The organism is Ruegeria sp. CDSB136, assembly GCF_059610965.1.
In genome coordinates this window covers 1-55,145 of the sequence record NZ_JBXWOP010000026.1, presented here as the reverse complement: position 1 = coordinate 55,145, position 55,145 = coordinate 1, and the positions used below count along the sequence as shown (strand labels likewise).

The 55,145-nt window shown below is 55.3% G+C and carries 48 protein-coding genes and 1 pseudogene; 22 read left to right on the top strand and 27 right to left on the bottom strand.

Annotated features, from left to right (window positions below; translation table 11 throughout):
• Positions 1-510 (top strand): cation:proton antiporter (locus AC2FIR_RS21825; RefSeq protein ID WP_496763125.1); only part of this gene is annotated, 510 nt, incomplete at its 5' end.
• A gap of 106 nt (positions 511-616) precedes the next feature.
• On the opposite strand, the gene AC2FIR_RS21820 is transcribed toward AC2FIR_RS21825, so the two are convergent.
• From AC2FIR_RS21820 to AC2FIR_RS21805, 4 genes are all read right to left on the bottom strand, one after another.
• Positions 617-763 carry a hypothetical protein gene (locus AC2FIR_RS21820; protein ID WP_170617449.1) on the bottom strand — a complete coding sequence of 49 codons (147 nt, stop codon included), beginning with the start codon at positions 761-763 and terminating at the stop codon, positions 617-619.
• Between the two features lie 144 nt (positions 764-907).
• On the bottom strand, positions 908-1,156 hold the full coding sequence (locus AC2FIR_RS21815) for a hypothetical protein (protein ID WP_170617451.1): 249 nt from the start codon (positions 1,154-1,156) through the stop codon (positions 908-910).
• Between the two features lie 39 nt (positions 1,157-1,195).
• Complete coding sequence (locus tag AC2FIR_RS21810) at positions 1,196-3,055, bottom strand: Na/Pi cotransporter family protein (RefSeq protein WP_496747680.1); 1,860 nt, start codon at positions 3,053-3,055, stop codon at positions 1,196-1,198.
• Between the two features lie 484 nt (positions 3,056-3,539).
• The gene (locus AC2FIR_RS21805) at positions 3,540-4,307 is read right to left on the bottom strand and encodes a TSUP family transporter (protein WP_170617455.1); all 768 of its coding nucleotides are present in this window, start codon (positions 4,305-4,307) and stop codon (positions 3,540-3,542) included.
• 343 nt (positions 4,308-4,650) lie between these two features.
• On the opposite strand from AC2FIR_RS21805, the gene acsA reads away from it, so the two are divergent.
• The 3 genes from acsA (at position 4,651) to AC2FIR_RS21790 (ending at position 11,658) form a co-directional block, all read left to right on the top strand.
• Positions 4,651-6,390, top strand: coding sequence for an acetate--CoA ligase (gene acsA / locus AC2FIR_RS21800; protein ID WP_170617457.1), 1,740 nt, complete (start codon positions 4,651-4,653; stop codon positions 6,388-6,390).
• The gene (locus AC2FIR_RS21795; protein WP_496763120.1) at positions 6,387-6,683 is read left to right on the top strand and encodes a thiamine pyrophosphate-dependent enzyme; all 297 of its coding nucleotides are present in this window, start codon (positions 6,387-6,389) and stop codon (positions 6,681-6,683) included. The genes acsA and AC2FIR_RS21795 overlap by 4 nt, the downstream gene beginning before the upstream one ends.
• Before the next feature lie 262 nt (positions 6,684-6,945).
• Complete coding sequence (locus AC2FIR_RS21790) at positions 6,946-11,658, top strand: RecQ family ATP-dependent DNA helicase (RefSeq protein ID WP_496763129.1); 4,713 nt, start codon at positions 6,946-6,948, stop codon at positions 11,656-11,658.
• Between the two features lie 202 nt (positions 11,659-11,860).
• On the opposite strand, the gene AC2FIR_RS21785 is transcribed toward AC2FIR_RS21790, so the two are convergent.
• Positions 11,861-13,090: an L-rhamnose isomerase gene (locus AC2FIR_RS21785; protein ID WP_170758946.1), complete on the bottom strand. Its 1,230-nt coding sequence runs from the start codon at positions 13,088-13,090 to the stop codon at positions 11,861-11,863.
• Between the two features lie 11 nt (positions 13,091-13,101).
• On the bottom strand, positions 13,102-15,240 hold the full coding sequence (locus AC2FIR_RS21780; RefSeq protein WP_496763127.1) for a bifunctional rhamnulose-1-phosphate aldolase/short-chain dehydrogenase: 2,139 nt from the start codon (positions 15,238-15,240) through the stop codon (positions 13,102-13,104).
• Between the two features lie 149 nt (positions 15,241-15,389).
• On the opposite strand from AC2FIR_RS21780, the gene AC2FIR_RS21775 reads away from it, so the two are divergent.
• The 13 genes from AC2FIR_RS21775 (at position 15,390) to AC2FIR_RS21715 (ending at position 28,051) form a co-directional block, all read left to right on the top strand.
• The gene (locus tag AC2FIR_RS21775) at positions 15,390-16,193 is read left to right on the top strand and encodes a DeoR/GlpR family DNA-binding transcription regulator (protein WP_170758944.1); all 804 of its coding nucleotides are present in this window, start codon (positions 15,390-15,392) and stop codon (positions 16,191-16,193) included.
• 49 nt (positions 16,194-16,242) lie between these two features.
• The gene (rhaS, locus tag AC2FIR_RS21770) at positions 16,243-17,241 is read left to right on the top strand and encodes a rhamnose ABC transporter substrate-binding protein (RefSeq protein ID WP_058272419.1); all 999 of its coding nucleotides are present in this window, start codon (positions 16,243-16,245) and stop codon (positions 17,239-17,241) included.
• 77 nt (positions 17,242-17,318) lie between these two features.
• On the top strand, positions 17,319-18,860 hold the full coding sequence (locus AC2FIR_RS21765; RefSeq protein WP_170758942.1) for a sugar ABC transporter ATP-binding protein: 1,542 nt from the start codon (positions 17,319-17,321) through the stop codon (positions 18,858-18,860).
• Positions 18,857-19,837, top strand: coding sequence for an ABC transporter permease (locus tag AC2FIR_RS21760; RefSeq protein ID WP_170460309.1), 981 nt, complete (start codon positions 18,857-18,859; stop codon positions 19,835-19,837). The genes AC2FIR_RS21765 and AC2FIR_RS21760 overlap by 4 nt, the downstream gene beginning before the upstream one ends.
• Positions 19,834-20,817 carry an ABC transporter permease gene (locus AC2FIR_RS21755; protein WP_170527394.1) on the top strand — a complete coding sequence of 328 codons (984 nt, stop codon included), beginning with the start codon at positions 19,834-19,836 and terminating at the stop codon, positions 20,815-20,817. The genes AC2FIR_RS21760 and AC2FIR_RS21755 overlap by 4 nt, the downstream gene beginning before the upstream one ends.
• A gap of 1 nt (position 20,818) precedes the next feature.
• Entirely contained in the window at positions 20,819-21,133 is a 315-nt protein-coding gene (gene rhaM, locus AC2FIR_RS21750; RefSeq protein ID WP_058272415.1) for an L-rhamnose mutarotase, read from the top strand.
• Positions 21,130-22,524, top strand: coding sequence for an FGGY-family carbohydrate kinase (locus tag AC2FIR_RS21745; RefSeq protein WP_170758940.1), 1,395 nt, complete (start codon positions 21,130-21,132; stop codon positions 22,522-22,524). The genes rhaM and AC2FIR_RS21745 overlap by 4 nt, the downstream gene beginning before the upstream one ends.
• 330 nt (positions 22,525-22,854) lie before the next feature.
• Positions 22,855-23,262: a helix-turn-helix domain-containing protein gene (locus tag AC2FIR_RS21740; protein WP_170460316.1), complete on the top strand. Its 408-nt coding sequence runs from the start codon at positions 22,855-22,857 to the stop codon at positions 23,260-23,262.
• Between the two features lie 224 nt (positions 23,263-23,486).
• Positions 23,487-25,256, top strand: a complete 1,770-nt coding sequence (locus AC2FIR_RS21735) for a hypothetical protein (protein ID WP_170527389.1) — start codon at positions 23,487-23,489, stop codon at positions 25,254-25,256.
• Positions 25,253-26,965 carry a hypothetical protein gene (locus AC2FIR_RS21730; RefSeq protein WP_496763116.1) on the top strand — a complete coding sequence of 571 codons (1,713 nt, stop codon included), beginning with the start codon at positions 25,253-25,255 and terminating at the stop codon, positions 26,963-26,965. Before AC2FIR_RS21735 ends, AC2FIR_RS21730 begins: the two co-directional genes overlap by 4 nt.
• A gap of 287 nt (positions 26,966-27,252) precedes the next feature.
• Positions 27,253-27,627, top strand: coding sequence for a hypothetical protein (locus AC2FIR_RS21725; protein ID WP_170527383.1), 375 nt, complete (start codon positions 27,253-27,255; stop codon positions 27,625-27,627).
• 10 nt (positions 27,628-27,637) lie between these two features.
• Positions 27,638-27,817 (top strand): hypothetical protein, encoded by a 180-nt coding sequence (locus AC2FIR_RS21720; RefSeq protein ID WP_496747586.1) that lies wholly within the window; start codon positions 27,638-27,640, stop codon positions 27,815-27,817.
• A 90-nt stretch (positions 27,818-27,907) separates the two neighbouring features.
• Positions 27,908-28,051, top strand: coding sequence for a hypothetical protein (locus AC2FIR_RS21715; protein ID WP_496747584.1), 144 nt, complete (start codon positions 27,908-27,910; stop codon positions 28,049-28,051).
• 147 nt (positions 28,052-28,198) lie between these two features.
• Here AC2FIR_RS21715 and AC2FIR_RS21710 read toward each other — a convergent pair whose 3' ends face one another.
• From AC2FIR_RS21710 to AC2FIR_RS21640, 15 genes are all read right to left on the bottom strand, one after another.
• Positions 28,199-28,594: a hypothetical protein gene (locus AC2FIR_RS21710; protein WP_496747582.1), complete on the bottom strand. Its 396-nt coding sequence runs from the start codon at positions 28,592-28,594 to the stop codon at positions 28,199-28,201.
• A 30-nt stretch (positions 28,595-28,624) separates the two neighbouring features.
• Entirely contained in the window at positions 28,625-28,885 is a 261-nt protein-coding gene (locus AC2FIR_RS21705; protein WP_170460328.1) for a hypothetical protein, read from the bottom strand.
• Between the two features lie 731 nt (positions 28,886-29,616).
• Entirely contained in the window at positions 29,617-31,398 is a 1,782-nt protein-coding gene (locus tag AC2FIR_RS21700; RefSeq protein WP_496763113.1) for a thiamine pyrophosphate-binding protein, read from the bottom strand.
• Complete coding sequence (locus tag AC2FIR_RS21695; RefSeq protein WP_496669082.1) at positions 31,398-32,807, bottom strand: aldehyde dehydrogenase family protein; 1,410 nt, start codon at positions 32,805-32,807, stop codon at positions 31,398-31,400. Before AC2FIR_RS21695 ends, AC2FIR_RS21700 begins: the two co-directional genes overlap by 1 nt.
• The gene (locus AC2FIR_RS21690) at positions 32,788-33,702 is read right to left on the bottom strand and encodes a sugar phosphate isomerase/epimerase family protein (protein WP_496747578.1); all 915 of its coding nucleotides are present in this window, start codon (positions 33,700-33,702) and stop codon (positions 32,788-32,790) included. Before AC2FIR_RS21690 ends, AC2FIR_RS21695 begins: the two co-directional genes overlap by 20 nt.
• A 154-nt stretch (positions 33,703-33,856) precedes the next feature.
• Positions 33,857-35,047 carry a Gfo/Idh/MocA family protein gene (locus tag AC2FIR_RS21685; protein ID WP_496747576.1) on the bottom strand — a complete coding sequence of 397 codons (1,191 nt, stop codon included), beginning with the start codon at positions 35,045-35,047 and terminating at the stop codon, positions 33,857-33,859.
• Positions 35,040-35,714 carry a hypothetical protein gene (locus AC2FIR_RS21680; protein WP_496747574.1) on the bottom strand — a complete coding sequence of 225 codons (675 nt, stop codon included), beginning with the start codon at positions 35,712-35,714 and terminating at the stop codon, positions 35,040-35,042. Before AC2FIR_RS21680 ends, AC2FIR_RS21685 begins: the two co-directional genes overlap by 8 nt.
• Complete coding sequence (locus tag AC2FIR_RS21675; protein ID WP_496747572.1) at positions 35,704-36,891, bottom strand: Gfo/Idh/MocA family protein; 1,188 nt, start codon at positions 36,889-36,891, stop codon at positions 35,704-35,706. The genes AC2FIR_RS21680 and AC2FIR_RS21675 overlap by 11 nt, the downstream gene beginning before the upstream one ends.
• Positions 36,881-37,696 carry a citryl-CoA lyase gene (locus AC2FIR_RS21670; protein ID WP_496747570.1) on the bottom strand — a complete coding sequence of 272 codons (816 nt, stop codon included), beginning with the start codon at positions 37,694-37,696 and terminating at the stop codon, positions 36,881-36,883. The genes AC2FIR_RS21675 and AC2FIR_RS21670 overlap by 11 nt, the downstream gene beginning before the upstream one ends.
• Positions 37,693-38,565 (bottom strand): shikimate dehydrogenase, encoded by an 873-nt coding sequence (locus tag AC2FIR_RS21665; protein WP_496747568.1) that lies wholly within the window; start codon positions 38,563-38,565, stop codon positions 37,693-37,695. The genes AC2FIR_RS21670 and AC2FIR_RS21665 overlap by 4 nt, the downstream gene beginning before the upstream one ends.
• Position 38,566: 1 nt before the next feature.
• Complete coding sequence (locus tag AC2FIR_RS21660) at positions 38,567-40,453, bottom strand: bifunctional sugar phosphate isomerase/epimerase/4-hydroxyphenylpyruvate dioxygenase family protein (protein WP_496747566.1); 1,887 nt, start codon at positions 40,451-40,453, stop codon at positions 38,567-38,569.
• Positions 40,453-41,748, bottom strand: coding sequence for a TRAP transporter large permease (locus tag AC2FIR_RS21655; protein ID WP_496763110.1), 1,296 nt, complete (start codon positions 41,746-41,748; stop codon positions 40,453-40,455). The genes AC2FIR_RS21660 and AC2FIR_RS21655 overlap by 1 nt, the downstream gene beginning before the upstream one ends.
• Positions 41,745-42,320, bottom strand: a complete 576-nt coding sequence (locus tag AC2FIR_RS21650) for a TRAP transporter small permease (RefSeq protein WP_170429693.1) — start codon at positions 42,318-42,320, stop codon at positions 41,745-41,747. The genes AC2FIR_RS21655 and AC2FIR_RS21650 overlap by 4 nt, the downstream gene beginning before the upstream one ends.
• A gap of 30 nt (positions 42,321-42,350) precedes the next feature.
• Positions 42,351-43,361, bottom strand: a complete 1,011-nt coding sequence (locus AC2FIR_RS21645) for a sialic acid TRAP transporter substrate-binding protein SiaP (protein ID WP_171621269.1) — start codon at positions 43,359-43,361, stop codon at positions 42,351-42,353.
• Positions 43,362-43,442: 81 nt separating this feature from the next.
• Positions 43,443-44,543 (bottom strand): Gfo/Idh/MocA family protein, encoded by a 1,101-nt coding sequence (locus tag AC2FIR_RS21640; protein WP_496747564.1) that lies wholly within the window; start codon positions 44,541-44,543, stop codon positions 43,443-43,445.
• 208 nt (positions 44,544-44,751) lie between these two features.
• On the opposite strand from AC2FIR_RS21640, the gene AC2FIR_RS21635 reads away from it, so the two are divergent.
• On the top strand, positions 44,752-45,405 hold the full coding sequence (locus tag AC2FIR_RS21635) for a GntR family transcriptional regulator (RefSeq protein ID WP_496747562.1): 654 nt from the start codon (positions 44,752-44,754) through the stop codon (positions 45,403-45,405).
• Between the two features lie 263 nt (positions 45,406-45,668).
• Positions 45,669-46,616 carry a DMT family transporter gene (locus AC2FIR_RS21630; RefSeq protein WP_496747595.1) on the top strand — a complete coding sequence of 316 codons (948 nt, stop codon included), beginning with the start codon at positions 45,669-45,671 and terminating at the stop codon, positions 46,614-46,616.
• An 848-nt stretch (positions 46,617-47,464) separates the two neighbouring features.
• Here AC2FIR_RS21630 and AC2FIR_RS21625 read toward each other — a convergent pair.
• The 6 genes and pseudogenes from AC2FIR_RS21625 to AC2FIR_RS21600 form a co-directional block, all read right to left on the bottom strand.
• Positions 47,465-48,550 carry a DUF2652 domain-containing protein gene (locus tag AC2FIR_RS21625; RefSeq protein ID WP_170617628.1) on the bottom strand — a complete coding sequence of 362 codons (1,086 nt, stop codon included), beginning with the start codon at positions 48,548-48,550 and terminating at the stop codon, positions 47,465-47,467.
• Between the two features lie 84 nt (positions 48,551-48,634).
• Entirely contained in the window at positions 48,635-48,796 is a 162-nt protein-coding gene (locus tag AC2FIR_RS21620; RefSeq protein ID WP_170617626.1) for a hypothetical protein, read from the bottom strand.
• Between the two features lie 442 nt (positions 48,797-49,238).
• Positions 49,239-49,685, bottom strand: a pseudogene (locus AC2FIR_RS21615) (integrase core domain-containing protein); the annotation flags it as partial.
• A gap of 259 nt (positions 49,686-49,944) precedes the next feature.
• Positions 49,945-51,000 carry an adenylate/guanylate cyclase domain-containing protein gene (locus AC2FIR_RS21610; RefSeq protein ID WP_496763107.1) on the bottom strand — a complete coding sequence of 352 codons (1,056 nt, stop codon included), beginning with the start codon at positions 50,998-51,000 and terminating at the stop codon, positions 49,945-49,947.
• Positions 50,997-51,386, bottom strand: a complete 390-nt coding sequence (locus tag AC2FIR_RS21605) for a DUF1987 domain-containing protein (RefSeq protein WP_496748192.1) — start codon at positions 51,384-51,386, stop codon at positions 50,997-50,999. The genes AC2FIR_RS21610 and AC2FIR_RS21605 overlap by 4 nt, the downstream gene beginning before the upstream one ends.
• Before the next feature lie 9 nt (positions 51,387-51,395).
• On the bottom strand, positions 51,396-51,950 hold the full coding sequence (locus AC2FIR_RS21600) for a SiaB family protein kinase (RefSeq protein WP_496748190.1): 555 nt from the start codon (positions 51,948-51,950) through the stop codon (positions 51,396-51,398).
• Positions 51,951-52,070: 120 nt separating this feature from the next.
• Between AC2FIR_RS21600 and AC2FIR_RS21595 the strand changes: the two genes are divergently transcribed.
• The 3 genes from AC2FIR_RS21595 to AC2FIR_RS21585 all read left to right on the top strand — a co-directional run bounded on the left by AC2FIR_RS21595 (position 52,071) and on the right by AC2FIR_RS21585 (position 55,092).
• Positions 52,071-52,448: a hypothetical protein gene (locus AC2FIR_RS21595; RefSeq protein WP_170614900.1), complete on the top strand. Its 378-nt coding sequence runs from the start codon at positions 52,071-52,073 to the stop codon at positions 52,446-52,448.
• Positions 52,449-52,473: 25 nt separating this feature from the next.
• Positions 52,474-53,940, top strand: a complete 1,467-nt coding sequence (locus AC2FIR_RS21590) for a SpoIIE family protein phosphatase (RefSeq protein WP_496748188.1) — start codon at positions 52,474-52,476, stop codon at positions 53,938-53,940.
• Between the two features lie 615 nt (positions 53,941-54,555).
• Entirely contained in the window at positions 54,556-55,092 is a 537-nt protein-coding gene (locus AC2FIR_RS21585) for a hypothetical protein (RefSeq protein ID WP_496748186.1), read from the top strand.
• The last annotated feature ends 53 nt before the right edge of the window (positions 55,093-55,145 follow it).

Here is a 55,145-nt window from a genome sequence, read left to right as displayed (position 1 = left end):
GGCATAGTCTTTCTGACAGCGGGCCTCGCGCTTTGGCTGGAGGTTTCATTCTTGGTAGCAGGCATGGTTGCGGGCGCAGTTATCGGGAATCTCGCCCGCCATCACGAGCGTGCTTTCCATGAGATCGAGCACATTCAGTGGCCATTCATGATCCTGTTCTTCCTGTTGGCTGGCGCCACGTTGGATATTGAAGCCTTCGGCTTGATGGGCTGGGCTGGTGCTCTTTTCCTATTCTTGCGCGCCGTCGCCCGCCTCGTCGGGGGTTATTACGGAGCGAGACTTGGCGGCCTGCCTAGCCGTCAGACCCGCTGGTACGGTCCAGCTTTGTTACCACAGGCCGGTGTCGCGGTAGGAATGGCCCTTGTCGCCGGAGAGCAATTTCCACATTGGGCCGCGTCGATCATGGCCTTTACTCTAGTCAGTACTGTGGCCTTCGAGGTGTTGGGGCCGCCGTTGACTCTCATGTCAATCAGACGAACGGCTGACACGGATGACCAGATTGGTCAGTGACTATTCAGACTGGATCGATTCAAGAAAGGCGAGCAAATTCGCCAACGGCAGACCTACCATCATAGGTTGCCCATTGGGCAAAGCCACCGCGATTTGTTGGTCTGTCTCAAACACCGCGCCAAAGATTGGCATTTCGCCACCATATGCAAACCTCGCGGATCGCATCTACACGCATCATTCCCTGGCCGACAAGCACATCAACTTGCCGCAGCTTCTTAACTATTTCTTCCGGCTTATGTCTCTTGTTCGCCATTCTCGGCCCTCCGTTTCTCAGACGTAACGGTGGTCCAAATAAAATGTGGCACTCCAGTTGCTTAGGTGTGTTGGCATCAGGTTCAAAATGGCCACCAAGGCACTCGTCGCGAGTCCTCAAATTTTTAAAGCCTGAACCAGAGTATTAGTCAATTTCGCTCAACAGCCACTCAGCCCGTTTGACACTCTCGTGCGCTGTTCCGAGTTTTCGAACCAGTCTGGCTTTCCTGTCAGAATTCTTCTCCAAATTAATTTCGGCTTCAAGATCTGCCACCTTCTTGCGCAGCTTTTTGAGTACCTTTTGAACATGGCTGGATTTAATTTTCTCCGCTTTGCCTGCCTCAAGACGCGAGTTGTACTCGACCATTTTTTCGGCAAGTTTTTTCAATCCCATCTTAATACCCCCCGCAGATCGTCGCACAATTTCAGCATGCTATTTGCTTTCTACGACTTTACTGTGATGTTTTTCGGATTCTTCTTCCTTAGAGAGCGCATCGGTTTCAATCTTATACTCACCGAGTTCTTCTTCTTCTAAAGCCAACAAACGTTCGACTTCGGCCATGGCGCTGTCTCGTTCGATGTAAAAGGTTCTCGCTGCTTCGATCAGCTTACGCATCGCGCTATAGGCATAATCCGAGTCGTTGAGAAATGAAGTTGCGGCATCGGGAGTGAGTTGGTTTTTTCGAATGAGCTGTTCTACACGGCGCGCAGCGGTCCGAGCATCTTCTTCTATTTGCGCACGTTCCTGATCAAGCCAGAGCGCACTACGCTCACCCGGTTCTGCTTCTTCAAGTTTTTGAATCTCAATGAGTATTCTGGCAATTTCAGTACGGAGGTCATCATACAGTTCGGTTGCACTCCCGGAAAACCGTACAGTGTGACGCAAGATATTCTTTCGCAGGTGTTTGACCGACTTAACCGCTTGAACGATGTCGCCAGCGACATCTCTCAGGGCATAAACTCGTTCCGCTACATCTGGTTCGACACGTTTGTCCCCGACGCGCGTCGAGAATTCGACAATGGCGGAATAGAGTGTCTTGATCTTGCGCCGGTAGCTTTCCTCAATATCCATGTCGGTAGGTGTTCGACTGCTTCGAACCACCTCTGCAACGCTGTTCGCGCTAAGCACATCCTTCCTATGCAGATTCAGGCCATGCAAGATCAACGTCATCGCGTTTTCGTATAGGTGCATGACCTCCTTTCGAAGTGCAATCTCAAGAGTTTGTGGGAAATCATCGGCCGCATCGTTCAGGTAACGCGGTTGACTAACATCCGGGATTGGTTCGATAATACTGCGTTCTAGAAAGGAGATCAGCCCCCGCATCAATGGTAACATGAGCAAGACGCCGAGCACGTTAAAGATAGTATGGAACACTGCCAACTTCAGAGCAAAATCTTCCGCACCGATACCCACGGCACCACTGATCATGTCAACCATCTCACGTAGCGGGACTATGAAAACCAAAGCTACCGCCGCAGTTATTGTATTGAAGATCAGGTGCGCCAATGCCAGTCGCTTGCCCTGAAAATTGGCGCTGATCGAGCCAATAATCGCCGTAATCGTGGTTCCAATATTAGCCCCGATCGCGAGAGCCAGCGCGTTTTCATAGCTAATTTGTGAAGCGGCAAGCGCAGTGAGAGTAAGCACCATCGTCGCGTGGCTCGACTGCATAATCACGGTTGCGGCAGTCCCCAACAAACAATAGACCACCAGCCCCCAAAATCCCGACAAAGCAAATCGCATTAGATCGACCTGGTCCTTGAACGCGTCGAAACCCTCTTTCATGTAATGAATGCCTAGGAACAGAAAACCCAGTCCGCCAAGAGCGTAACCAATCCCACGGAGCACCTTCGGCTTCTGAAACACAAGGATTATGCTAAGGCCGATAATTGGCATGGCATAGGTTGCGATATTCACCTTCAATCCTAGCCCGGCAACCAACCACGCACCCGTCGTCGTTCCGATATTGGCCCCAAAGATTATGCCCACCCCACCGACCAGAGAAATCAGGTCAGCACTTAAAAATGAAATCGTTATGACCGAAACCAGTGAACTGGACTGCAACAACGCAGTAGAGACGAAACCGAATAAGAGAGATCGCGAAACGGATTTTGTCGCCCGCTGAAGCATTCGTTCTAGTGTTCCGCCTCCAAGTAGCTTGAAACCGTCTTCAAGCATAAGCATGCCAAACAAAAAGATAGCGATCCCAGCTGCAACCACCTGCGCGTCAGGACTTACCCAAAAGGCAATTAGTAGCGCGCCAATTGCGACCGGTAGGTAGTACTTGATCATTCAATCAATCCAAATTTTTGGATCGCAAAAACACCGCATGGCGCGAATTTCGACCTCCAGGAAGACCGCACACTAACCTCAACCAACGTTCGTGCAGCGCCAAGATTCTCAGCAGATACCACATCCCAAACCCGGGCGCTTTCTGATCTCGATATTTCTACTACCGCAACGTACATGTCTCATTGATTCAAATCATGGCGTAGGAACTCTACTTGCTCAAATGTTTGGACTGACTTGCTACATGACACCGATTGACCAAACATGTTGAGAACTGAAAGAGTAGAAAAAGCAGTTCGCCTATGGCGTTTACTGAATTGGCGCTTGTTTCAAGCACCAATCAGTTGTTTTTTTCGACGCGCGTATACCGGCACATTCGGCCGTGAGCTTAAAGCGATGACAGTTCTTTATACTGCTACGCCAATCATTTGGCCAAATCTCCCTTTCGCCGTTCCCCGAATTTGTCGATACCCGACGAAATGGAAATTTATCGAAAGCCGTAAACTAGCATCTGGCCTACACCCGCGATACAAAAGGCGAGCAGAAGCCAGAGGACCCTTGTCTTGAACGAGTCCGATGGCGTGGCGAAGAAATGGCGCGAGCCCAGCCAAATGCCCGCCAGCATCACGGGTATTGCCGCCAGAATTAGCCAGAACGTAATTGTTTCAAAGTGGCCGGCGGCGAAAAGCAACCCTCCTGTAATCAGATCTACGAAGAAGAGATAGGCGATAAGCGTTGCCCGCATCGCTGTTGACTCAATAGTCGAGGAGGTGAAGAACAAAGCCAATACAAGACCGCTCAGCGCGGTCGCCCCATTTGCCGCCCCGGCGATAAGGCCAGCCAGAACCAACCTCGGCATCGTAATGGATACAGGCCGGGAAGCAGACAAGAGCAGCAACCCCGTTGAGGCAAACACCACACCGTAGACAATCATCCGCAGTGTACTTTCCGCGACATAGGACAGTAGAAAAATACCGGCTGGCGCACCAATCAGGCTGGCGCCAAGAAGAATGCCGAGATAACGGCGGTTGATATCAGGCAGGATACGCGGCGCCTGACTACTGGACGCGAGAATTTCAAGCGCAATGGACAATGGCACGAGTTGTGAAGCGGGAATGACCGGGAGCAAGCCCACCATCAGAATAGTCGAGAACCCAAACCCCGAATAACCCCGAGCAAAAGAGGCTGCGAAGATAACAACTCCGGCCAGCACAATGGTCAAGAAAGACGCATCCGGGGCAAAATCACTAATCATGCTGCCCACTGGAAAGACCGGCCTTGCCGCGGTTCTTTATGCGATCTTGCACGCGGTTAGATATGCAGGTCCGTGCATTAGGTGACAATCGGATATTCGGGGAGGCCTTCAAAATGTGCTTCCAGTCGGTCGAAACGATGCACAAGTCTATCATTGAAGATGTAAAAGGCCATAAGGACCTGATGTAGTCCTAACAAACCATGGTACGTACATAATCGCGCGCGCACTGACCTTGCCCGAAACGTTAAAGATCGGTTTAGATGAGTCCATATTGCGCGCTTTGATTTGAGTCATTGTCTTCCCCCAGATCTCCCCGCCAGACTTTCTGTGGGAGGATGTAGCAATGAGCACCATCCGGAAATCACCCGAAGAGCGCGCCGCTGCGTGTTGGCAACCAACCTCGGATGCCCTAGAGCAGCCGACACACGACCTTGGCCGCGAACTTCTCACAGGTTTGCCAGATGGCTCGATCAACATCGGGTTTGAAGCTGTCGATCGCCACGTAGCTCAGGGGCATGGAGACTATACTGCCCTGATATGGCTATCCAAGGACGGAGCGCAGCAAACGCTCAGCTATAGCGATCTCGCAGCCATGTCGTCGCGATTTGCAAATCTGCTCTATGACCACGGACAACAAAAAGGAGACCGCGTCTTTGTCGCGATGGGGCGCCGGCCTGAGCTTTATGCTGCAGCCCTTGGCACTTTAAAGGCCGGGATGGTCTTTACGCCACTCTTTGCCGCCTTTGGGCCGGAACCCCTGAGAACCAGGATGGAAATCGGCGATGCCAATGTTCTGGTCACGACTAAGTCACTCTACAAACGCAAAATCGCATCGTGGCGTCAGGAAATGACGTCGCTGCGTCTGGTCCTCATCGTTGGCGACGAAGCTCCTGATGATTGCGTCGCTCTGGCCCCGGCATTGCAAGAGGCCTCGACAGAATTTCTGGCGGTCCATACACAGACGGAAGACCCGGCATTGATTCATTTTACCTCGGGTACCACCGGGAGGCCAAAAGGTGCGGTTCACGTGCATGGCGCAGTTCAGCACCACGCGCTCTCCGGTCGTTACGCACTCGAACTGCAGCCCGGCGTGACCTACTGGTGCACCGCTGACCCGGGCTGGGTCACCGGAACGACCTACGGAATTATCTCACCACTGGTGAACCGCGTGACGATGATTGTGGACGAGGCAGAGTTCAATCTCGAACGCTGGTATGGGATCGTTGAAAGGGAACGCGTTGAGGTCTGGTATTCAGCCCCAACAGCCATCCGCATGATGATGCGCGCTGGCAGTGAGGTCGCACGCGGGTACGACTTCAGCGCTCTGCAGTTTCTTGCAAGCGTCGGTGAGCCTCTGAACGCCGAAGCCGTGGTCTGGTCCAACGAGGTATTCGGTCGACCGTTCCACGACAATTGGTGGCAGACAGAAACCGGCGGCATCATGATTGCCAATACTAGAGCGCATGACATCAAGCCTGGATCGATGGGCAGACCCCTGCCTGGCGTTGTTGTCGGCATTGTGGAACCAGACAACGGGGGCTTGCGAGAATTACCGGATGGCGAGATCGGAGAGCTTGCTCTGCGACCGGGTTGGCCCTCGATGATGCGGGACTATCTTCACGAACAGGCGCGGTACGAAAAATGCTTTAATGATGGCTGGTACTTGTCAGGCGATCTCGCGATGCGGGACAGTGATGGGTATTTCTGGTTCGTCGGTCGAGCCGATGACCTAATCAAAACGTCGGGCCATCTGGTCGGCCCCTTCGAGGTTGAAAGTGCGCTGATTGAGCATGAAGCCATCGCCGAGGCCGCTGTGATTGGTATTCCAGACGAGACTGCGGGCGAAATCGTCAAAGCCTTCGTGACCCTGAATCCCGGCCAAACCGAGGATGAGGAGCTAGAGCGCGACATTCGCGGCCTTGCCCGCAAACGGCTTGGAGCGGCTGTGGCCCCCCGCGAGATCGTTTTCCGAAATGCCCTGCCCAAGACCCGCTCTGGCAAGATCATGCGCCGCCTTTTGAAGGCGCGCGAACTTGGTCTGCCAGAAGGTGACATCTCTACATTGGAGACGGACGAGAAATGACCACAAGCAAACCAAGACTGGACCGCGACCATGTGAAACGCTTGCTGAGTGACATGATCCGTATCCGACGTTTCGAAGACAAATGTGCGGAGCTATACACTCAGGAAAAAATTCGCGGCTTCCTGCACCTCTATGATGGAGAGGAAGCGATTGCCGCTGGGATTATCCCGCTCTTGTCGGACAAAGATCGCGTCGTCGCCACGTACCGAGAGCACGGACAAGGAAGCCAAGGTGTTCGCCTTTGCAGCCGTGCCGGAAGACGATGGAGATGGGATTGTTCATCGGAAAGGTGATCCGAAGGCCGCGCTTGAAAAGCTCGACTTGTTTTGCGCCGGTTTCGCACATGTCATTGGCCACAATATTCTGCGCCATGACCTGCCGCATCTCATGGCGGTCTCGCCGCGCTTCGCAAAGCTCGCTGACGGACCGATTGACACGCTGTGGCTCAACCCATTGGCGTTCCCGCGCAATCCGTATCATCATCTGGTCAAACACTACCGCGATGGGCGGCTTCAAAGTGGTCACGTCAACGATCCCGAGCTCGACGCGCGTCTTGTGTTCGAGGTTCTTCGCAACCAGATCGACGCCTTTGTATCGCTAAACACGTTGTCGCCAGAAACGATGATGGCCTATCACTGGCTGTGCTGCCGAGGTCCCGGTAGCGACGGATTTGATCGGTTGTTCAGCGACGTGCGCGGGGCGCCTATCCCGACAGAAGCAGAAGCGCACAAGGCCATTCAGAAGTTGCTTAAAGACTTGGCCTGCGACGCACAGGTGGACGGCTTGCTCGAGCGGCTCTCGGACACTGGGCTGGGCTGGCCGATGGCATATGCCCTTGCCTGGATTTCGGTCGCTGGTGGGGATTCTGTTATGCCGCCTTGGGTGCGGGCGCAATTCCGTGACGCAGCACGGCTCGTCAAAGACCTGAGAGATACGAATTGTCGTGATCCGCACTGTGCCTATTGCGCAGAGCACAACGATCCCACCCGAGCACTCGAACGTTGGTTCGGCTTCCCAAGTTTTCGCCCGGAACCAGTCGACGAGGACGGACGCCCGCTTCAAGAAAAGATCGTGGCGACCGCCATGGAAGGCGACAACCTCTTGGGTATCCTTCCAACGGGCACGGGTAAGTCTATCTGCTATCAGATTCCCGCGCTGTCTCGGTTCGACAAGACCGGGGCATTGACCGTCGTTATATCACCGCTTGTGGCGCTGATGGCAGACCAGGTTCAGGGCTTGGTTCGGGCCGGAATTTCCTCGGCGGTTACGATAAACGGGCTATTGTCTTTGCCCGAGCGTCAGGATGCGCTTGACAAGGTGCGGCTTGGGGATGCTGCGATCCTTTTGATTTCGCCCGAACAACTGCGCAGCACAACAGTTCGGTCTGTTCTCGCACAGCGCGAGATAGGGCTGTGGGTGTTGGACGAGGCGCATTGCGTGTCTAAATGGGGACACGATTTCCGACCCGACTATCGCTACGTTTCGCGGTTTATCAAGGAAAGCTCAGCCGATGAGCCGGCTCCGGTACTTTGCTTGACCGCAACGGCAAAGCCGGACGTCGTGCAGGACATCCGCAGTCATTTCAAAGAGCGGTTGGGGTCCGAACTGGCGTTGATCGATGGTGGCGCGTCGCGTTCAAACCTGAGCTTCCAGGTGCTGCCAACGCAGCGGGCGACCAAGATGACCGATATCCTCGACACGATCGAGGCCCAACTTCCTCGCGAGGGCGTGTCTGGGGCGGTCGTCTATTGTGCGACCCGAAACGCTACAGAGCGCGTGGCGGAGTTCTTAAAACAACAGGGCATCGCCGCTGAACGGTATCACGCGGGCCTTAGCGCCGATGACAAGCGTGAGATTCAAGAGGACTTCCGCGTCGGCAATCTGCGCGTGATCGCGGCCACCAACGCCTTTGGGATGGGCGTCGACAAGCCGGACATCCGTCTGGTGGTACACGGAGACGTGCCGGGGTCACTGGAAAACTACTTGCAGGAGGCGGGTCGCGCCGGACGGGACCGCGAGCCTGCAAACTGCGTCCTGTTGTTCAATACTGAAGACGTCGATCGTCAGTTCAGCCTCAGTGCGCGTTCTCGACTCGCGCGGCACGAAATCGGCGCGATCCTGAAGGCGCTTCGGCGTCTTGATGCTCGGACAGGAAAAGGCGGTGAAATTGTCGCAACACCCGGTGAGATCGTTCATGAGGAGAAAGAACGAGATTTCCAGCGGGACAGCAATACCGACGATACGCGAGTCAAGACGGCCGTCGCCTGGCTGGAAGAAGCACATCTTCTGAACCGCGAAGAAAACCGGGTGCAGGTGTTCCCCGCCTCGCTCCGAGTAAGAAGCATGAAGGAGGTCCGCGAAATCCTTGCATCCGCTGAGATCACCAAGCGGCGGCGCGAGGATCTGGCCGCCATCGTGCTGCATATCATCAACGCGCCGCAGGAAGAGGGCATCACCACGGACGAGCTCTGCGGGGTCACTGGACTGACGATGTCGGGCGTTCGCAAAGCTTTGGCGGATCTCGAGGCCCTGGGGATTGCAAAGGATGATACAAACATCACCATCTTCGTGCATGTGCGCGTCGAGAATGCCTCGCCGAAACGATTCCAAGCGGCATCCCGGTTGGAAGCTGACCTGATTGCGATCCTTAGAGAGCAAGCGCCAGACGCGGACATCAATGAGGCTGTGCCCTGCCATCTGGCCTCAGTGGCGCAGGCCTTGCGGGAGCGGGGACACGCCTCCGTGCGGCCCGATATTGTCGAGGGGTTGCTCCGCGGGATGGCGCAGGATGGCCGCGACATGGATGGCGGAAAAGGCAATATTGGCCTGCGCAAGGTCTCCAAAGGCAGTGTCATGGTGCGAATGCAAAGATCATGGGGGGTTATCGAACAGACCGCTCAACTTCGCAGGCAGGCCGCAGAGCGTTTGGTTTCACACTTGATAAACAAGGTTCAGGCAGGTCTGCGTCGGAAAGACGTTCCTGTCGAGACCACGCTTGGCGACCTTCTTGCAGCGATCAACAGCGATGCGCTGTTGCGAGCGTCTGTCAATGATCCAGCAAAACTGATGGACCGGGCGCTTCTATGGCTGCACGAACAGCAGGTGGTGACTCTGGGCAAGGGATTGTCCGTGTTCCGATCCGCCATGACGTTGCACATCAATCCGAAAGGCGGCGCTTTTACCACCCAACATTTCGCGCCGCTCGAAGACCATTACACCGAACAGACCGTCCAGACCCACGTGATGGCGGCTTACGCGAGCAAGGGAATCGACGATATCGATCAGGCCCAGCAGCTCGCGCATGACTATTTCGAAATGGAGCAGTCCGACTTCATGAAAGCTTGGATGCCGGGGAAGATTTCAGAGTTCCGACGGCAGGCAACGCCTCAGTCTTACGCCGAGATCGTCGACAATCTGGGGAATGCGACACAAGAGCAGATCGTGCGTGACGACCGCGAACAGACCAATGTCCTTGTTCTCGCAGGGCCGGGATCGGGCAAGACACGCGTACTGGTCCATCGCGTTGCCTATCTGGTCAGAATAAAACGCGAAGATCCAAATGGAATACTGGTGCTCGCGTACAATCGCCACGCAGCCGCCGAGATCCGGGAACGCTTGCGTCTACTGATCGGCGAAGATGCTCGCTTCGTGACGGTCTTGACCATCCATGCCTTAGCCATGAGGTTGGTTGGCGCGAGTTTCGCCGGACGGGTGGCGGCCGATGAACCTGATTTCAAGACGCTTCTGATTGATGCGGCACGTCTCTTGCGCGGCGACGGGCTGGACAAAATCGAGGCCGAAGCCTTGCGAGAGACCTTGATCCAAGGGTTCCGATGGATTCTCGTGGATGAATATCAGGACGTGGGACCCGAGGAATACGCCTTGATCGCAGCGGTGGCCGGTCGCAGTATCGACGACCCCGATCAACGGATCAGCCTGTTCGCGGTCGGCGATGACGACCAGAATATCTATGCGTTTGCCGGCGCATCGGTGCGCCACATCCGGCAATTCGAACAGGATTATTCAGCCAAGCCGGTCTTTCTGACCGACAATTACCGCTCGTCGAAAAACGTCATCAGCGCAGCGAACGCCGTGATCGAAGGATCTCGGGAACGTATGAAAACAGGGCATGGGATTACTGTCGACAAATCGCGGCAAAAGGACCCCGCCGGGGGTATCATGGAAAGCCTCGATCCGGTTGCGCAGGGGCGGGTCCAAATCCTTGGCTGCCCGGCCGGAAATGACGCTCAGGCCCTTGCGGCGGTCGACGAGATGCTCCGCCTGTCAAAACTGATCCCGGATTGGAGCTGGAGGGGCGCAGCAATCATTTCTCGAGATTGGCGCAAGCTTCTGCCAGTCCGCGACTTTGCCGAGGCGCATGGAATTCCAGTCGAAATGGCGAACGAAAACCTGCCGAGTGTGTGGCGCACCCGTGAGATGCGGAGGTTCATCGGTGGTCTACGCGAGAGGCACACAGCTTTAGTCAGCTTGGGCGACCTTACTGAAACCCTGAATGCGATACCCACAAGCCGTTGGACTGACCGGATAGGTGAGGGACTTGGGCAACTTGCGCGTGAAGTTGATGGCAAAGCGCTTCCGAGCTCTGATGTGATCGAATGGTTTGCTGAATGGTCGAAGGATTCATGGGGCGAGCAGCGTGGTCTCAAATTGTTGACGGCGCACAGCGCGAAAGGTCTCGAATTTGACGATGTCGTGATCCTGGATGGCGGTTGGGAACGGCCCTCGCGAAACGAAGATCAGGACGCGCCGAGGCGTTTGTTCTATGTCGCCATGACACGAGCGCGGCGCAATTTGATCGTCATGAGTAACGACAATCACGAATACCTTCCCACCGAGTCGCCTTCCGTCGTTAAGCGGCACGTGGTGCCCGACTTGGCGACAGTCCCCGGCCCGCGCCGGTTCTTTCAATCGCCAGAAATGAAGATGGTCGACTTGTCGTTCTCAGGGCGCCAAGTTGATCGACACATTGTTCATGACGCGATCGCTGAAGCGCAGGTCGGTGCGCCAATCAAGCTCGCCACTGTCGGAGATCGCTGGCAGATCGAGGATTTTCAAGGACGGGTCCTCGGGCGGATGGCAAAGGCATTCTCGCCCCCGATGGGCATGAACTTTGTCACCGGCGAGATCGCGGCCATCATAAATTGGCGTTTGGAAGATGCCGATGAGCGTTTTCATCACCTGATGAAACGCGCCAATTGGGAAGTCGTGGTGCCTGAACTGGTATTCGAAGAGGTCAAAAGGGGCTGAAAAGGTTTTCGGAAAGTACCAGAACGGCAAGTAGGGCGGAAAGCAGGCATTCGCTGCGCTTTGCGCCAATGACCGCATTGCGGACTAATGCGGCCGCTCAATGGTCACCGGCGCGACGACCGCTTTCTTTCGAATGCAATCTTGGCGTTCTTTCCAACATAGATTGTCCAGACGGAGACTTTCCAAAAAATTGGGTCGTGCCTCAGCGACCCGCTACAGTGGCCTGATAAGCGTCAAGCTCAGTGATCAGCTCAGTACCTATAGGCGCGTCGTTTCTGGCGCAAAATTCAGACCACACCGCTCCGTAGGGTAGGTCCTTCAGTTCCTCTGTCACAACAAACCGGCTTGTGAAATCCAGCGCGTCCTCCGCTGCTCGCAAGCGATCCCAGGGCTTCAGAAGCGCCTGCAGAAGCGCCTTTTGCATGTTGCGCGTGCCGATCACCCAAGCGGCCGTGCGACTGATCGTAGCGTCGAAGAAATCAAGCCCGATATGGGTCTTGCCCAACAGGTCGCCGCTGACCAGTTCATGCGCCATCGCCAGGATGTCATCGTTCAGCATGATCACATGGTCGCTGTCCCAACGCATAGGGCGCGACACGTGCAGCAGAAGCTCATCCAGAGACAGGGCCACGGCGCTCAGTTTGTCGGCGATATTCTCGGTCGGGTGGAAGTGCCCCATGTCGAGGCACAGCAGTGTCTTGTTGCGGATCGCATAGCCCATGTAAAACTCATGGCTGCCCACCGTGCAGGCCTCGACCCCGATGCCGAAAAGCTTGGATTCGACCGCATCCAGCATATCCAATTTCGCCTCGGCCAGCATGGTGTCGAGCGAGGCCTCAAGCCGGGCCCTTGCCGCCATACGGTCGATTGGAAGGTCCTTGTACCCATCCGGAACCCAAATGTTGTTGATGCAGGGTGAACCAAGCGCGGCTCCCATCTGCGCCGCGATGTCCCGCGTGCGTTTTCCATGTTCGATCCAAAAGTCCCTGATGCCCTTGTCGGGGTGTGCCAACGTCAGGTTGTCGTCGGCCTTTTGATGGGCAAAGAAAGTCGGGTTGAAATCCAGCCCGATGCCGATGCCCTTGGCCCAGTCGACCCATGGCGCGAAATGGCGGTACTCGATCTCATCCCGATCCGGGGTATCGTCTGTGTCCATGTACATCGCGTGCAGGTTCAACCGATGTGACCCGGGGATATTTGCATAGGCAAACTCAAGATCCGCCCGCAGTTCGTCGGGGTTGCGGGCCCGGCCCGGATGGTTTCCGGTTGCCTGAATGCCCCCGCCCGAGTTGGCGGTCTGGTTTTCGAACCCCACCACGTCATCGCCTTGCCAACAGTGAACGGAAATCGGGATGTCCTTCAACGCCTTGATCGCAGCATCAGTGTCGACACCCCAGTCAGCGAATTGCGCTTTGGCGCTCTCATAGCTCATGGACCGTCTCCCTATCGCGTGAAGGCCTGAACGTTGCCCGCATCTACGTTCAGAATGTTACCCGTGGATTTGGCCGACGTCTCGGCGGCGAAGAAATAACAGGCCTCGGCGATATCTTCCGGCAGGACTGAGCGTTTAAGCATGGATCGGTTGCGGTACATCTCTTCCAGCCCCTCCTTATCCGTGCCGTAGGTCGAAGCCCGCTGATCCAGCCAATCGCCCTCCCAGATCTTGGAACCCCGCAACACCGCATCCGGGTTCACAACGTTCACCCTGATCCCGACCTCAGCACCTTCCAGCGCAAGGCAACGAGCCAAGTGGATTTCCGAGGCCTTCGCCGTGCAATAGGCCGAGGCATTGGGCGAGGCGGCAAGCCCGTTTTTCGAGGCCACGAAAACGATAGATCCGCCCATGTCCTGCACCCGCATGATCTTGAAAGTTTCCCGGCTGACGAGGAAATAACCCGTGGACAAGATGTCCATGTTCTTGTTCCAAAGGTCGAGGGACGTTTCCTCAACCGGGGCAGAGGATGCGATCCCGGCGTTCGAGACAAGGATGTCGATGCCGCCAAATTCGACGGATGTTTCGGCCAACGCCTGGGCCACGGCATTTTCATCCGTGACGTCCATCAGGACGGTGCAAACGACGTCCTTGCCGAACTGCTGGGTCAGGACCCCTTCCGTCGCGGTGAGGCTTTCAGGATTGATGTCGGCCAGCATGACACAGGCACCCTCGGACAGATAACGTTCTGCCGTTGCCGACCCTATGCCGCCGGCGCCGCCGGTGACCAGCGCGACGCGACCAGCCAGCGATTTTGGTTTCGGCATGCGCTGCAACTTGGCTTCTTCCAACAGCCAGTATTCAATGTCAAAAGCTTCCTGCTCTGGCAGGCCGCAGTATTCGCTGACGGCACTTGCCCCGCGCATAACATTGATCGCGTTGACGTAGAATTCGCCGGAAATGCAGGCCGTGCCCTTGTCCTTGGCAAATGTGATCATGCCAACCCCGGGGATCAGGTAGACAACCGCGTTGGGGTCCCTAAGCGCAGGCGAGTTATCGTGTTTGCAACGGTTGTAGTAGGCCGTGTAGTCCTCACGATAGGCCGCGACTTGCGCGGGCAGGCCTTCAAGTACTGCGTCGATGTTGTTCTGGGCCGGGTCGAAGCCGACGACCAAAGGACGGATCTTAGTGCGCAGGAAATGGTCGGGGCAGGACGTACCAAGGGCCGCCAGCGCCTCCATGTCCTTAGAATTCACGAACTCAAGCACCGAGTCGCTGTCGTTGAAATGCCCGACCATGTGCTGGTTGCCACTAACAAAGCCACGGATCGCGGGCATTAGCCGGGCGGCAACGGTCCGCCTACCTTCCCGGGCGAGGCTCTCGTGGACCGCTCCGCCAAAGGCCGGAACATCGTCGGTCTTTTCGGCCAACCACTTAGTCGCGACGTTGATCACGTCGATGGTGCAGTCATAGCAGTCTTTTGCCGTGTCAGCCCATGTGAACAATCCGTGACTTTCAAGGACAACGCCATCGGCATCCGGGTTTTCCAGGCAGAACTTTTCAAGCCACAAGCCCAGTTCATAACCCGGCCGTTTCCACGGCAGCCAACCGATCCGGTCACCGAAAATTTCCTGGGTCAGCTCCTTCGAATTCTTCGACGCTGCGATCGCAATAATCGCGTCGGCGTGGACGTGATCGACATGTTTGCGCGGCACAAAGGCGTGCAAGGGCGTGTCAATTGAGGCCGCGCGCGGGTTCAGTTTGAAGGTGCAGTGGGGCAGATAGCCGACCATTTCATCTTCAAACTCGACCCCGCGATAAAGCCCCTTCAGCGCGTTCAGCTTGTCCATGTATAGCGTGGAGAAGCCATCAAGCTTCATGGACCCGATGTCACCGCCGGAACCCTTGACCCAGAGCACCTCGACCTCTTTGCCGGACAGTGGGTCGGTTTCCATGACCTTCGCAGAGGTATTGCCACCGCCATAGTTTGTGACGCGCTTATCCGATCCCAGCGTGTTGGAGCGATAGAGAAGCAGTTCCGATTCGGACATACCACCTGCCACAGCGTCATCCCAGCGGTTCTCAAGAAGCTGATTTTCGATGGATTTCAACGTTCTGCCCTCCTCACGATGCAGCGGTCGGTACTGCATCATCGCATTTAGGCTTAGTAGTGTGCATCGTTATGTCAATCAAAAACAATCACAAACAGTCATTCTGCAATGCAGAATGATTGAAAGTGATCGAAAATGATTGACAGCTGCGGCGAATCTGCGCAGCGTGGAGTGAATGGGAGGTGGCTTTGCACGAAAAAGAACGCCATAGGATCATCATTTCTGCGGTGCAGGATCGCCCCGTCGTGACGGTTGGGGACCTGTGCACCTTGACCGGCGTGTCCGAAGCTACCATCCGGCGCGACATTTCAACACTTCACATGAAACAGAAGGTACGCCGTGTCAGAGGCGGCGCTGAGGCGATAACGCCACCGCAGTTCGCCGGGCTGGCGGGCCGTCCGTTCGTCGTCAACGAAACCATGAATATCGCAGCGAAGCAGGCAATTGCGCGCGCGGCGGTTGAGATGTGTAGCGAAGGTGACAGCATCATCATCAACGGGGGCACAACGACCTTTCAGATGGTGCATCCGCTGGCCAACCGCAGGATGCAGGTCTTTACCAATTCGTTCCCGATTGCCGAGCACCTGCTGAAGCATTCGAAGAACACGATCATGTTGTCAGGCGGCGCGATCTACCGGGAACAGAACATAATCCTGTCGCCCTTTGACAACGACGTGACCCGCAACTTCTATGCAAAGCGCATGTTCATGGGGGCGCAGGGGCTGGGCCCCATCGGCCTGATGGAGGCCGATCCGCTTTTGATCCAGGCAGAACAGAAACTGATCGGACAGGCGGATGAGCTTATCGTTCTGGTCGACAGTTCGAAATTCGCGCAGCGCTCCAGCCTGGTGCTTTGCCAGTTGGACCGGATCACGACCGTGATCACCGACGAAGGAATTCCTGACAAGGCGGCGGCCATGCTTGAGGCTGCCGATGTGAATCTGATCGTTGCCCAGTCGGGCAGCGTTCAAGAAAACGAGGTGGCCTCTTGACCGCCTCCGAAACCCGAGACCCAAACATGACTTTCTGGGAGGAACTATCATGAAGCGTCGTACTTTCACATCACTTGTCGCAGGGATGAGCCTTGCTGCCGGTATGTTTGGCACCACGGCGATGGCGCAGGACAACATGCGCATCGCTCTGGTCGTAAAAGCGCTTGGGATCGGCTTCTTTGAAGCGGCCGCCGAAGGCGCTGAAGAGGCTGCCGGAGAGCTTGGCAATGTCGAGATCATCTACACCGGCCCGACCGACACCACTGCGGAAGGTCAGATCGAGGTCATCAACTCCCTGATCGCGCAGGGTGTCGACGCCATCGCGATTTCGGCAAACGACCCCGATGCACTTGTGCCAGCGCTGAAACGCGCGATGGACCGCGGTATCACCGTGATTTCCTGGGACTCGGGTGTGGCTGAAGGCGGACGCCAAATGCACCTGAACCCATCCTCGACCCCGCTGATCGGCAATACGATCATCAAGCTTGCCGCGGATCACATGCCGGATGGTGGTGAAGTCGCGATCCTGTCGGCGTCGGCCACGGCAACCAACCAGAACGCCTGGATCGAGGCCGCAAAAGAGGTTCTTCCGAACTATGACGGCGTAGATCTGGTGGCCACCGTCTATGGCGACGACCTCAGCGACAAATCCTACCGAGAAGCACAGGGCCTTATGGCATCCTACCCTAACCTGAAGGCGATCATCGCGCCAACGACCGTTGGCATCCTGGCGTCCTGCCAGGCGGTGACCGACGCGGGCAAGATCGGTGAGATCAACGTGACCGGTCTGGGCCTCCCGTCCGAGATGGCAGGCTGTGTTGATAGCGGTGCAACCAAGAGCTTCGCAATCTGGAACCCGATTGACCTTGGCTACTCGGCCACCATGCTTGCGCACGCAATCGCCAACGGTGCTGAAACCGGTGCCGGTGCCGAAATCCCGATGGGCCGCATGGGCTCGGTGACGCTGGATGACACCGGCTCGGCAGCCATGGCTGATCCGTTCACCTACGACAGCTCGAACATCGAACAGTTCAAGTCGATCTTCTAATCTGAACGACGTGTCTGGGCGTGTGCGATGACCCACGCCCAGACACCCCACTCTTCCCACATCCAGAAACACCGTCCATGCAGTTGGAATTGAGACCAGACGTGTCGAACGCCGCCGCCCCTACACCGCTTCTGAGCCTGTCCGGCGTGACAAAGACATTTCCCGGCGTGCGGGCCCTTTCAGATGTTTCGCTAAACCTCTACCCGGGCAAGGTCACGGCATTGGTGGGCGAAAACGGTGCTGGCAAGTCTACCGTGGTGAAGGTTCTGACGGGCATTTATCAACCCGACGAGGGTGACATCCGGATCGATGGCGAGGCTCTCAGTTTCCCGACACCGCAATCCGCCGAAACTGCTGGCGTGACCGCCATCCATCAGGAAACCGTCCTTTTCGACGAACTGACGGTGGCGGAAAACATCTTTCTCGGCCATGCGCCAAAGGGGCGATTTGGCCTGATCGACAAAGCTGCCATGGCGACCCGTGCGCGCGAGATTCTGGATGGAATCGGGGCCAAGATTGATCCGGGCGCGACGCTCAAGGACCTTGGAACCGCGAACAAGCACCTGGTTGCCATTTCCCGGGCGCTGTCCATCGACGCGCGCGTTGTGATCATGGACGAACCGACCGCAGCCCTCAGTCAGAAAGAAATCGAAGAGCTTTACGAACTCGTTGAAAGCCTGAAGGCGCAAGGCAAGGCGATCCTCTTCATTAGCCACAAGTTTGACGAGATCTTCCGCGTCGCCGATTTCTACACCGTCTATCGCGACGGCCAGATGGTCGGCGAAGGGGCGATTGTAGATGTCAGCGAGCCGGAACTGGTCAAGCTTATGGTAGGCCGCGACGTCAGCCAGATTTTCCCCGAACGCGACCACAACGTCGGCCACGATATCCTCGAAGTCGCAGGGTACGACCACCCGACCGAATTCGCGGATATCGGTTTCACGCTCAAGCGCGGCGAAATCCTCGGGTTTTACGGGCTGGTCGGCGCAGGTCGGTCCGAATTCATGCAGGCCCTTTTCGGGATCACCCGCCTCTCGGGCGGAAGCTTGAGGATCGACGGGGCACCGGTTTCGATTGCATCGCCCGCCGACGCGGTCGCAAGTGGCATCGTCTATGTCCCGGAGGACCGGGGCAAGCAGGGCACAATCAGCGCGCTGCCGATTTTTCAGAACGTGACGCTGCCGTCACTCGCTCGCACCTCGCGCAAGGGGTTCATCAGGCTGGCCGAGGAATTCAAGCTGGCGCGGGAATATACCGAACGTCTCGACCTGCGCGCCGCTTCGCTGGACACCGATGTCGGCAACCTGTCGGGCGGCAACCAGCAGAAGGTCGTGATCGCCAAATGGCTCGCCACCCAGCCTAAGGTCATCATCCTGGACGAACCCACCAAGGGCATCGACATCGGGTCCAAGGCCGCCGTGCATGAATTCATGGCGGAGCTTGCCGCGCAAGGGCTCGCCGTCATCATGGTCAGTTCCGAAATCCCCGAGATTGTGGGCATGTCGGATCGTGTGATCGTCATGCGCGAGGGGCGCATAGTGGCGGAACTGGCCCGCGACCAGATCACGCCCGAAACGCTTGTCAGCCACGCCGCAGGGATCAGGGAAGCCGCGCAATGAAACGTATCCTCGCCTCCCGCGAACTTTTGCTGCTGGTCGCCATCGCATTGGTGCTTGGCATCATCTCAAGCCGCTTCCCGGCGTTCATCACGCTGTCGAACCTGGCTACCGTCTTCAACGACACCTCGCCGCTGATCCTGCTGGCTATCGGCCAGATGATCGTGATCTTGACGAAGTGCATCGACCTCTCGGTCGCCGCCAACCTCGCGCTGACCGGCATGGTCGTGTCCCTGATCAATATCTCGGCACCAGGTCTGCCGATTATCGTAACGCTGGCCGTGGCCACCGGGTTCGGGGCGTGCCTTGGAATGTTCAACGGTATCCTTGTGTGGAAACTGGAAATCCCGCCTATCGTGGTGACGCTTGGCACCATGACCATCTTCCGGGGAACCATCTTCCTTCTGACCGAGGGCAAATGGGTCAACAGCCACGAGATGAGCGACACTTTCAAGGCATTCCCGCGCACCGAGCTTCTTGGCCTTCCAGTGCTAAGCTGGTTTGCCATCGCGGCGGTGATCCTTTTCACCATCGTCATGACCCGCACCACCCTGGGCCGCGCCTTCTACGCTGCCGGGGGCAACCCCCAAGCGGCGACCTATGCCGGGATCAACGTGGGCCAGACCCAGTTCTGGGCCTTCACTATCTCTGGCGCGCTGGCCGGTCTGACCGGCTACCTCTGGGTCTCTCGCTTCGCGGTTGCTTATGTCGATGTTGCTGGGGGGTTTGAATTGACCGTCGTGGCGGCCTGCGTCATTGGCGGCGTGTCGATCATGGGTGGCATCGGTTCGGTCCCCGGCGCGCTGCTGGGCGCGCTGTTCCTCGGCATCATTGCCAATGCCCTGCCGGTCGTGAACATCTCTCCCTTCTGGCAGATGGCCATCTCGGGCGGTGCGATCATCATCGCGGTTGTTCTAAACGCCCAGGCCAACCGGACGAAGGGCCGCGTCATCCTAAAACGCGCGGAGCACGCGACATGACCACGACGGCACGCTCGATCCCCGATCGCCTGCGCTCGCCGCTGGAGCGGAACCTAAAAAGCTGGGAAAGCCTGCTGATGCTGGTCGCAATCGGCATCTTCATCGCCAACAGTTTCGCCTCACCCTATTTCCTGAATGCCTGGAACCTCTCCGACGCGACCTTCAACTTCACCGAAAAGGCGATGATCGCCTTTGCCATGGCCCTGCTTATCATTTCTGGCGAAATCGACCTCAGCGTCGCCGCAATCATCGCACTGGCTTCGACCGCCATGGGCGCCGCCGTGCAGGCGGGTGTCGGGACAGAGGGGCTGGTCCTCATCGGTCTGGCCGTCGGTCTGGCCTGTGGCGCGGTAAACGGTTTCCTCGTCACCGGCCTTGGCCTGCCATCCATCGTCGTCACCATCGGCACGATGAGCCTTTTCCGCGGGATCAGTTTCATCGTGTTGGGCGATCAGGTCTACAAGGGCTATCCAGCCGATTTCGCCTTTTTCGGGCAGGGCTATGTCTGGTGGGTGATTTCCTTCGAATTCGTCCTCTTCGCCATCATTGCGGTGATCTACGCGGTCATCCTGCACATGACCAATTTCGGCCGCGCGGTCTATGCCATCGGAAACAATGCCACGGGGGCGCTGTTTTCGGGCATTCGGGTGGGCCGGGTGAAGTTCACCCTGTTCCTGCTGACGGGCCTGATGTCCGGGGTCGCCGCCGTCTGCCTGACATCCCGCCTCGGCTCGACCCGACCCTCGATTGCCTTCGGGTGGGAGCTTGAGATCGTGACCATGGTCGTCCTTGGCGGGGTCAACATCCTCGGCGGCTCCGGCTCCATCCCCGGCGTTGTGATCGCGGCCTTTGTCATGGGGCTTGTGACTTTCGGACTTGGCTTGCTGAACGTGCCCGGTATCGTGATGTCGATTGTTATCGGGGCGTTGCTGATCACGGTCATCGCGCTGCCCCGGCTCTGGTCGATGTGGAGGGGCTGACATGGAAAAATACGCCTTCAAGATGAAGCTCAACCCGGGCTGCAGGGATGAATACGAAAAGCGCCACGATGAGATTTGGCCAGAGCTTGCCACGCTGCTGAAAGACGCGGGCGTGTCTGACTATTCGATCCATCTGGACGAAGAAACGAACATTCTTTTTGGCGTCCTTTGGCGCACCGACGACCACAAAATGGATGCCTTGCCCCGCAACGAGATCATGCAGCGATGGTGGGCGCATATGGCGGACATAATGGAAACCAAGCCCGACAACGAACCCGTGGCGGTGCCGCTGACGCCCGTCTTCCACATGCCATGACCCCCCGGCACGTCGCCGTCATCGACATCGGCAAGACCAACGCCAAGCTTGCGCTGGTCGATGCGACTGACATGTCCGAAGTGGAGGTACTGACCCGGCCTAACATGGTTCTCGCCGCTCCACCCTATCCGCACTTTGATGTTGAGGCGATCTGGCGCTTCCTTCTGGACGGGTTGGAGCAGTTTCAGAAGGCGCACGGCGTAGATGCCATTTCCATCACGACCCACGGGGCGTCTTGTGCCCTGATCGCGCCAGACGGCGCCCTTGCTGCCCCGATCCTCGACTATGAGCACACAGGCCCTGATGATCTGGCCGCGGCGTACGACGCCATCCGCCCGCCCTTTGAGGAAACCGGATCGCCAAGGTTGCCGATGGGTCTGAACCTGGGTGCGCAGTTGCATTGGCAATTTGAGCAGGACCCCGCGCTTCGCGAACGCACCGCCGCCATTGTTACCTATCCGCAGTACTGGGGGCATCGCCTGACAGGAGTGCCGGCCAGCGACGTGTCGTCCCTTGGTTGTCACACGGATCTGTGGAAACCATCCAAGGCGCACTATTCTTCGTTGGTCGAACGGTTGGGTATATCTGAAAAAATGGCGCCCGCGCGCAAATCTGCGGAGGTTCTCGGACCCGTGTTGCCGCAGGTCGCATCGCAAACCGGCCTGCGCTTTGACACGCCGGTGTACTGCGGTATCCACGATTCAAACGCATCGCTTTTGCCTCATATACTGACCCGAACCGGGCCGTTTTCCGTCGTTTCGACCGGGACATGGGTCATTGCCATGACCATCGGCGGCGAAGAAGTAACTCTGGAACCTTCGCGTGACACGCTTCTTAACGTCAACGCACTGGGTGCCCCGGTACCCTCCGCCCGTTTCATGGGGGGACGCGAGTTCGAGTTGGCGATGAACGGTCAAGCCACTCAATGTGCAGAGCAATTCCTTGACCTGGTCGCGAAAGACGGCCCCATGCTCTTGCCCGCAATGGTCCCGGACAGCGGACCGTTTCAGGGGCAAAAACACAGCTGGATGGGGTCAGAGCCTTTGCCCGGAACCCAGGAACGCGCGGCGGCGGTGAGTTTTTACCTCGGATTGATGACCGCGGAATGCCTGTCGCTGACCGGACACAAGGGCCCCATTATCGTCGAAGGTCCATTTGCCAGGAACAAAGGCTTCGCCAGTATGCTCGCCGCGGCGACAAACTGCAGGGTCGACGCGACCGTCACCGCAACAGGGACGAGCCAGGGAGCCGCCCTCTTGGCGACAGGCGCACTCCCCGAGCGCGCAGCCTTCGACGTCGAAACCTATTTTCACAAGACCGACGTGAGCTACCAACGTTACGCGAACAGTTGGCACAGAGCCGCAAAAGCAGGCCTGGAACCACGCCCATAGGATACCCTAAAAACCTGCACGGAACTCCGATACCAGACATTGGGGACCAGCGTGAAACTGAACGGAATGGGCTCGAACCAGACCTTCGATGCGGCTGACGCAAATGGCCGCTTTGAGCCGGAATTCTCCAGGTGCCACCGACGTCCGCATTCGTGTTCGTTACGCAAGCACAAAGTGGTCTGAAACAGTTTTCATACGGTTTGCATCCGCGACGAGTTGTTAAAGATCCCGAAAGGCTTCAACCGTTAATTGGCGGTCGTCTACGTTGGGCTGCAAAACAAGTTTCGGCTATTTTTTCCCAGATCGGCGTTGTGGAACCATCTGCTGTTTATGAAGCGACTATCCACACTCAGAACCCATTCCGCGGCGCTGGCCGGTCTGCCAAGCCTGTCTCAGACCCAGATATCGAACCGATGGCAACTGCATTCGGACACGGTGCGCCGGGTGCTGCGAGAATACAGCATCCGTCCTGCACCCGGGCCATGGAAGCGGCCGCGCTATGCCATCACGGATGTCTGGCGGGTCGAAGGCGTACCTCATGCCGAGATGCTGGATCAAGATCAACATCCGGCGCTGCTTGAGCCACTGCTGACTGGAAAAGACCTTGCTGAGGAACTCGGCTGCGTTCCGGCAACCATCCGCAATTACGCCCGCGACAACATTATTCCAAGCCTTCGCATCGGTGGCTCGATCCGGTTCCGGAAACACCAGATTGAGGGGCTCTTTGATGTTGTGTGAGGTCGAAAACACCGTAATTCGCACGTTTGCCAGATCTGGAAAAAGTGAGGAATACGCCCACAAAACCTCACCTCAACACGTTTTGTAGCCCTTTTCCTCATTTCGCTTCCAGAGTGCCGAAATTCGAAAAAAGAACCTCAAAACGCATCTCTGAAGATCACCCGAATTTCCAAGAACAACCGCGTCACTAACGCCAAAAAACAACACCAATGATGGAGGCAAGAATGCAGATGACCCTCGAGCAAGCTGTCGAAAAACTCGACGCCGGAGACTACCCATATTCACAAGCAAACGCGAAGAAGATCCGGGGATCCGCAAACAAATGTAGGAAATTGCCAGGGTATAATTGTCCGCTGGCGATGATCCCGATCGATGTCGATGCCTTCGTCAAACGATGGTCAAGTCACATCGCCAACAAGGATGCGCCGGAAGGCTTCAACACTTTCAAGCAGTTTGAAACGTGGCACGGCAACGTAAAGAGCCTGATGGCGCACGCGTCAGGATTGCGCGCCGAGGAAAAGCGTCTGCGCGGGCTGGAGGACGACTGGTCACAGCTCCAGAAAGCTGCGACCGCGCTGATCCAACCGCGTAGAAAAGGCAATAACATCCAAACACCGGAGCTCATTGCGCTTACCGTTCTGACAAGCCTGGCAAGAAGCAAGGGCGTACAGCCGGCGCAGCTGAATGTTGATATGTTGCACCTCTGGATGAAAGACTGTCACGATCAGGGCCGCAAGAACGCAATTCGTAAAGCCGCGCGTCTACTGGATCGCCTGCATGAGTTTCCGGAAGCAGTCGAACCAGCGTTGTTGCCAGCAACGATTGGTGAAATTCCGAAGGCCACACGCCATCGCGTGACGCCGACCCTGCCGACCGAAATCACGTCAGCTATTCGCGAATACCAGGCGACGATGAGCCTCGGTCGACCCTATGATGGGCTTCTGGCAGGACGCCGTCGCACCCCACTTTCTCCGCAGACTGTCAAATCTGCTGGGGATGATCTGAACTGGTACTTCACCTGCCTATCTGAACTCGGTCGATTGGATTTGGACGGCGGCCAATCCATCGCGGAATTGACCACGGCAGATAATCTGTTTGCCGCCTTCGATGCGGAAGTGGGCGGCGAATACTACTGGAAGCCGCTCGTGGCCAGAACGCTAAAGAAAAACATGGGGGCGGCATTTCGCTTCGCCCGTGAGTTCCACCCTGAACTCTCAAAAGTTCAAAAAGAGTTTTTCGAGACCGAATACTTCCAAAACTGGGATACAATGACGGAGGCAAACCAGGCGTTCTGTCGGCGCCTTGTCACGTCACCTCAGCGTGTCAGAAAATTTCTGGCGCTCGCAGGTGACTTTCATAGCCAGGCTTTGCCGCTGATCCAAAACTACAATGATCTTTCGATGGGTGATCAGGCTCGTGCGGTGAGACTATCGCTGGCCGCTGCCATGGCCGCTGTTTTGACCTTTATGCCGCTTCGGGTTGATACACTGGTCAATCTGTCGATCACTGGCGAGAAGGCCAATGTTTCCTTCCCGATTGGTTCGCGAACTGTCAGCTTCGCCATTCCAAAGGAAATGATGAAAAACAAGAAACCTTTGACAGCGTTGATCAAGAAACGCGGCAAGGTCGATCCTCGTCGAATCCTGGAATGGTGGCTTACCGAAGCGCGCCCGCACTTCATGAAGCGGCTTCACAACCCGGACCCACAGCTACTGTTTGGGGGAGCCCGTTACAGCAACGCAGCGGATGCCTGGCGCTACGCCACCGCTTCGGTCGATTTATACATGAAGCTGCATCAGGTGCGCCATGCCATCGCCTCGATCCTGATCAATCAGCCCGGCGCCGATCTGAACGTCATATCCGCACTTCTCAACAACTCTCCAGCCACGGTTTCGAAGACTTACGCATTCTTTGACCAAACTGCAGCCATTGAACGTGGCCAGGATGGATTGGATGCCGTCAACAACGCACTCGCAAAAGGGAAAAACAGATGAAGTATCTGATCACGGAACAGGAATTGCCGCCGCCTATGCGTCGGTATCTCGCCGATGTCGATACCGGACGGGCCTATTATGCAAAAAGTCTTCACCCGAGTAGGCATGCTCTTTCCTCAGCCTTTCGCGGTCTCATCGAGACCGCGCGACATCATGGTTATACGGAAAAGCTATCGCGGGAGACTGGAGTGGCTTTTTTTGATCGCCTGAGGGCGGACGGGTGGCAAGAAAACAGCCTAAGTAGTCAGGCAGGGCTGCTTCGGAAATACGCGTTTGAAACCGAAGAGGGCATGGAGTGGGCGATCGAGAGCGGCGCATTTGACCGCCGCCCACTCGAACTCGTCTTTCGTGCACCGCACTGGTCGCGATTTCTCGCAATCCAATCGGAGTTGCAGGAGGTCTGCGAGCCTTCGCTGATCCGTCTTGCCGATCGCTGGATGCGCTGGCGTCAGTCGATGCCTCGACTTGATGATGCCACAATGCAAAGCTTCAAGGCAGACGCGCGTAACCTCGGGCTTCTGGCTGAATTGATGTCGGAAATTGATCCGGAGAACCCGGACACAATTTTCCTACAACAATGTCAACGCATACGTCGAACGGTTACCCGCCCAAAATCGCCTTCGCATAAGAAGCCCTCGTTTCATGACCTTCCGGAACCTTTCTATTCGGAAATGGCTCGGATCGCCGCGCGGTCCGATGAGCCCAACGGGTTGTCCAGTGCCCGGATCGAATTGTTGTCCTGCGCTCTGCGACGCTTGGTTCGGATCACCAATAGCAGGCAAATGCCAGTGGAGCTTTCGATGGAGACGGCGAAAGCCTTCGCCGAAGACGTCTTCGACAGCGACATCAAAACGCGAAGCAAAGCAAATTACTACGACGCACTCGCAGGCTTTGCAAAACACGCCAACTATCCCAGCGAAATTCGCGAGGCGCTTATGGAAACGCACAATGCATTGAAGCTGGAGTCCTCGTCCGATCTGCGTCGGAAGGAGGTGGCTTTGGCACAGAACCCATTGAATCTGGTTGACCTCGCAGAAATTGCCCATGCGCGACTTCGACAGGCTCCTCACCAGGATCATATCCGTACCCGTCGTCGTGACTACGCGCTTGCTGGCGCTATGGCTTTGTTGGCGAAACTGCCATTGCGCTCTCTCGACCTACGGACCGGGCGGATCGGTAAGGAATTCCATAGAGATAGTGAAGGTTGGAGCGTGGAGATCGAGACGTCCAAGACCGGAACATTCATCAACGGTCGACTTGCAGATTGTCTGATTCCTTATCTGGATGCGACGCTACTAATGGGAGTCGGCGAAATGCATCTATGGACCGTCTATGAGGCGCGGGTCGGAACGGCACTATTCGGCAATCCTGCTCGCGGTTGGAAACCTTTCGGTGACAATTGGCTATGGGAAAACATGCGGCGACTGACCGGCCACGGGCCACATATCGCTCGTAGTCTCACATATGATGCCGTGGTGGAGGACCCCGATCTGGATCTACGCGTCGCGCAAGCGCTCTGCGGTCACGCCCAAGAGACAAGCCGACATTTCTATGAGCTGAACGCAGATCGCTACCGGCGATTGGAAGCGCAAGACATCCTCGCGGAAATTGCTGAATCGAGACCGAACAAAAAAGCCTTCGGCGCCTTTGTTGAAAACGCGCTTCTACAGCTGGATCGAGAATGCAAGACCCAGACAATACAAACGTAATCGCGATACAATTCACCGCGCCCCAGATTGATAACAAGTGCGGCATAGGCGGCAAGATCTACTCAATGGCCCTCGGCTACTCCTCACTTCGATCGGTCGTGTGTCCAATAGGGTGTGAAGTATCCCGGCCCTGACTTCCTCTCATCTTGCTACGTCTTTGTGAGCAGCAAGATGAGAGAAAGCTCAGAGCTCAGATCAACAGAAACTACGTGCAGGGTGAAAGGAGAGCGCCCCCGCCTGCGCGCTTGTCGTCCGATGGGGGCGGCGTTAACACAGGGTAATTCCCCATGAATAAAAACAAAATCCTGACGCAGGTCGGCGAGTTCCTCGAATCTGCAGATCTCGATCTTCAACATGCAGTGTTGCTGCTCGGTGGATCCGCAGCCCTGATGCGCCTGCAGCGACTGCGCGCGTCGGTCGCAACTGCCAACGCCTACACGGTCCAGCATCGTCGTGGCCTGGAATGGCTGCGCGACCTGCTCACTCTGGAGCACGTCGGTGATCCGGACCGTATTGAAAGCGGATTTTTCGCTGAGATTTCACCGGAAGATCCGGCGGTGCTGGTCATCTGCGGGCTGACTGACCAGCTGGAAGCTTTGATCGCCAGAATTGATGAACCAACGCTCACGCCTGTAGTGGCTGAGACTGAAGCGGCGGCGTGAGGAGATCATGATGAGCTACACATACATTCGCCGGGAACAAACGCTCGAGGAGCTGGGTGCTTGCGTGATCTCGCAAGCGGCCGCTTTTGCAGACGACTGCGCGCGGCATGGGCCAATTCCGCGCGGGCTGATGCGGCGCAACTTTTCGCATATGCTCGAGCGGCTGGAACGCGGCGATGTTCTCGATTAGCGGGACGATGCGTGTATCGCAATGGTCGGCAAGGATCTCGTCTCCGCTGCAAACGCTCGGTGCGCGGGTTACGGAAACAAGGTGCTCGAGATGGACACTGAAGAAGATGTTCTGATCGACAGCGAACTGGAGCGGCTACGTCTCCGAATTCTGACATGGAGTCAGTTTCAGTTTCTACGAAATCGCCTACGGGCGCGGGTGAAAGCGCAATCTTTGATCGGCAAGTATGATTGACGAACGAAGTGGCAGCGCTTCAAGCCCGAATTGCTCTCTGTCGCTGCCCAATCAAAGCCGCCACTTAAAGAGGCAAAAGGAAGCTTGGCAAACCCGGTTGGAGGCCGACATCTACGCAGATGCCGGCTTCCAGAAACAACTTAGTTCCTACTTTGCTTTATTCAGTTTTTTGCCGCTTTGACGTAACGGTTTCGACTTGAATGACGTCAACAACCAGCCCTGCTCATTGTCGAAAGAGAACATCTTTTCCGGTGCGAGGCGCTCCTGCAGCAAATCGTAAGCTGAAGCCATGTCATCTTCGGATGGTAGAGGAAGGACAATTTCATCCTCGCCGTAAGTCAAGACAGTCTCCATGATGACCGGCATCAAGCCTGGTCGACCGAGTTTGTCTGTCCAATCGGAACGGAGACACAACGGTCCGGTAACTGAATGGCCTCTGTGGATAAGCGTAAATTGTATCCTTCTTGCGTCTTCACTTAGACGCAGGATTCCATTTGCAATGGTCTCAATTATCAGATCGGACAAGGATTTCTGTACGGACATAGTGCTCTCGTTGTGATGTAGTGTTACTGGTTAGCAAAAGATGTGTTGTTTCAAAAAAATGAGAAACTGCTGTTCGATCCACGCAATGCCAACTTCGATCGGCCAGCTTTCAGGGCTCAACGAGGATGCCTCGAAGTCGATGAATACGAGCTTTTTCGGATAGACTATTTTCCCATGCTCATCGAGCCCGACACCGAGACCAAGGGAGCGACGTTTGGCAAAAAATGCTTCTTCTTCCGGCGTCGGCCGGCTGATTGAGTTCAATAGGTTTTTCAGGTCATCCTGAGACATGATCTTTCAGTGGCAAGTTGGGCTCAGACCCACAGGTTCCGGTTTTCGTCAAGTGTCATGGCAGGTTCTGCGGTTACGGGAATGCAACTTATCAATTGTGGGAACATCAAAATGACAACGTGGGAAATCGCCTTCAATATTGCGGCCGCGGGAGCGACAATCATTCTTCTTCTTCAACTATGGCGGCTACTGAAAACGTGCGAGCGGGATCGTTCAAACGACGCTGAACTCGTGAAACAGTTTAGGGACACCGCGCCATATGACAATCTCGAAGACCTATTATCGAACAAAGAATGAATATTGATCGGTGACGAGTAAGCACCTCTCATCTGTCTTTTAACGGCACGAAAACCTCGATTTCGGATCCCAGCATGTCGTCAATTGGGTCGCAGTGCTTGAACCGTGCTCCGTCAATCGCGCCCAGAACCTTTGCCTTCCGGTCAGGCAATCTTGCCCAACTGGCATAACAGTGCACTTACTGATCCAGTGCATGTGCGCTGGATCAGTAAAAATACGATGTTTTTCCGCAGAATTTGGATAGACATATTCAATGAAGAGGTTCGCCTCAGGTTTTCTTTCTGTCTTTCTTTCAGCCAAAGCCAATTGATGTCAGACCGTGACTAACTTTCGGTTTGCCATGGCAACCTTTGCAACACTAAGTCGGGTATTTGCTCGAGCACGGATGTGCATTGGCACAAGAAACTGGGCGCGCCTGAACGCGCCCAGTTTCATCAAGTCGCGACGTGAGATATCTCTTTGTCCGGCGAGTATATGTCCAAAATGTTCCAATGTCCGGTCGTTGGTGTTGGGTTGTTGATCATTGGCACATCGAGCACGGTTGGCTTGCCACTGGCGATTGCCGCTTCCAGTGCGGGCAACAGTTCGTCGGCAGCGCTGAGCCTATGCCCTTCCGCGCCGTAGGCTCGCGCGATGTCGGCATAGCCCGGTCCGTTTGCGGGTGCGGCGGCTGATCCGGGGAACGTGGTTCCATAGGTCAGACCGTAATGCGCCTTTTGCAGACCTGCTATGGTTCCGAAGGCGTTGTTGTTCATGACCAGCCAGATAATGCCCAGATCGAGTTCGACGGCCGTTGCCAGCATCGACGGGTTTTGGCCGAAACCACCATCGCCAACAAGGCTGATCACCACACGATCAGGTGCCGCCAGTTTCGCGCCGATCGCACCCGGGGGACCGAAACCCATCGTCGCGAACCCGCCCGGGGTCAGGATTGAACCCGGCGTCAAAATGTCGAACTGTTGCCCGACACCGTTCTTGTTCCACCCAACGTCAGTGGTGATGATGGCATCCTCGGGCAGTGCCTTGCGGGTATCTGCCAGAATACGCTCGGGCATCATCGGAAAGGCTGCTGAGGTCGCCATTTCCAAGTTGTGCGCTTTGAAATCCGTGCGGAAGTCGGCGATCTTCTGTTCCAGAGCGGGGCGATTGAAGCCGTCCGGATACATCTCGCGGGCGATCCGGTTGAGGACGCGCAAAGCGGCCTTGGCGTCCGCGACGACTCCGATTTCGGTGGGATAGTTCCGACCGATCTCCTGCGGCTCAATGTCGATATGAATGACCTTCGAACCGGGAATGTTGAATGTGTATCCGGGATACCAGCTGGAGCAATCGGCCTCTTTGAACCGTGTTCCCACTGCAAAGATGTAGTCCGCATTCAAGCAGGACTGGTTAACCAATTCGGTGCCCCAAAACCCGGTCATTCCCAGCACAAGCGGGTGGTCGTCACGCAATGCACCCTTGCCCATCAAGGAGTGCGCGACGGGCAGGCCCATATGGTCAACAAATTCTCGCAACTCCTCGCTGGCCTGTGCCAGAAGAATACCACCTCCGACATAAGCGACTGGGTTTTCGGCCTTCGCAAGTGCCTCGACAATCTCACGCGCGGTTTCGTCGTCGATCGATGGTTTCTTGAGCGCGCTCGTGTTACCGAGAATACGATCAAAGCTGTCCGACGGGATGACTTCCGAGAAGATGTCCATCGGCACATTGACCAACACGGGGCCAGGCTGACCGCTTTCCGCGAGGTGAAACGCCTTCTCCAGAATCTCGGCCATCAGGTCGGCGCGATCCACGCGCCAAGCGCGCTTCACGAAGGGTCGGTAAATCTCCCATTGGGCTGCGTCTGCATGCAGGTTCACTTCCTGATGCGGATGTTTACCGTAGTAATGCGTGGGAATGTCACCCGCGATCACGACCATCGGGATACAGTCCAGTGCGGCGTTGGCGACCCCAGTGGCGCAATTGGTCAGCCCCGGGGAGAGATGGGACAGCACCACCGAGGCCTTGCCCGTCACGCGGGCATATGCATCCGCCGCGTGGCTGGCGATTTGTTCGTGTCGTACTGTGACGAAATCGATGGGACTTTTCGCCAGCGCAGCCAGAACCGCAATGTTCGTGTGCCCGCACAGGCCGAAAACGTGCTTGACCTCACGGCGTTCGAGAAAGTCAACGATATGTTCGGCAACGGTTTTGCCGTCCAGTTTCGCTCCGTCCATCACGCGACCTCCTGTCCGTAGAACTCACCGAACAAGTCCGGCTCCGAGGGTCGATCCTCAGGGATCGGACGACTGACCCAGGTGTAGTTCATCATGTGTTTCATGGTGACGTTTTCGTTGGTTATGTTGCCGCCCCAGATGCCGCAGCCCAGGCTGCTGGTCATAGGCATGCCATTGGTCCAGGCACCCGCATTGGCCTTGGATTGCGGTTGCCGCACCATCATGCGGCTGACCGGAGCCAGACGAGCCAACCGGTCGATGTGATCGTCATTGTGGCTGTAGATGCCGCAGGAATGGCCCTTACCTCCGGTGTTGTAGATCTGGCTAACCGTTTCCAGCGCGTCATCGAATGTGTCGAAGTGATATAGCGCCATCAACGTGGTCAGTTTTTCCTTGGAGAACTTGTGCTGCGGCCCGATTTGCCCCTGATTTTCAACCATCAGAAACTTGCGATCTTCGGGGATGCTAAAACCGGCGACCTTGGCCGTTTGCTGCGGCGGACAGGCGATGGTCGGAAACGTACGGTTTCCCTTTTCGTCCCACATGGCCGCTTCGAGCATAGCCTTCTCTTCATCCGAACACAGGTAACCGCCCTCGGCTTGAAGCGCCTTGACCATATCGTCGTAAACTGAGCGCTGGATGATGATGTTGCCGTCGGCCGAGCAGCCCGACCCAAAGTCGGAGGTCTTTGAAATGCGAGTGTTCTGTGCGGCGATGTCCAGATCGGCGGTTTCATCGATGACGATGGACGAATTGCCCGCGCCAACGCCATAGGCCGGGCGCCCAGAACTATAGGCCGCTTTGACCATCGGCTTGCCACCCGTTGCCAGAGTCAGGTCACAAATCTCCATGAGGTGCTGTGTTAACGGGATCGATGGTTTGCGGATCGACTGGAATAGGTCTTCGGGGGCACCGGCGGCACGGCAGGCTGCGCGCATGACTTCGACCATCTCAAAGGTGGTATGGGCGGTTCGCGGGTGCGGGCTGAAGATGACCGCATTCCGGGCGTTCGCGGCGGACACGCCGGTCACCGGTGGCGTCATCGCAGGGTTGGTCATGGGAATCAAGGATGCGATCACACCAGCAGGTTTGGCGTATTTCACGAGCCCCTTTTCTTCGTCGACTTCGACGATCCCCGTCGAGGGCGAGCGCAGAACATCACGCAGCACCATGTGAATCTTAAATCGCTTCGCAGGGCGCCCTTCGCGATCTCCGATACCGCTTTCGTCTACGCCTTGCTGGGCCAGACGCGTGAAGGTCTTCTCGTTCCCAGCATACCACGCAATTGCCTGAGACAGGCGGTCCAGCCTGTCCTGATCCCAATCCTCGATCTCGGCCATAGCAGCGCGGGCGCGTGCCAGCATATCGGCCGCCATGTTGCGGTCGTTTTCAGTGAGCTCTTTGCCCATGATGATCCTCTTGGTGTTTTAGAATTGCAGCATCGGGCACACGACGCTGTGACCGCGCCTCGCCGAATGTTCGCTTGGCGTGGCTGAGACAGCGACGCGCGTGTTCTTCATATCCCAACTCGGCAACGCGGCTTTGGTTGGGTAATTCAATGGAGTAGTCGACGGGCGGCATCCGTTCGATGATGCCGGTGAAGTCAATCCAGCCTTCGCCGGGATAGAGCCGCGCATCACGGGCCAGTTGGATCATGCCCTCTCGCGTATCGGCGATCCCGGGTAGGCAATCGGAGATATGCAGGAAGTGAAACAACTCCGAGGGGACGTGCAGAAGCTCTCCGAGATCAACGCGACTGAGGTGCAAATAAAGCGTATCGACCAGAATACCGCCATTCGGTTGATCAGAGGCGCGGACAATATCCAGGGCCTCATCCAGAGTGCGCAAGCGAGAGAAGCTTGGGAATTCCAAGTCCACTGTTAGCCCGTAGGGCGCCGCCAGTTCGCAGGTTTCAGAATAGACGTCGATCAGGAAGTCACGATCATCGCGGGTATTGGTCCACGCGCTCATGATCATGCGTTTAGCACCCAATTCCCCACCGATCTCAAGAGAAGGTTCAAAACTGCGCGGATCGACATCTTCCGTGATGCGCGCAAGTTCGACATCGAGGACTTTCAAGCCAGTGGTAGAGAGAGCAGTTTTGGTGGCTTGCACCTGTGCCTTGTCGATTGGAGATTGAGTGAATTCACCGGGCACATGCATCGGAATGAATCGGGGGCTGACGGCATCGTAACCGGCCCGCGCGGCGATATAGACCAACTCGGGCGGCGTACAGCCAATCAGCGTCAGATGCGCCAAGGAATACAGAGAGGGGCTTGCGCCAGTCTCTTCGGGTTTCACCATGAACGACAGCTCCACGTGTCTGCGAATCTTAAATTCATCACACGTAGTAAAAAATATCTGATATTTTTTAAAATATCAACTTTTATTGCTAAGCAGGAAATGAAAGCGCCCGGGCAACTGCCCGGGCGTGTTTTACATTCGTGTTGGCAAAGCCTTAGAGAGTGACCCAATCACCTCCGGACTGGTGAGAGCGCACGGAGGCATCAATGAATCGGACACCGTCTGCACCTTGATTGACACTGGGATAGGTCAGCCAATGGGCCGGAATCGCGACACCATCCCGGCGCGCGGCCACTGCCATTGCGAACTCAGTATAAAGATTAGCCCAGGCTTCGATAATCCCCTCAGGGAAGCCCCGCGCGGTACGGATCAGACGTTCTGCGCCGGGTCCGATACCATGCCCGTGACCTCGACTGATGGTACGATCCGGCTCACCGAACCGATTGAACTTCAGCTGTTCGGAATTCTCCAAGTCCCACTCGAGGCCTCCTTCGCTCCCGAATATCCGTAAGCGCAAACCGCCTCGATTTCCGGGGGCAAGGCGTGTCGCCATCAGGGTTCCCGGAACCTCGTTTTGATAGCGGGTGAACATGAATGCTGTGTCTTCCAAAGGCTTTGGCGCGCCGCAGACATGAAACTCGGCCCGTAGGTTGGTCAAGGGCAGGCCCGAGACAAAACTGGCGAGATGCGCGGCATGGGTTCCGATATCGCCGACACAGCTGGTCGGACCAGAAATCTTTGGGTCCAGCCGCCATTTGACATGGGGCGCATCAGCCACATCATCGGGCGTCATCCAGTCTTGTATGAACTCGACGTGGATTTGATTGATTTTACCGATGCCGCCTTCCGCGACGATTTGTTTGGCCTGACGGATGACCGGAAAGCACGACATCGCATATCCGACGGCAAAGACCTGTCCCGTGCGCGCGGCGATCTTCTCAATCCCCTCGGCCTCGGCAACTTCGTTGGTCAGAGGCTTGTCGCACAGTACATCAATGCCTGCCTCCAGAAACGCTTTGGAAGCTTCAAAATGAACGTGGTTTGGGGTAGTGATCATGACGGCATCTACGCCATCCGAGCGTGCCGCCTCGGCCTGTGCCATCTCGTCGAACGAGGCATAGCACCTGTCTGCTGGCAGGAACCACTCAGCCCCGCGCGCCTTGCTGCGCGCGGCGTCGGAACTGAGCGCACCTGCAGCGACCTCCCACCGGTCGGTCATCCGGGCCGCCGTTGCCTGCGTGACCGAGATACGCCCACCGCCAACAACGCCCAGCCGCAAACGGCGAGACAACCGGGGGAAAGGTCCGTCAAAGTTCAGGTCTTCGGGCAAAAGTCTCTCAGCCATTCTGAATCTCCATTTCCGGGACCCGTACGCCTTCCGGCAGCATTTCCACCGCCATGAAAATGCTGGGGGTAATCGTCTCGTACTGATGCCAGGGATAGTTGCCTTCAGCGTCATACATCGGTTTGTGCGTCGTGCCGGGGGCCAAGAATTCTTCGAGGTAAAGGGTTTCAACATCCCGTTCGCGGCATTGCTGCATTTTGCCAAAGCCAACGATTTGCGTGTGCACTTCGCGAAACCCCGGTACCGGGCAGAATGGATGATCCTTGTGCAATCCGACATTTAGCGGCACCGAGCCCGAGTGGTACATGGTCAGTCCAACGTTACCCACAAAGACCTTCGGCGACATGTAGTGGCTGACACCGCGCAGACGCTCCTCTTGGCGGACATCAAAAGCAGATGGCCACGTATCTTTCACCCATGCGAACAACTCGTTTTCATCGGCATGGGCGTCGAAACCGTGGACAATGACTGCACGTTCCACGCCGCTAAGCGTGCTGTCTTGCACGATCACGGAGGAAAGCGGTGCGACGGTTTGATCCTCGACAGAGAGGCCCCTCTCCCCGAGGTTCAGAACAATGGCGCGACCCTCGACAGAAATTCTGTCTTCATCAGTGATGTGCTGAACGCGAAAAAATGGCTGGGCAAAGTCAAGAGTCTTAATAGGCATAGACCAGCTCCTTCCTCTCATCGTTCAGGAAATCGACAGGCAGAGGCATCGGCGCTTCGCACCGGCTTTCTATAGTCTGATAGGCGCCGAATTTCGGTGCCCGTTCAATTGCGTCCATGACCTCGAAAACGTGGTAGGCAAGCGCTCCACTTGCACGAGGTTGGCGTCCTTCTTGTGCCGCCAGGGCCAGATCCAAAAGGCCGAGCCCGCGACTGTCTTCATTGAATCCATGTTTGTTTTCGACCACCTGCCAGTCCTCGCGACCAGTTGGACGGGGCTGATGAGACCAGCGCGAGGTCTCCCGCGTTTTCAGCCAGACATCCCCTTGAAAGATATTCGCACCATGAACCGGGTCAGGATCAGGAATGCTGATGGTGCCGTTTTCACCGTAGATCTCGAACCGCGGAGTTTCGCTGTCCCAGACGTCGAAGCTCATGGTCATCGATCCTATAGCTCCGGAAGAGAACTGCAGCAGGCTAAGGGAGTGCGTGTCGACCTCGACGTCCATCCATTCGCCGTTGCGAGGACCGTTTTCGATCATCCTTTTGTCGAACGTGCATCGCGCCATTCCGGCGACCCGGTCAACGGGACCAAGGCAGCAGATCATGGCGGTCAAGTAGTACGGCCCAAGGTCCAGCAATGGCCCACCACCCGCCTTATAGTAGAAATCCGGGTTGGGATGGTGGCGTTCTGTCCCGTGGGTACCGACATGGGCAAAAACCCCTGTCGGTTTGCCAATGGCACCCTCGTCGATCAAGCGCCGAACGGTCTGCCAGCGACCGCCCAGAAATGTGTCGGGCGCGCAACCGACCTGCAACCCCTTTTCAGAGGCCATGTGCAGGATCGCCTTGCCATCCGTTCGGTTCATGACCAGTGGCTTTTCGGAATAGACGTGTTTCCCCGCCTCCAGCGCGCGCAGGCTGATTTCGGCATGCGCCGCCGGTATTGTCAGATTCAGAACGCAGTCAATCGTCGGATCGTCAAACACTTCACCTGGCGTGCAGGCCTGGGCGACACCGTATTGATCCGCTTTGGCGCGGCTTTCCGAAGGATCAAGGCTTGCACAAGCCACGACTTCGACGCTCGAAAATTTGGATAGTGTCTTTAGGTAAATATCACTGATACGACCACAGCCAATAAGGCCGACCCGGAAGGATTTCGATGTCTCACGTGTCATCATTCCTGTCTTCGTAGAGGGGTAAGTAATTCGGGGGCATCGGCCCTTTGTTGCGGCCACCCTGGTTCATCTGTTCCCAAGCGTGGGCGAGTATTCCGACCGAGCGGGACAGGCAGAACAGCCCTCGTGACAAGGGCGCAGGAAAGCCAAGTTCGCAGAAGATCACAGCTGTCGCGCCGTCAATATTCATGGCAATTGGCCGACCGCCTCGTTGACGACCGAGTTCGGCTTGAACCTCTTCTCCGATATCGGCAAACCGGCCAGAAACTGTGCCTTCTGCCGCCGCATCACGAACAAGTTGCATCAATCGTGGCGCGCGTGGGTCGACAGGCTTGTGAAACCTGTGACCAAAGCCCGATACGATCTTGCCGTAGGTCTCGCGCCAAACGTCCAAGCCATCCCGAACAGCATCATTCAGCGAAGCTCCCGCATCCATGCGGACTGCGATATCATAGTAAAGCTCTGCACACTGCTCTCCTGCCCCGCCGTGCACGTCGCCCAGCATGTTCACCGCAGTCGCCATCGCATTATTGAGACCTACCCCGCAGGTGGCGGCCATACGCGCAGCCGCAATCGAGGGGGCCTGCGGACCGTGATCCACGCCTGCGACCAAAGCAGCCTCGAACAGGCGCGCTTGAGCGTCGCTGGGCAGATCGCCCCGCGCCATCAGCCAGATCATCTGTGGGAAAGATACGTTTCCGATCAGGTCCTCAATAGGATGGCCGCGAAAAGCGATCTTTCCGGGTTTCATGTCGATGATGGATGTGCGCCACCATTGGCGGATGGCTTGCTCGTCGTTTGTCATGCCGTTGCACCTCTAAACTCGCGCCTGCGCTGCTGACGAAGTGAATCGAAAACGCATTGAAGACGGCTGATTGAGGCGGTGCAGCCGGTGAAGATCTCAAAAGACGCTGCAGCCTGATGAACTGCCATTCCAGCACCATTCATCACTTTTAACCCGGTTGTGCGGGCGCTGTTCAGAAGGTGTGTCTCAAGCGGGAAATATACTATATCTGCCACCCAAGCATCCGGCCGCAACAATGATGGATCAATTACCGACCCTGGGTACTTATCCATCCCGAGCGGTGTCGCGTTGACCACTCCGTCCACAAATTTGACCCGTTCCAACGAAATCGAGGGGGAACCCTGAAGCTTTACACGAGGGCGCAAGACTTTTAGTCGACTGACCAGTGCCTGCGATCGTTGGAAGTCAGGATCGATGATCTCCAGATCTCGAACACCTGAATCAAGCAAAGCCAAAGAGACTGCACTGCCCGCGCCACCAGCACCAAACATGAGAACCGTTTCAGTCTTCGATGATCCCAAAAAATCTCCGAAGGCACTGTGGAAACCTATGTAATCGGTGTTGTGGCCAACCATTCGGTCGTCACGAAAAACCACCGCGTTGACAGCTTGAAGCTCCTCAGCAGTCTTGGAAAGCTCATCAAGATGATCAATGACCGACGCTTTGTAGGGGTGTGTCACGTTGACCGCCGCACAGCCTAATTCAATGGAATAATGCAGTAAATCAGCGACCGACATTCCACGAAATGGCTCTTTTGCCGTGTCGATCCTACCGTAGCTCAGATCGATACCCTGCGCCCGGCCCTCCGCCTCGTGCATCTCAGGCGTCATGGAGCCAGAAATCCCTTGTCCGATTAGTGCGGCCTTCATATTAGGTTGTTCCTTCCGCCACGTGGTGTCGCGTTTGCGCCGCTAATCGAAACGCAGCGTTACGCGCGCCATAGCCGGCGTAACCAGTTCGGCGCTCAACAATTTCAAAGAAAAAGCCGTTAAAGATAGGGCGACTGTAGATCTGAAAGTACTCGGCACCCGCCGCCTGATCGTAGAGTATGTTATCCCTGCGCATTTGGGCGATCAGGTCTTCACTTAACCCGAATGTCGCTTGCAGATCAGCGTAGTAGTTTTCTGGGATGGAAAGGCTGGGAAAACCGGACTTCCGCAATTGGGCTGAGGTTTCAAATATGTCGTCCGACTGGAAGGCGATGTGCTGAACACCGGCACCAAAACCGTCTTCAAGGAATGAAGCCGCCAGTGTTCGACGCCCAACTGCACCATTCAGGTTTAAACGCACTTCGCCTTCGGGGCTTTCGATGGCTTGGCTTTGCACAACACCCGACGGGTCGGCAACGTTCACGATCGGGGATTTCGCCATCTCAAAAGTCGAAATGTAATAAAGCAGCCAGCTTTGCATCTCATCGTTACGCATCGTCTGTGCCAGATGGTCGATGCGGCGCAGACCGGCGGGCTGGATCGCTTTGGTCTTGGCGACTGGCTCGAACTCGATGTCCCAAACCCGATGCAGATCGGATTTCTCATCTATGAAATGGACAACATTGCCACCAACACCTCGGATGGCCGGGATGTCCAGTTCCCCGGTCCCTACTGGCTGCGAGAAATTCGGCGCGCCCAACGCGGTCGCACGCTGAACCGTCTGATCCGCATCTTTGACACGCAAGCCCATGTCACAAACTGAGGGGCCGTGACCCAAGAACGCCGAATGGGCAAATCCTTCCTTTTCGGTATTCACGACGATGTTTATCGCGCCCTGCCGCCACAGCTCGACGGACTTGGACACGTGTTTTCGCTCCATTCGAAAACACATTGCTGACAGCATATCTGCCAGCTGCGCGCCGCTTGTTTCGTCGGCTGTAAATTCGACGAATTCGAAGCCTGACGCATAGACGCGTTCCGGTAGGTCCGGGATGCCGAAATCGGTTCCTGGCTCGGTCCGGGACACCTCATCCAGGAGGTTCACCAGCGACCTGTAGCTGTCTCGGGCCAGTGTCCGGCCACCGGGTTGAGGAGCTGCCTCGTTGACGCGTGCAATCGACCAAGGCCCCTTGTACCCGGCGCGGGCAAGCACGCGCACAAAGCCCGCAAGGTTCAGCGACCCAAGCCCCGGCAGAAGCCCAAAGTGCCGTTTGAGCCGACGTATGTCCATCTCAAGCCGGGGTGCATCGGACAGTTGCACATGGAACAGCCAATCGCCGGGAATGTCCCGAAGGCGGGCTGGTTTGGACCCGTCGGCAAGCGAGAAGAAGGAATTCAAGGCCAACCCAAAATGAGGGCTGTCAATTGCTTCGACGACGCGTAACGCCTGCTCATCCGAGTGAATAAGATCCGACCATGGCAAGCCCATATAGGCCAGGCGCATCCCCATTTCTTTAGCGATTTGGACCGCCTCGCCAAGATCTGCGATTACCTGTTCTTCGGTCGCGGCGACATCGACCTCGAAGGCAGATCCGATAAGCAGCAATTCCGTTCCCAACTCGCTCATCAGGTCGAGTTTGCGCTTCAGTCGATCAAAGGAGCGCTCACGTCTGGCATCGGGCTGGCCTTCAAGGTTATGGAAGGGTTGTAGCAGGCAAATCTTCAGGCCGAGGTCCGATGCAATTTCGCGGACTTGCGATGGCGATCCGTCAAAAGCGGTCAAATCCGGTTCGTGTAATTCGACACCCCTGAATCCCGCGTCAGCGATAGCACTCAGCTTTTCAGCCAGATCACCGGGGATCGACGTTGTCGAAACCGAGAGGCACATTATCCCTGATATCCAAACATACGCGGCAACCACAGGACCAGATCCGGCATCAGCATCATGATCACCAAGGCGAAGATGAGAACCGCGAGGAAGGCCCAGATTTCCGAGATGATTTCACGCAGCGGAATGTCCGTCACAGCGTTGATCACAAAGAGTAGAATGCCATAGGGAGGCGTGATCAGACCAATCATCGAGTTCACGACGACCAGCATCCCGAAATGCACCAGATCAATTCCAAGCGCTTCGCAGGTTGGAATGAACAGAGGCACGATCACCAGGATGATCGTTGTTGCGTCTAACACGCATCCCAGCGCGAGGATCAGCAGGTTTACGAGGATCAGGAACACAATCGGGCTGACATCAGAACCCTCCAGCAGCGCCGAGATAGACTGCGGTATTTGCTCCTGAATAACGATGAAGTTCAGAATGAACGCGCCCCCAATGACCACCCCGACGGCTGCGGAAGAGCGCGCGCTGTCGACGAACACTTGATATAGGCCACGGAAGGTCAGCGCGCGGTAGAACAACGCTGCCAGAAGCAGGGCGTAGAATGCAGCCACTGCTGCAGCCTCGGTCGGAGTGGTGACGCCGCCATATATGCCGTACAGCAGGATTGCGGGCATCAGCAGTGCCGGAAACGCGTTGGCGGTTTTAGCCGGCAATTCGCGCAGAGGAACAGGTTCTTCCAATGCAAAGTTCCGCTTTCCGGCCAGATAATAGTTCATCGCCATGAGGACGACGCCCATGATTAGGCCCGGAAGAATACCGGCCAGGAACAGCGACCCGATAGAGGCCTTGGAAACGAGCGCGTACAAAACCATCGGGATCGAGGGCGGAATGATCGGGCCAATCGTCGCCGACGCCGCCGTGATTGCGGCTGCGTAACCTCGGCTGTAGCGGCCATCTTTGGTCATCATTTCAATGATTATCTTGCCGATCCCCGCGGCATCCGCGACAGCCGAGCCGGACATACCGGAAAAGATCAGAGACGCTACCACATTGACGTGCCCGAGGCCGCCCTTGAAACGACCGACAGCGGCTACGCAGAAGTTCAGCAGACGGTCCGTGATCGAACCAGCATTCATGATATTCGCAGCGACGATGAACAACGGCACGGCAAGCAGGATCGTGCTTTTGTAGAAGCCTTGCAGGATCTTCTCGCCCGCGAGGGCGACGTCCAGTCCGGCCGTGCCCAAGTACACTAATGAGGCCAAGAGGATGGAATAGCCGATAGGTGTCCCGATGCTTGCCAAAAGAAAGAGAGCGAGCAGGCAGGAAAGAAGTTCAAAACTCATTTCTTAACTTCCTCGTCCTCTTCGACGTCGACACGGGGATGGTCGTCAACCACGTTGTACCCAACAACCAGTTCCAACTCTGTCTTTGGGGGCCCATTGCGCATGACGTCGAAAAATAGCCACGCGTAGCGCGCTGCTACGACCAGCATGAATACCGCGTAAATCGAGAATACTGTGCGCAATGGTATCTTCTCGCCGGAAAACGGATTGCGGACAGTCGATGTCTTGCGGATTTTCATCCAATCGATGTAGTCCCACGTCGGAAGGAAGCTGTAGAGCATACCGACCACGATCGCTGCGGCCGCCAGCATCGCAAAGACCTGCCGCACGCGCATCGGCACAGAAAGGTAGATGATGTCGAACTTCACGTGATCCCGTTCGCGCACTATGAAAGCGCAACTGAAAAAGATCACCCAGACCCACAGAATGCCGATGAGTTCAAGCGTCCATCCGGCGGGAGTAAAGAAGTAGCGCAAGAGTATTTGCAATAGGAAGATCAGGAAGATTGCCGCCAGCATCCCGCCGGCAATCGCTTCGGTCAGTCGGGAGAACCCCTTCATAAAGGCTTTCATTATGGTTCTCCCTCCCTTGTCTTACTGGGCTCAGTTGCCCAAAGCGTTGATCTGATCCAGAACGCCTTCGGGCCATGAGCCAGCGAATTCGCTGTCCAGATACATAGACTGTACCTGATCGCGGAACGCAGCGAGATCGGGTTCGTAGATCTCCATTCCTTGCTCTTTCAGGAAACTGACAAGATCCTCTTCTTTCTGAAGTTGCTTCTGACGGCCTGATTCAGCTGCTGCGTCCGCAGCTTCCTGAACCTTGGCTTGCTGTTCCGGCGTCAACCCGTCCCAAACTTCTTTGCCAATGGCGATATAGTTCAAGTCGACCAAGTGCGATGTCAGGATGATCTGATTGGTCACTTCGTAGAATTTGGCATCAACCACGGTTGGCAATGGGTTGTCCTGACCGTCAACGGCACCGGTCGACAGAGCTGTGTAAACCTCTGAGAACGCCATTGGTGTCGGGGCAGCACCCAGCGCTTTGCCAAGGAATTGCCACGCATCTGTGCCCGGCATCCGCAGGTTCACACCCTCCAGATCAGCCGGAGTGCTGACGGTCAGTTCATCCTTGGGTTGGCGCAGGTTCACCTGACGACGGCCCAGATACATGACCGACAGCAGTTTGACGCCCAGTTCTTCTTCGGCCTTTTGTTTGAATGCATCCATCAAGGGATCATTGAAGACAGCCACCTGATGCGCGGCATCCTGGTGGACATAGCCTGCGGTAAAGATCGAAAACTCTGGGAAGAACTGTGCCAGTTCCTGCGCCGAGGTGATCGACATTTCCAGGTTGCCCCGGCTGATGGCGTCCAACTCCGTACCTTGGGCGAAGATTGTGCCGTTATAGCTGGGCTCATAAGTCGCAAATTCAGCGACCATGGGTGCGAAAACCTCGGCCATTGCGACCGAGCGCTGATCGGTCTCCGATCCTGATGTTGCGAGGCGAAGTTGCACTTTGTCTTCCGCCAGCGCACCACTTGTTGCGCTAAACAGAACACCGGTTGCGACCAGGGCTGATACAGCAGCCCGGCGGGTAAGTTTGGTAATCACTTTGCTCCTCCCTGAGACATCATGATGCTTCTTTTTTGCGATTTAGAGTTTTGACCTATTTTGGACATTTTGCAAGATGTTTTACAAAATATCAGATATTTTTATTACCTGCAATCTCTGTTGCTGCGTTTCCTGAAGGTTTCGTATCCTGACAGTCTCGCCAGTTCTGCAAGAATTCTGAATAGCTTCAATAACTTGAAGCGTTCTGAACCCTTCCCATCCAGACACAATCGGCACTGCTTCGTGCCGAGCTACTTCAACAAAGTGCCTGAGCTGATTGACCAGAGGGTCAGACGCACCCTTCTTCAGCGCGGTTGATGAGATTGGCGTCCACCAGTCCCTTTGCTCACTCTGGTAACTCCACAATCGAAGATCGGGAACGGACAACGAACCATGAGAGCCACCTATCATGTAGCTACTCTCAGTGGTTGCAGGATAGATGGGATATTCCTGAGACGTCATCTCCCAGCTCCATGGAGCAACGATGCTGTCGGACACACTTATGGTTCCTATCGCTCCGCTTTCGAACGTCAACAGAGCACCGGCAACATCTTCGTTGTCGTAACCCCGCTGCGATGCAGCCGACTGAGCCTGTACGGTCATGACTTCTCCGGCCAGGTACCGCAGCAGATCCACATCGTGGACAAGATTGACCGAGATGGGCCCTGCACCGGGTTTCTTTCTCCAAGGCGCAGCATCAAAATACTCGTCTGGCTTATAGAACCAGCAATTCGCATGGACAGCGCGCACATCTCCAATCGTCCCATCGGCAATGGCTTCCTTAGCCGACCGGATCAGAGGATTGTGTCGACGATGATGTCCGACCATCAGTGGCACATTGGCCTTCTCCGCTGCTTGAACAAGCTCAAGTGCAGCGGTGGCTTCTACGGCGATCGGTTTTTCGACAAGAACGGGACAACCATTTCGAACACACGTGAGGCCTTGTTCGACATGAAGCGTGGTCGGGGTCGCAAGAACAGCTCCGTCCGGAGTTTGATTTGCAAACATTTCTTCGAGGGACGCGTAACATGCGACCCCGTGCTCAACGGCGTAGGCACGACCTTCATCGCTGGGGTCGACCACCGCGACGAGATCAACATGGCGCAACGCTCGGATAGCGTCTGCGTGGCGGCGCCCAACAAGACCAATGCCGACAATGGCAATGCGAAAATTCTTAGACACTTTGCTTCCTTCCGGAGGGTCCGGAAAATCCCGAAACCGATGATTGCGATCGGGCTGCTTTGCCCAACTTGGCCACGACCGTATTGGGGTTTTCGCGATTCCGCAATAATGTATGATATTTTAATTTTTACCATATATATGTTTGGATTGCTGATGTCTCTGAAAAATGCTAATTGAACGAGGAAACTGATAATATCGGGTGAAACGCATGGCGAAACAGCCGTCTACGATAGGTGCAAGCACCTATCAGCGCATCAAGCGGGACATCATCTTCGGGGAACTGCAGCCCGGCTCTAAACTGAAGCTGGACGCCTTGAAAGAACGCTACTCGGCAAGCCTTTCGACACTTCGTGAAACGCTGAACAGGCTCGCCAGCGACGGATTTGTCGAAGCTCCTGAGCAACGAGGTTTCCTGGTCACGCCGGTTTCACAAGAAGACCTGATCGAGATATCAGAGCTGCGTGTCCTGTTGGAATGCCACGCGTTGGAGTTATCCATCGAGAATGGTGACACGGATTGGGAGGGGAACCTCGTCGCCGCGCATCATAAGCTGCATTTGATGGAGCAACGGCTTCTCAAAGGAGATGACTCTGAGAAAGAAACCTGGAAGAGGTACGACTCGGAGTTTCATCAAGCAATGATAGCAGCCTGCAACTCCAAGAATCTTCTATCCCTTCACTCAATCATCTATGACAAATATCTTCGCTACCAGATGCTCGTACTGACCTATCGAGGTGAGATAGCAGCCAAAGAACACAAACACATGTTCGATGCCGCATTGGCCAGAGACGCGAATATGGCCAAGAAACTGTTGGAAGATCACATCCGAAACGGCCTCAACCACACGTTGGAGGCTATGTAAGGCGGCATGCTGATTGCGTGCTTCGACGTCTTCAGGTCGATTTGGCAGGAGATATCTCAAAATTCTACATCTAAATCGAGAAGTTTGTGAACGGCCCTTAGCTGCCCTTGATCCGGCCACCTGATGCGGCTGTACGGACCGTCAGAGGAGACATTCGCCGCGAGCGCTGTATCCAATTCAGCCCGAATTCGTGGATTGCGGGACTTTTGCCTGTCGTCGTATTGAGAACAGACAAGCATTTGGCGACATCTCTAAATGAAACGATGACCTCCGCCGAACCCATACCTCAATCTCCGGATCGCACCCTTGTTGGCGTTGCGCTGATGCTGGGGTTTTGCCTAACCGCTCCTTTGCTGGATGTGTCTGCGAAACTCGCGTCGACCAGTGTGCCGGTTGGGCAGATTACGGCGGCTCGGTTTGTGGTGCAATGCGCGTTGATGGCACCTTTCATCTGGATAATGGGACTGTCGTTGCGCGTGGCGAAAGGTCAGGTGATGGTGCTGGTTTTCCGCTCATTGCTGTTGGTGTTTGCAACATTTTGCTTTATTGCCGCGATCCGGGTGATGCCCCTTGCCGATGCGCTGGCAATCGTGTTCGTGGCCCCGTTCATCGTCTTGTTGGTCGGCAAGTTCTATCTTGGAGAAGCCGTCGGCCCGCGTCGCGTTGGCGCAGCGCTTGTGGGGTTTGTCGGGGTGTTGTTCGTCATCCAGCCAAGTTTCGCAGCTTTCGGCGCGGTTGCTATTATTCCGCTTGGCACGGCAGTTGCCTTCGCTTTCTACATTCTTTTGACCCGGGGGTTGTCGCGTCGGTTGCACCCTGTGACTCTGCAATTCCACACCGGCCTGATCGCCAGTCTGTTTTGCATTCCAGCTCTAATTGTTGCGCAAGGTTCCGGCTCTGATTTGTTTGATCCCGTATGGCCGACAGACATCGCTTTGTTGTGGCTTTTGGGCGCTGGCTTTTTTGCGACGGTGAGCCACATGATGATGACCTATGCGCTGTCTTTTGCACCTTCCGTCACGCTGGCACCGCTGCAGTATTTCGAGCTGCCGGTCGCGACCTTGTTCGGCTATCTTGTCTTCAATGACTTCCCGAACACGCTTAGCCTGCTTGGCATTGCGATCATCATCAGTGCAGGGCTGTATATGATACATCGCGAAAGGGTGGCGGCCAGACAGCTGGTCACCGTACGTGCCGTACCTCCAATCTAAGGCTACTCGCTCGGTCCGTTCCGGACATACAAAGTGCAAACACAAAGTCAAAAGCAGAAAAGTGAGGCACAATACTGGACTTAAACCAATTTCCGAACACTACCCATTGACCCCATTTCATTTATTTTGTTAATTTTCAACATGTTGACAAAAAATCCTACCACCCCAGCCAGTTCATCAGAACATGGAACGAGACTAGGAACTTGGGGCTAAACCCTCCGAGAAATGCCCCCGTTTATGCCCCAGTGGTTTCGGGTGTTCTGGGTAATGAACCACTTCCTGGTCGAGTGAACCACCAGTCCCGGTCGCTCCAGACCCAGCCGCCGTCTCAGTCTCGCGAAGCCCTTAGTGACATGTGCCACGGTCAGGTCGGGGAACAGAGGACCAGATGATGGTAGCTGCCGGAACATCTCATCCAGCACCGGGTGAACCGGGACCAGTCGTTCAGCCGTTGTCAATAATAAGTTTGCCACCTCGCGCTCTGAATTCGGACAGGTCCGGATCATTGGCGTTCAACGTCGGGGCAACCCGGCCCGCGCCGGAGCCAAAATCAGAGAAATCATATCCGGCGTAACTCCAATTCGGATCGTTGTAGATGAAGCAGCTCAAAATGCCGGTTGCGAATGCCTATGATCCGTTCGGCACTGCTGGCGCCCGGAACTCGCCATTGTCGGCCCCCTCATGATACTCGAGGCCCGTATCGGGGGTGTATTCATAAGCCAATTTTAATAGTTCTTATAGCAACTTGTTCCTGATCTGCCAGGTGACGGGCAACTCAGCGGGGGGCACAGTGTCCGGCCGCCTCACAATGATGGCTCCCATTAACATTTGCCTAGGAGCCATTTTCGTTACTCTTGTTTCTTTTGATGAAGCTCCAAAGCCATTTCGTCCAGAATACCGAAGGCCACCGGATAAAAATTCTCGAACAGATCGATTACTGCAGATTCCTCTGCGGGATGATGTTGGCCGTCGGCGTCAGTCAGCCGCCCCATCCGAAACACGACCTCAGTGCCTTCTTCTGCCGGGACCAACTCGTAGGTTTCCAGGTTTGTCAGACCCTCGATGGATGAATTGTGGAGGATATCAGTCACGTATTCGAACGGATTCCAATCGACGATCAGCATCTGAAAATGAGCGGCTTCATGAATGCAGTGCAGGCGGACGCCAGCTGACGTTCGAGACGCATCCCCTTCCCGATAGGCATCCTTCAACATCATCCAGCGCATCTTGAGCTGGGGATCTGTGAGCATTTCCCAGGCCACTACCGGAGGCGCCTTCAGTAAGTGCCGGGTTGTGAAAACGGCATCCTCGTCTGTAACGCGGACGGGCCCGGCGATCTCCCGGTATTGTCGCCAAGCAGCAGCAAGATCATAGACCCGCATGGGTACGTCACCAAAGTGCTCGAACTGAGCGCTATACTGCATAAGTTCAGACTTGATGCCCATTGCCTGAAATGCGTCTTCTGAGAATAGGGCGTAACTGCGGATACCAGTATCATCCTTCACATCGGTCTTCGCCATGCGATGCACAAGTATGACGTCAGCACCGGAGATATCTTTCACCGGCCCGATCGAAAGTTCTTCAAATTTTCCGTGATGCGCAAGGATCTTCAGATCGAGATCGGCTACATTGCGACAAGCATTGCAGGGACAAGTCGTGTTCTGCACAATATTCCGACGGCGTTCGGCGAACCCCCGATAAAGGCTTTCGCATATATTCAGGAAAGTCTCGCCGGAGGGGAACGGCCCACTCGAATAAGCGAGAACGGCGTCACCTTCGAGACCCCCCAACTTCATTGGGTCCTTCAGTTCTATTACAATTGCCTCAAGCAACGAACGGATGATTGGGTTGGCATGTTCCAACTCTGACCGGGTCAGATACCCAGTATAACCAGTAATATCGGCGATTAGCAGGTAACCGGCCTGAACAGACATCCGAGCTTTCCCATTTGCACTCCGTCCCTTGACTGTAGCTTCCGCCATAGTACCGGACAAGCGCGTCTGCCTTCGTCCGACATATCAGATGGACGCTTCTCCATCAGGGGTTTGATCTACGCCCTCCGATTCTCCATCAGCATCATCGTCCTCCCGGCCGTCGGCATAAATGCTTCCGTCGTTGGAAGTGCCAAGTGTGGCTTTTACCGGTTCTTCATCGGGATTGGAGGCGCTGACGTCAGACATTGTTTCACATAAGGACCGATGCATAGTTCCCGGGGGAAGCCCTATAAAGGCTGAAGGCAACCAAAGCTGCCAATGCGCATATTGGTCCCGCTATTTCCAAAAACGCTCGGATAGATGTTGGCGAGACATTGCCAAGGGAGAAATACCGGCAGAGGCTCCTCTCGGTCGGAAACAGCTTCCATTTACTTAAACTTACCATGTTCAACTCATACGCTAACAACGCCTGAGAATTAGCACGCACGGTCCAAACAGCGAAAAGCTATCGCAATTTTCAGATATTTTTTGATGCATTGGGCAAAATGGGTGTGCAGTGGTGCCAGGTAATTTGCATTGTCAACGAACCTACAGCCAATCGGTTCTTCAAAGGTTTCTTGCAAGTCTTTCGTCTGGCATCGGCATTTGAAGTAGTGATCAGCCCCACTTGTGTGGTCCAAGTTGATTGTTAGTGCGTGACCGGCCTTTGGTCCAATTGAACGATGGTTGCCGGGGCCGGCGGTTTATGTCCCAGAGCACTGTGCGGGCGTTTTGTGTTGTAGTGTTTCCTCCATTCTTCGATCAAAATCTGCGCTTCTTTTAGATTGTAGAAGACTTCTCCATTCAGGAACTCATCTCTGTACCGCGCATTGAAACTTTCACAGTAACCGTTCTCCCATGGGCTGCCTGGCTCGATGTATGCGGTCTTTGCTCCAACTGCATTGATCCAGTCTTGCACCGCCACGGCAATGAACTCAGGGCCATTGTCGGAGCGAATGCAGCTTGGCACACCGCGCATGATAAACAGGTCACTCAGCACGTCGATGACATCGCTGGAGTTCAGCTTGCGGTCCACACGGATCGCCAAGCACTCCCGGCTGTACTCATCGATGACGTTGAGCGTGCGGAATGCCTTCCGGGATGCCGAAGCCTACTGGCAGTGGTTGGCTGACTATGTCGTCAACCGAAGACCACCTTCATAGACAGAGCCCTCGGCGGCCCATAGCGGGTTGCCGGGGGATCACTGCTTTGCTTTCTTTTTCCAAAGTGGACGTTGGTCGTAGGTGGCGGAAGGAACGTAATGCGGACCCAGGTAACAGGGTCTAATAAATAGCCAAGTCCCTGATCAATTGTGGTCAGTTAACCAAGTTCACTAGTCATCGGCCCTTCAAATCTCAAGTTTTTTTACGGAGAGATTCAAGCGCTGACTTTAGGATTTCTGAGTTCTCAGACCGTTCTTCTGACGTCATTAAGTTCGGGTCGAAAACCAATCGAAAGTTTGGCTTTTCATGAGAGACTTTTTCTAGGTGGGGTCTCGATCTTTTTTGACCCAGGACGCGGTAGGTCATAACGGGTTGAGCCACGCCCTTGACTTGGATTGCACCGACCTCTTCGGTTTCTATTTCGTGGTTTACGTGCGCCCTGGTTTCGTAAGAGATGTAAATCTCTCCTTCCTCTGCCTGATGCTCTAGCCTTGAGGCTACGTTCACGGCACCACCAATGATGGTGTAATCCATACGGTCGTCACTTCCAAAATTTCCAACCGTGCAGAAGCCTGTATTGATGCCAATACGGCATTGTAGTTGTTGTCTTATTCCTTGCCTCCTCCATTCAGCCTGCAACTCAGCCAACTTGTCTCGCATCGCAATTGCCATTCTCACGCAAGCCAAAGCATCTTCGCGCACTCCTTTACTCTCCGGGTCACCAAAGAAGACAAGGATCGCGTCACCGATAAACTTGTCTATCGTCGCGCCGTAGCTCAAAGCGACTGCTGCCATTTCGGTCAGGTAACTGTTTAGAAGTTCCGTTAAGTCTTCAGACTCCATCTGATCCGTAAGTTCCGTGAAACCAGCCACATCCGAGAAGAACACACTCAGCTTTTTTCGTTTGCTGGCGAGTTTGACTTCCTGGCGCCCGGAAAAGATCGATTTGTAAACTTGCGGTGATAAGTACTTAGCAAGCTTCCCTGACAACGCTTCAAGCTCTAGGTTTTTTCGGTTTACCTCTTCGGCCGCAATGCGCTGCTTTTCAGCCAATGCATTCAGTTCCCGCTCATTGCGATCACTCAACCGCATCATTCGTCGTGTCGTCCGAAGCAGTTTCCTGTATTCTTCAACGAGGTTCTTTATTGAGTTTCGCGTCTCTTCATTTGGGAATTGTCCGCTGCTCAAAGTTGCTTCCGCGACTTCCAACGCTTCTCTCTCCTTGGCAAAAAGATCGTCGATAGTCATTGATCAGACAACTTTTTTAGCGAAAACTTGGCGTGTTTAAGATCTTCTCCGAACTCCTCGCCAAGCTCTTCCATGGTTTCGTCTTCAGGATCATGAAACCAGTAAACTTCGACTTTCTTTCCCATTTCTGCAGCGGAATCCAAAAGCTCCATTATCATCATGATGGCTTTAGCGCTGGAGGAGTTGAAATAGATAAGTTCAAAGTCAAAACGACAGGTGGTATTTGAACCTTCGGAAAGCCAGTTTTTTAGGGAATCAAACAATGGATTGAAAAAGGTCGTAACATCCTCTGGATAGGATTCTCCAATAAGCCTGAGGTGACCAGCATCAAAATCAAATGCCACGGCCGGAGTGCGGTTTGTCGCCGGGATTTTAATGTTCTGCATTCTACCCTCTTAAACCGTGGCTTTGAGCGCGAAGAATGCGTGCTGGTCATCAACTCGCATAAAATCGAACTCGATTGGCTTTGACGCTCGACGCGCAATTTCAATTAACCCGATACCCGCACTGTTGCTGACACTATCGGCTTCGGCTCGTAGTTGGTCCTTGTACGCGACCTTTAGCTCTTCTCGGTTCATATCGCGGAGCTCTGATAGCCGGTTCCGCATGGTGTCGACATCGTTCAACAGGATCAGGTTTCCCGCGTGAACGACATAGCTGCCAGCTTCGTTTCCGATGGTCAGTATGCCGTAACTTATGTCCAGTACCGCTGTTTCACCGTCAGCAGGCAACCTTTCAACGGAATATCTGATGATATTCTGCATCTGCTCTACAAAAACTGCGAATACACTGCGAAGCGTTTTGGTGTCCGCATCTTCAGATACCAACTTCTGCTTTAACGCATCGCCGACGCCGCTAAGAATGCTCTCGGTTACATAACCGCTGTAGGCGAAAACAACGCCCTGTTTTCGCAGGTTAGCACGTAGTTCGTAGACTTCGCTGGCAAGCATCTGTTCTCCTTGATCATGCTTGGACGGCACCAAGTTCAATCCAGGTCTTGATATCATAAGATACACATTTATGCATTTTTAGGGTATCAATTGTGCAGGCTTATCAGCGGGGAGGTTAGCATGATTAGGCTAATATGTGTGGTCGCCCTTATACTTTCGTCAGGACCGGCTGTAGCGGCCGACATTCCGACCGAGGTGAAAGCAAAGCTCCAATCCGCCATGATTGCGCATGTCGATGGCGTGATGGTCGATGGTGCTTACACTTATCTGGACACAACAACCAATGCGATTGAAACTGTATACCCTGCAAATGTTCACCCCATGGTTATTCCGGCAGGAAGCGATTACTTCGTCTGCTCTGAAATGATAACCGAAGGTGGCGACACCGTGACCGCAGACTTTCTGGTGCGGGAAATTTCCGGGGACTACAAGGTTGTTCAGATGATCGTCAATAATCGTGGTGCTCTTCAGGCCGCGATGAAGAACATCGGGAACTAGATGCCAAACACTGTAGAGGCGTTTAGTGCGTAATCTCAGGGCCTTCTTAAGTCGCCGCATCTTCCTAAAGCACATTCTCGCGACCCTCTTGATTGGGGGTGTATTGAATGCCGTAGTGCTTCTTTTTTATTATGACTTCAAAAGACAAGCTCAAACGGACCAGGTCGCAGCGGAAATGGCAACGATTGCAAACCGTATTGCGAGGCCGCTGGCTGAGTTGGTTGAAGCACGAAACTTTACACAAGCGACGAGCCTGCTGGCCGTCTATTCTGGTTTTCCTTATGTGATTTGCGCCGAACAGAAGCTGGAGGAAAGCTCCAAAACCTTGGCCTCCTGGCCTGCCATAGGTTGTGACAGGATAAAAAAAACCGGTTTGGATATCGTCGTTTCCGTCCCGACAGCAGCAGGGTCGACAATGATGTTGGCACGAATTGATCAGGAGATTCTGAATAATGAGTTGCAGACTGAAGTTGGAGTTGTGGTTCTTTTGGGAATTCTCGGAGGCTTTGCGCTGATATTAGCAGGTGCTGCTGCATTTCTATGGCTTATCAACAGACCTCTCGGTCAAATGTTGAAAGCTATTGAAAAGTTCGAACTATACGATGATCCACAGAGGGTCCCGTACCAATCAGAAGATGAGATTGGTAAAGTTGTTCAAAGCTACAACTCAATGCTGGAGCGGGAGGTCGAACGCGTCAACGCGATCCGTGAAGCGCACCATCAGATCGTCGACAGTGTAAACTATGCCACGCGAATTCAGCAGGGGTTGTTGCCTACTGCAAGTCAGTGTCAGAGCGCCTTCGCCGATTTTGCGGTCAAATGGGAGCCTCGCGACTTGGTCGGTGGGGACATCTACTGGATCAGGTCGGAAGGACAGATTTCGACGCTTGCCGTAATTGACTGTACGGGTCACGGTGTACCAGGAGGCTTCATGACCATGCTGGCGATCGCTACTCTCGAGCGGCTTTACTATGAAAACGACAGGCTCAGCCCCGCTTCGGCCTTATCGAAACTGAGCGATTTAACTCGCACCCTCCTAAACCAGGACACTGAAAACTCGACTTCAAACGACGGTATGGACGCAGCAATTTGCCAGATCGACTCAAGCAAAGGGATAGCCAAGTTCGCAGGGGCACACATGTCTTTGTTGGTTAAGTCGGTGGCCAACGTTGATCGCATCCGAGGCGATAAACAAAGTATTGGTTATGCGGACACCCCAAGAGGGCCAAAATTTATCGAGCACGTAATCCACTTAGATCAAATTGTTGATCTGATTATCTCTACCGATGGCCTGATCGACCAATTGGGTGGCGAAAAGCGCTTAGCCTTTGGAGTTCAAAGATTAATGTCGATAGTTAAGCAAGACAGTTGGTCGAACTCGGAAGAGCTTTTGGCGGCCATCGAAGATGCTTTCCAAGATTACAGAAAGAATGAAGAGCGCATGGATGATTTGACGGTGATTGCTTTTCGTCCGTTGCAAGATACAAGTTAGGGTGCTTTTTATGAGGTGAGCAAGGTAGCTGCTTATGGGAAAAAACTGTGGTCTGCCCAAGTTCTGACGAAAAAGGATAGCTTGGCCTGCAGGTGAGAGAGGAAAAGTCGGTTTTTTTATAGTGTAAGCCGCCAGCACCAGCGACCCCCGTCAGCCCCCCGGCACGACTCGTCAGCGGTCGTCTCAGCGCCAGTGAGCGGTCTCGTAAGCTGGGCCGTCAGCGGCCTCTCCAGCGGTCAAAAATGCCCCGTGCTGACCCGCTGACGCTCCATTCCGCCCGTCGCTTCACTCAGTAAAATGCCCCCGAAACCGCCCCAGTTCCGGCCACCGGCTGGAAAAGTTGATAGGTTTCATCGGTCGGCAAGGATTCCTACCACCCCAGCCAGTTCATCGGAACATGGAACGAGACTAGGCACTTGGGGCCAAACCCTCCGAGAAATGCCCCCGTTTATGCCCCAGTGGTTTCGGGTGTTACGGGTGTTGAGGGTGGGACCCCAGAGGTCGTTGAAGGCCCATACCACGGCCCCTCAAACAAGCCAAACTTTAAAAAGCTTAAGAAATTGCATATAATCTGCTGCATTGTACCAATCGATGGTCTCGTTCACGGGGCGTGTCATGGGGGGGCCAAAAGGAAATAATTCTCACGAGAATGCCGGCGAATGGCATGCTTCAATGTCGGTCGCCTTGGCGCTTGGGCTTGGTTTCTTCGTTCTCACTTCAGTTGCAGGCGTATTGGGTGTGGGGCTGCTTGTTGGCTATCGAAATACCTCAGAGCTGCTGACCCAGAAGGCTCAACTTATTATTGGCACACAACGACAACAGGTCGAGCGTTATCTGTCTGCAGCTGCAGATCAAATCGACTTCATTGCGGGCAGGATTTCCTCGGGGGAAGTTGAACCGGAGGGTTCTGAAGAGTTCGTTAGCCTTTTGCTTGGCGCGGTTTCAGCTACCCCCCAGATTCTTCGGATACAGTTTATCGACAGACAGCAAATCCTGACAGGGGTTGAACGTATTGAAGACGAGACACTACCCATATTCGTAAAGCTTGGAGACGATATCGACCTGCGCCACCTCATCGACAAAGTAATCAAAACTGGAGAAGCTAACTGGGGTAAAATACTCTGGCGTGGCTCTGTTGCACAAATCGGCTGAACGCCGAGGTTCCCCTTTCCCCGAACGGACTTATCCCACAGCTCCCGTGACGG

Bases quoted from the DNA above. Each gene is read 5' to 3' on its own strand.
- AC2FIR_RS21820 (WP_170617449.1), bottom strand. From the start codon at position 763: ATGGCGAACAAGAGACATAAGCCGGAAGAAATAGTTAAGAAGCTGCGG.
- AC2FIR_RS21815 (WP_170617451.1), bottom strand. From the start codon at position 1,156: ATGGGATTGAAAAAACTTGCCGAAAAAATGGTCGAGTACAACTCGCGT.
- AC2FIR_RS21810 (WP_496747680.1), bottom strand. From the start codon at position 3,055: ATGATCAAGTACTACCTACCGGTCGCAATTGGCGCGCTACTAATTGCC.
- AC2FIR_RS21805 (WP_170617455.1), bottom strand. From the start codon at position 4,307: ATGATTAGTGATTTTGCCCCGGATGCGTCTTTCTTGACCATTGTGCTG.
- acsA (WP_170617457.1), top strand. From the start codon at position 4,651: ATGAGCACCATCCGGAAATCACCCGAAGAGCGCGCCGCTGCGTGTTGG.
- AC2FIR_RS21795 (WP_496763120.1), top strand. From the start codon at position 6,387: ATGACCACAAGCAAACCAAGACTGGACCGCGACCATGTGAAACGCTTG.
- AC2FIR_RS21785 (WP_170758946.1), bottom strand. From the start codon at position 13,090: ATGAGCTATGAGAGCGCCAAAGCGCAATTCGCTGACTGGGGTGTCGAC.
- AC2FIR_RS21780 (WP_496763127.1), bottom strand. From the start codon at position 15,240: ATGCAGTACCGACCGCTGCATCGTGAGGAGGGCAGAACGTTGAAATCC.
- rhaS (WP_058272419.1), top strand. From the start codon at position 16,243: ATGAAGCGTCGTACTTTCACATCACTTGTCGCAGGGATGAGCCTTGCT.
- AC2FIR_RS21765 (WP_170758942.1), top strand. From the start codon at position 17,319: ATGCAGTTGGAATTGAGACCAGACGTGTCGAACGCCGCCGCCCCTACA.
- AC2FIR_RS21760 (WP_170460309.1), top strand. From the start codon at position 18,857: ATGAAACGTATCCTCGCCTCCCGCGAACTTTTGCTGCTGGTCGCCATC.
- AC2FIR_RS21755 (WP_170527394.1), top strand. From the start codon at position 19,834: ATGACCACGACGGCACGCTCGATCCCCGATCGCCTGCGCTCGCCGCTG.
- rhaM (WP_058272415.1), top strand. From the start codon at position 20,819: ATGGAAAAATACGCCTTCAAGATGAAGCTCAACCCGGGCTGCAGGGAT.
- AC2FIR_RS21745 (WP_170758940.1), top strand. From the start codon at position 21,130: ATGACCCCCCGGCACGTCGCCGTCATCGACATCGGCAAGACCAACGCC.
- AC2FIR_RS21740 (WP_170460316.1), top strand. From the start codon at position 22,855: ATGAAGCGACTATCCACACTCAGAACCCATTCCGCGGCGCTGGCCGGT.
- AC2FIR_RS21735 (WP_170527389.1), top strand. From the start codon at position 23,487: ATGCAGATGACCCTCGAGCAAGCTGTCGAAAAACTCGACGCCGGAGAC.
- AC2FIR_RS21730 (WP_496763116.1), top strand. From the start codon at position 25,253: ATGAAGTATCTGATCACGGAACAGGAATTGCCGCCGCCTATGCGTCGG.
- AC2FIR_RS21725 (WP_170527383.1), top strand. From the start codon at position 27,253: ATGAATAAAAACAAAATCCTGACGCAGGTCGGCGAGTTCCTCGAATCT.
- AC2FIR_RS21720 (WP_496747586.1), top strand. From the start codon at position 27,638: ATGAGCTACACATACATTCGCCGGGAACAAACGCTCGAGGAGCTGGGT.
- AC2FIR_RS21715 (WP_496747584.1), top strand. From the start codon at position 27,908: ATGGACACTGAAGAAGATGTTCTGATCGACAGCGAACTGGAGCGGCTA.
- AC2FIR_RS21710 (WP_496747582.1), bottom strand. From the start codon at position 28,594: ATGTCCGTACAGAAATCCTTGTCCGATCTGATAATTGAGACCATTGCA.
- AC2FIR_RS21705 (WP_170460328.1), bottom strand. From the start codon at position 28,885: ATGTCTCAGGATGACCTGAAAAACCTATTGAACTCAATCAGCCGGCCG.
- AC2FIR_RS21700 (WP_496763113.1), bottom strand. From the start codon at position 31,398: ATGGACGGAGCGAAACTGGACGGCAAAACCGTTGCCGAACATATCGTT.
- AC2FIR_RS21695 (WP_496669082.1), bottom strand. From the start codon at position 32,807: ATGGGCAAAGAGCTCACTGAAAACGACCGCAACATGGCGGCCGATATG.
- AC2FIR_RS21690 (WP_496747578.1), bottom strand. From the start codon at position 33,702: ATGGTGAAACCCGAAGAGACTGGCGCAAGCCCCTCTCTGTATTCCTTG.
- AC2FIR_RS21685 (WP_496747576.1), bottom strand. From the start codon at position 35,047: ATGGCTGAGAGACTTTTGCCCGAAGACCTGAACTTTGACGGACCTTTC.
- AC2FIR_RS21680 (WP_496747574.1), bottom strand. From the start codon at position 35,714: ATGCCTATTAAGACTCTTGACTTTGCCCAGCCATTTTTTCGCGTTCAG.
- AC2FIR_RS21675 (WP_496747572.1), bottom strand. From the start codon at position 36,891: ATGACACGTGAGACATCGAAATCCTTCCGGGTCGGCCTTATTGGCTGT.
- AC2FIR_RS21670 (WP_496747570.1), bottom strand. From the start codon at position 37,696: ATGACAAACGACGAGCAAGCCATCCGCCAATGGTGGCGCACATCCATC.
- AC2FIR_RS21665 (WP_496747568.1), bottom strand. From the start codon at position 38,565: ATGAAGGCCGCACTAATCGGACAAGGGATTTCTGGCTCCATGACGCCT.
- AC2FIR_RS21660 (WP_496747566.1), bottom strand. From the start codon at position 40,453: ATGTGCCTCTCGGTTTCGACAACGTCGATCCCCGGTGATCTGGCTGAA.
- AC2FIR_RS21655 (WP_496763110.1), bottom strand. From the start codon at position 41,748: ATGAGTTTTGAACTTCTTTCCTGCCTGCTCGCTCTCTTTCTTTTGGCA.
- AC2FIR_RS21650 (WP_170429693.1), bottom strand. From the start codon at position 42,320: ATGAAAGCCTTTATGAAGGGGTTCTCCCGACTGACCGAAGCGATTGCC.
- AC2FIR_RS21635 (WP_496747562.1), top strand. From the start codon at position 44,752: ATGGCGAAACAGCCGTCTACGATAGGTGCAAGCACCTATCAGCGCATC.
- AC2FIR_RS21630 (WP_496747595.1), top strand. From the start codon at position 45,669: ATGACCTCCGCCGAACCCATACCTCAATCTCCGGATCGCACCCTTGTT.
- AC2FIR_RS21625 (WP_170617628.1), bottom strand. From the start codon at position 48,550: ATGTCTGTTCAGGCCGGTTACCTGCTAATCGCCGATATTACTGGTTAT.
- AC2FIR_RS21620 (WP_170617626.1), bottom strand. From the start codon at position 48,796: ATGTCTGACGTCAGCGCCTCCAATCCCGATGAAGAACCGGTAAAAGCC.
- AC2FIR_RS21610 (WP_496763107.1), bottom strand. From the start codon at position 51,000: ATGACTATCGACGATCTTTTTGCCAAGGAGAGAGAAGCGTTGGAAGTC.
- AC2FIR_RS21605 (WP_496748192.1), bottom strand. From the start codon at position 51,386: ATGCAGAACATTAAAATCCCGGCGACAAACCGCACTCCGGCCGTGGCA.
- AC2FIR_RS21600 (WP_496748190.1), bottom strand. From the start codon at position 51,950: ATGCTTGCCAGCGAAGTCTACGAACTACGTGCTAACCTGCGAAAACAG.
- AC2FIR_RS21595 (WP_170614900.1), top strand. From the start codon at position 52,071: ATGATTAGGCTAATATGTGTGGTCGCCCTTATACTTTCGTCAGGACCG.
- AC2FIR_RS21585 (WP_496748186.1), top strand. From the start codon at position 54,556: ATGGGGGGGCCAAAAGGAAATAATTCTCACGAGAATGCCGGCGAATGG.